Source organism: Mucilaginibacter ximonensis (assembly GCF_042686265.1).
Classification (GTDB): domain Bacteria; phylum Bacteroidota; class Bacteroidia; order Sphingobacteriales; family Sphingobacteriaceae; genus Mucilaginibacter; species Mucilaginibacter ximonensis.
Map to the genome: position 1 here is coordinate 342,806 of NZ_JBHUPD010000003.1, position 57,671 is coordinate 400,476.

The 57,671-nt window shown below is 42.5% G+C and carries 52 protein-coding genes (2 of these 52 running past the window's edge); 28 read left to right on the forward strand and 24 right to left on the reverse strand.

Features of this window, described 5'->3' with window-relative positions; translation table 11 throughout:
* Together ACFS5N_RS15480 and ACFS5N_RS15485 are read right to left on the reverse strand one after the other, a co-directional pair.
* A protein-coding gene (locus tag ACFS5N_RS15480) for a nucleoside deaminase (protein ID WP_377187481.1) crosses the window boundary here: on the reverse strand, positions 1 to 226 show its beginning. Its footprint begins 233 nt before the window's first position; only the first 226 of its 459 coding nucleotides appear in the window; it begins with the start codon at positions 224 to 226; its stop codon lies off the left edge, out of view.
* Positions 227 to 369: 143 nt separating this feature from the next.
* Positions 370 to 972, reverse strand: coding sequence for an OmpH family outer membrane protein (locus ACFS5N_RS15485; RefSeq protein ID WP_377187484.1), 603 nt, complete (start codon positions 970 to 972; stop codon positions 370 to 372).
* Between the two features lie 277 nt (positions 973 to 1,249).
* Here ACFS5N_RS15485 and gyrB point away from each other — a divergent pair, with 277 nt between their 5' ends.
* Positions 1,250 to 3,208, forward strand: coding sequence for a DNA topoisomerase (ATP-hydrolyzing) subunit B (gene gyrB, locus ACFS5N_RS15490; RefSeq protein ID WP_377187487.1), 1,959 nt, complete (start codon positions 1,250 to 1,252; stop codon positions 3,206 to 3,208).
* A 92-nt stretch (positions 3,209 to 3,300) separates the two neighbouring features.
* Positions 3,301 to 3,966 carry a class I SAM-dependent methyltransferase gene (locus ACFS5N_RS15495; protein WP_377187490.1) on the forward strand — a complete coding sequence of 222 codons (666 nt, stop codon included), beginning with the start codon at positions 3,301 to 3,303 and terminating at the stop codon, positions 3,964 to 3,966.
* 104 nt (positions 3,967 to 4,070) lie between these two features.
* On the opposite strand, the gene ACFS5N_RS15500 is transcribed toward ACFS5N_RS15495, so the two are convergent.
* Complete coding sequence (locus tag ACFS5N_RS15500) at positions 4,071 to 5,516, reverse strand: PQQ-dependent sugar dehydrogenase (RefSeq protein WP_377187493.1); 1,446 nt, start codon at positions 5,514 to 5,516, stop codon at positions 4,071 to 4,073.
* A 144-nt stretch (positions 5,517 to 5,660) separates the two neighbouring features.
* Between ACFS5N_RS15500 and ACFS5N_RS15505 the strand changes: the two genes are divergently transcribed.
* From ACFS5N_RS15505 to ACFS5N_RS15525, 5 genes are read left to right on the forward strand one after another with little or no spacing between them, the layout of a single operon-like run.
* Complete coding sequence (locus ACFS5N_RS15505) at positions 5,661 to 5,999, forward strand: PadR family transcriptional regulator (RefSeq protein WP_377187496.1); 339 nt, start codon at positions 5,661 to 5,663, stop codon at positions 5,997 to 5,999.
* Positions 5,996 to 6,688, forward strand: a complete 693-nt coding sequence (locus ACFS5N_RS15510) for a hypothetical protein (RefSeq protein WP_377187499.1) — start codon at positions 5,996 to 5,998, stop codon at positions 6,686 to 6,688. The genes ACFS5N_RS15505 and ACFS5N_RS15510 overlap by 4 nt, the downstream gene beginning before the upstream one ends.
* A gap of 10 nt (positions 6,689 to 6,698) precedes the next feature.
* Positions 6,699 to 7,361: a hypothetical protein gene (locus ACFS5N_RS15515; RefSeq protein ID WP_377187502.1), complete on the forward strand. Its 663-nt coding sequence runs from the start codon at positions 6,699 to 6,701 to the stop codon at positions 7,359 to 7,361.
* A gap of 19 nt (positions 7,362 to 7,380) precedes the next feature.
* Complete coding sequence (locus ACFS5N_RS15520; protein WP_377187505.1) at positions 7,381 to 8,091, forward strand: hypothetical protein; 711 nt, start codon at positions 7,381 to 7,383, stop codon at positions 8,089 to 8,091.
* Positions 8,092 to 8,093: 2 nt separating this feature from the next.
* Positions 8,094 to 9,011, forward strand: coding sequence for a hypothetical protein (locus tag ACFS5N_RS15525; protein ID WP_377187508.1), 918 nt, complete (start codon positions 8,094 to 8,096; stop codon positions 9,009 to 9,011).
* Positions 9,012 to 9,061: 50 nt separating this feature from the next.
* Here ACFS5N_RS15525 and tamL read toward each other — a convergent pair whose 3' ends face one another.
* Together tamL and ACFS5N_RS15535 are read right to left on the reverse strand one after the other, a co-directional pair.
* Positions 9,062 to 11,362 carry a translocation and assembly module lipoprotein TamL gene (gene tamL / locus ACFS5N_RS15530; protein ID WP_377187511.1) on the reverse strand — a complete coding sequence of 767 codons (2,301 nt, stop codon included), beginning with the start codon at positions 11,360 to 11,362 and terminating at the stop codon, positions 9,062 to 9,064.
* A 3-nt stretch (positions 11,363 to 11,365) separates the two neighbouring features.
* Positions 11,366 to 16,525: a translocation/assembly module TamB domain-containing protein gene (locus ACFS5N_RS15535; protein WP_377187515.1), complete on the reverse strand. Its 5,160-nt coding sequence runs from the start codon at positions 16,523 to 16,525 to the stop codon at positions 11,366 to 11,368.
* A 284-nt stretch (positions 16,526 to 16,809) separates the two neighbouring features.
* Here ACFS5N_RS15535 and dnaE point away from each other — a divergent pair, with 284 nt between their 5' ends.
* The 4 genes from dnaE (at position 16,810) to ACFS5N_RS15555 (ending at position 23,793) form a co-directional block, all read left to right on the forward strand.
* A complete protein-coding gene (dnaE, locus tag ACFS5N_RS15540) occupies positions 16,810 to 20,397 on the forward strand; it encodes a DNA polymerase III subunit alpha (protein ID WP_377187518.1) in 3,588 nt (1,195 codons plus the stop codon).
* Positions 20,398 to 20,724: 327 nt separating this feature from the next.
* Positions 20,725 to 21,045: a thioredoxin gene (trxA, locus tag ACFS5N_RS15545; RefSeq protein ID WP_377187521.1), complete on the forward strand. Its 321-nt coding sequence runs from the start codon at positions 20,725 to 20,727 to the stop codon at positions 21,043 to 21,045.
* A gap of 94 nt (positions 21,046 to 21,139) precedes the next feature.
* Positions 21,140 to 22,060 carry a DUF58 domain-containing protein gene (locus ACFS5N_RS15550; protein ID WP_377187524.1) on the forward strand — a complete coding sequence of 307 codons (921 nt, stop codon included), beginning with the start codon at positions 21,140 to 21,142 and terminating at the stop codon, positions 22,058 to 22,060.
* A gap of 173 nt (positions 22,061 to 22,233) precedes the next feature.
* Positions 22,234 to 23,793 (forward strand): glycoside hydrolase family 130 protein, encoded by a 1,560-nt coding sequence (locus ACFS5N_RS15555; RefSeq protein WP_377187527.1) that lies wholly within the window; start codon positions 22,234 to 22,236, stop codon positions 23,791 to 23,793.
* Between the two features lie 132 nt (positions 23,794 to 23,925).
* Here the strand turns inward: ACFS5N_RS15555 and ACFS5N_RS15560 are convergent, their stop codons facing one another.
* The 10 genes from ACFS5N_RS15560 to ACFS5N_RS15605 all read right to left on the reverse strand — a co-directional run bounded on the left by ACFS5N_RS15560 (position 23,926) and on the right by ACFS5N_RS15605 (position 34,349).
* Positions 23,926 to 24,936, reverse strand: a complete 1,011-nt coding sequence (locus ACFS5N_RS15560; RefSeq protein ID WP_377187530.1) for a glycosyltransferase family 4 protein — start codon at positions 24,934 to 24,936, stop codon at positions 23,926 to 23,928.
* Complete coding sequence (locus tag ACFS5N_RS15565; protein WP_377187533.1) at positions 24,936 to 27,245, reverse strand: glycosyltransferase family 4 protein; 2,310 nt, start codon at positions 27,243 to 27,245, stop codon at positions 24,936 to 24,938. The genes ACFS5N_RS15560 and ACFS5N_RS15565 overlap by 1 nt, the downstream gene beginning before the upstream one ends.
* Positions 27,246 to 27,438: 193 nt before the next feature.
* Positions 27,439 to 28,629: an aspartate aminotransferase family protein gene (locus tag ACFS5N_RS15570; RefSeq protein ID WP_377187536.1), complete on the reverse strand. Its 1,191-nt coding sequence runs from the start codon at positions 28,627 to 28,629 to the stop codon at positions 27,439 to 27,441.
* Between the two features lie 68 nt (positions 28,630 to 28,697).
* Positions 28,698 to 29,138: a hypothetical protein gene (locus ACFS5N_RS15575; protein ID WP_377187539.1), complete on the reverse strand. Its 441-nt coding sequence runs from the start codon at positions 29,136 to 29,138 to the stop codon at positions 28,698 to 28,700.
* Between the two features lie 60 nt (positions 29,139 to 29,198).
* Positions 29,199 to 30,113: a hypothetical protein gene (locus ACFS5N_RS15580; RefSeq protein WP_377187542.1), complete on the reverse strand. Its 915-nt coding sequence runs from the start codon at positions 30,111 to 30,113 to the stop codon at positions 29,199 to 29,201.
* Positions 30,114 to 30,163: 50 nt separating this feature from the next.
* Positions 30,164 to 30,718 carry an RNA polymerase sigma factor gene (locus tag ACFS5N_RS15585; RefSeq protein ID WP_377187545.1) on the reverse strand — a complete coding sequence of 185 codons (555 nt, stop codon included), beginning with the start codon at positions 30,716 to 30,718 and terminating at the stop codon, positions 30,164 to 30,166.
* Positions 30,719 to 30,879: 161 nt separating this feature from the next.
* On the reverse strand, positions 30,880 to 31,347 hold the full coding sequence (bcp, locus tag ACFS5N_RS15590) for a thioredoxin-dependent thiol peroxidase (RefSeq protein WP_377187548.1): 468 nt from the start codon (positions 31,345 to 31,347) through the stop codon (positions 30,880 to 30,882).
* The gene (locus ACFS5N_RS15595) at positions 31,348 to 33,057 is read right to left on the reverse strand and encodes a M23 family metallopeptidase (protein WP_377187550.1); all 1,710 of its coding nucleotides are present in this window, start codon (positions 33,055 to 33,057) and stop codon (positions 31,348 to 31,350) included.
* A gap of 78 nt (positions 33,058 to 33,135) precedes the next feature.
* Positions 33,136 to 33,747, reverse strand: a complete 612-nt coding sequence (locus tag ACFS5N_RS15600) for a fumarylacetoacetate hydrolase family protein (RefSeq protein ID WP_377187552.1) — start codon at positions 33,745 to 33,747, stop codon at positions 33,136 to 33,138.
* Between the two features lie 107 nt (positions 33,748 to 33,854).
* Entirely contained in the window at positions 33,855 to 34,349 is a 495-nt protein-coding gene (locus ACFS5N_RS15605) for a T9SS type A sorting domain-containing protein (protein ID WP_377187555.1), read from the reverse strand.
* A 203-nt stretch (positions 34,350 to 34,552) separates the two neighbouring features.
* Between ACFS5N_RS15605 and ACFS5N_RS15610 the strand changes: the two genes are divergently transcribed.
* The gene (locus tag ACFS5N_RS15610) at positions 34,553 to 36,505 is read left to right on the forward strand and encodes a KUP/HAK/KT family potassium transporter (RefSeq protein WP_377187558.1); all 1,953 of its coding nucleotides are present in this window, start codon (positions 34,553 to 34,555) and stop codon (positions 36,503 to 36,505) included.
* Positions 36,506 to 36,597: 92 nt separating this feature from the next.
* Entirely contained in the window at positions 36,598 to 37,398 is an 801-nt protein-coding gene (locus ACFS5N_RS15615) for a phosphatase PAP2 family protein (RefSeq protein ID WP_377187561.1), read from the forward strand.
* Between the two features lie 2 nt (positions 37,399 to 37,400).
* Here the strand turns inward: ACFS5N_RS15615 and ACFS5N_RS15620 are convergent, their stop codons facing one another.
* Positions 37,401 to 37,655 (reverse strand): SemiSWEET transporter, encoded by a 255-nt coding sequence (locus ACFS5N_RS15620; protein WP_377187564.1) that lies wholly within the window; start codon positions 37,653 to 37,655, stop codon positions 37,401 to 37,403.
* A gap of 59 nt (positions 37,656 to 37,714) precedes the next feature.
* Positions 37,715 to 39,421, reverse strand: a complete 1,707-nt coding sequence (locus tag ACFS5N_RS15625; protein WP_377187567.1) for an amino acid permease — start codon at positions 39,419 to 39,421, stop codon at positions 37,715 to 37,717.
* Between the two features lie 69 nt (positions 39,422 to 39,490).
* On the opposite strand from ACFS5N_RS15625, the gene ACFS5N_RS15630 reads away from it, so the two are divergent.
* On the forward strand, positions 39,491 to 40,153 hold the full coding sequence (locus tag ACFS5N_RS15630; RefSeq protein ID WP_377187569.1) for a phosphatase PAP2 family protein: 663 nt from the start codon (positions 39,491 to 39,493) through the stop codon (positions 40,151 to 40,153).
* Positions 40,154 to 40,215: 62 nt separating this feature from the next.
* Here ACFS5N_RS15630 and ACFS5N_RS15635 read toward each other — a convergent pair whose 3' ends face one another.
* The 7 genes from ACFS5N_RS15635 to yihA form a co-directional block, all read right to left on the reverse strand.
* The gene (locus tag ACFS5N_RS15635; protein ID WP_377187572.1) at positions 40,216 to 40,872 is read right to left on the reverse strand and encodes a hypothetical protein; all 657 of its coding nucleotides are present in this window, start codon (positions 40,870 to 40,872) and stop codon (positions 40,216 to 40,218) included.
* 144 nt (positions 40,873 to 41,016) lie between these two features.
* A complete protein-coding gene (locus ACFS5N_RS15640) occupies positions 41,017 to 42,717 on the reverse strand; it encodes a M3 family oligoendopeptidase (RefSeq protein ID WP_377187575.1) in 1,701 nt (566 codons plus the stop codon).
* A gap of 126 nt (positions 42,718 to 42,843) precedes the next feature.
* Positions 42,844 to 43,770, reverse strand: coding sequence for an NAD-dependent epimerase/dehydratase family protein (locus ACFS5N_RS15645; RefSeq protein ID WP_377187578.1), 927 nt, complete (start codon positions 43,768 to 43,770; stop codon positions 42,844 to 42,846).
* A 95-nt stretch (positions 43,771 to 43,865) separates the two neighbouring features.
* The gene (locus tag ACFS5N_RS15650; protein WP_377187581.1) at positions 43,866 to 44,468 is read right to left on the reverse strand and encodes a Crp/Fnr family transcriptional regulator; all 603 of its coding nucleotides are present in this window, start codon (positions 44,466 to 44,468) and stop codon (positions 43,866 to 43,868) included.
* A gap of 9 nt (positions 44,469 to 44,477) precedes the next feature.
* A complete protein-coding gene (locus ACFS5N_RS15655) occupies positions 44,478 to 45,359 on the reverse strand; it encodes a UbiA-like polyprenyltransferase (RefSeq protein ID WP_377187584.1) in 882 nt (293 codons plus the stop codon).
* A gap of 104 nt (positions 45,360 to 45,463) precedes the next feature.
* Positions 45,464 to 45,871: an endonuclease domain-containing protein gene (locus ACFS5N_RS15660; RefSeq protein ID WP_377187587.1), complete on the reverse strand. Its 408-nt coding sequence runs from the start codon at positions 45,869 to 45,871 to the stop codon at positions 45,464 to 45,466.
* 21 nt (positions 45,872 to 45,892) lie between these two features.
* Entirely contained in the window at positions 45,893 to 46,528 is a 636-nt protein-coding gene (gene yihA, locus ACFS5N_RS15665; RefSeq protein WP_377187590.1) for a ribosome biogenesis GTP-binding protein YihA/YsxC, read from the reverse strand.
* A gap of 192 nt (positions 46,529 to 46,720) precedes the next feature.
* Here yihA and ACFS5N_RS15670 point away from each other — a divergent pair, with 192 nt between their 5' ends.
* From ACFS5N_RS15670 to bamA, 14 genes are all read left to right on the forward strand, one after another.
* Positions 46,721 to 47,215: a VOC family protein gene (locus tag ACFS5N_RS15670; protein ID WP_377187593.1), complete on the forward strand. Its 495-nt coding sequence runs from the start codon at positions 46,721 to 46,723 to the stop codon at positions 47,213 to 47,215.
* Between the two features lie 80 nt (positions 47,216 to 47,295).
* Positions 47,296 to 47,793 carry a GNAT family N-acetyltransferase gene (locus ACFS5N_RS15675; protein WP_377187596.1) on the forward strand — a complete coding sequence of 166 codons (498 nt, stop codon included), beginning with the start codon at positions 47,296 to 47,298 and terminating at the stop codon, positions 47,791 to 47,793.
* A gap of 7 nt (positions 47,794 to 47,800) precedes the next feature.
* A complete protein-coding gene (locus ACFS5N_RS15680) occupies positions 47,801 to 48,304 on the forward strand; it encodes a MarR family winged helix-turn-helix transcriptional regulator (RefSeq protein WP_377187599.1) in 504 nt (167 codons plus the stop codon).
* Positions 48,305 to 48,308: 4 nt separating this feature from the next.
* Entirely contained in the window at positions 48,309 to 48,800 is a 492-nt protein-coding gene (locus ACFS5N_RS15685) for a GNAT family N-acetyltransferase (protein WP_377187602.1), read from the forward strand.
* 209 nt (positions 48,801 to 49,009) lie between these two features.
* The gene (gene ubiE, locus ACFS5N_RS15690; RefSeq protein WP_377187605.1) at positions 49,010 to 49,741 is read left to right on the forward strand and encodes a bifunctional demethylmenaquinone methyltransferase/2-methoxy-6-polyprenyl-1,4-benzoquinol methylase UbiE; all 732 of its coding nucleotides are present in this window, start codon (positions 49,010 to 49,012) and stop codon (positions 49,739 to 49,741) included.
* Positions 49,738 to 50,469, forward strand: a complete 732-nt coding sequence (gene porT / locus ACFS5N_RS15695; protein ID WP_377187608.1) for a type IX secretion/gliding motility protein PorT/SprT — start codon at positions 49,738 to 49,740, stop codon at positions 50,467 to 50,469. Before ubiE ends, porT begins: the two co-directional genes overlap by 4 nt.
* 76 nt (positions 50,470 to 50,545) lie before the next feature.
* Entirely contained in the window at positions 50,546 to 51,304 is a 759-nt protein-coding gene (locus ACFS5N_RS15700) for an SDR family oxidoreductase (protein WP_377187611.1), read from the forward strand.
* Between the two features lie 149 nt (positions 51,305 to 51,453).
* A complete protein-coding gene (locus ACFS5N_RS15705; protein ID WP_377187613.1) occupies positions 51,454 to 51,903 on the forward strand; it encodes a GatB/YqeY domain-containing protein in 450 nt (149 codons plus the stop codon).
* Positions 51,904 to 52,007: 104 nt separating this feature from the next.
* Positions 52,008 to 52,769 (forward strand): alpha/beta fold hydrolase, encoded by a 762-nt coding sequence (locus ACFS5N_RS15710; RefSeq protein WP_377187616.1) that lies wholly within the window; start codon positions 52,008 to 52,010, stop codon positions 52,767 to 52,769.
* A 3-nt stretch (positions 52,770 to 52,772) separates the two neighbouring features.
* The gene (locus ACFS5N_RS15715) at positions 52,773 to 53,435 is read left to right on the forward strand and encodes a CBS domain-containing protein (RefSeq protein WP_377187619.1); all 663 of its coding nucleotides are present in this window, start codon (positions 52,773 to 52,775) and stop codon (positions 53,433 to 53,435) included.
* A gap of 80 nt (positions 53,436 to 53,515) precedes the next feature.
* The gene (locus ACFS5N_RS15720; RefSeq protein ID WP_377187622.1) at positions 53,516 to 54,397 is read left to right on the forward strand and encodes an NAD kinase; all 882 of its coding nucleotides are present in this window, start codon (positions 53,516 to 53,518) and stop codon (positions 54,395 to 54,397) included.
* A gap of 9 nt (positions 54,398 to 54,406) precedes the next feature.
* Complete coding sequence (porG, locus tag ACFS5N_RS15725) at positions 54,407 to 55,180, forward strand: type IX secretion system protein PorG (protein WP_377187625.1); 774 nt, start codon at positions 54,407 to 54,409, stop codon at positions 55,178 to 55,180.
* A 190-nt stretch (positions 55,181 to 55,370) separates the two neighbouring features.
* On the forward strand, positions 55,371 to 56,111 hold the full coding sequence (locus ACFS5N_RS15730) for an isoprenyl transferase (RefSeq protein ID WP_377187628.1): 741 nt from the start codon (positions 55,371 to 55,373) through the stop codon (positions 56,109 to 56,111).
* Positions 56,112 to 56,172: 61 nt separating this feature from the next.
* Positions 56,173 to 57,671, forward strand: partial view of an outer membrane protein assembly factor BamA gene (gene bamA / locus ACFS5N_RS15735; protein WP_377187631.1) — the 5' portion only. 1,051 nt of this gene lie beyond the right edge of the window; the window shows 1,499 of its 2,550 coding nt (coding positions 1-1,499); the start codon lies at positions 56,173 to 56,175; its stop codon lies beyond the right edge, outside the window.

Consider the following 57,671-nt stretch of genomic DNA (forward strand, 5'->3'; position numbering starts at 1 on the left):
AACTAGTGTATATTTCGCAGCCCTGCAGGTTAAAGGTCCCCAGTTTTTCGCAAGCCAACCGAATGGCCGAAACCTCAGCATGCGCGGTCGGGTCATTATTAGGCACTACCATATTTGAGCTGCCAGCAACAAGCTCGCCGTTTTTCACAATTACCGCCCCAAACGGGCCGCCCTGGCTTTTTTCAGATAGCTCAATAGCCATCCGCATAAATTTTTCGTGGTCCATGCTTTTATAGAATCAAGAATTAAGAGACAAGAATCAAGATATCTCCCATAAAAAGAAAAACCTCAACTTGAAGTTGAGGTTTTTCTTTTTATGTTAATTTTTTAAATCATCTATACATCTGCATATTCGCAGATCAGATCAAATTATTTTTTATTTTTAGCATAGTCGTCATTGAGCTCTTTAATGATGTCGGCGGTAACATCTAGGCTTGGGTCCACATAAACTGCATTAAGCGTCGATTTTGAGTAGGTTAATATCAGTTTATAGTTTTTTTCTTTAGCGTAAGTTTTAGAAAAGTCAAAAACCTTTTGATATAGTTTTCGGGTTTCATCAGCCTGAAATTTCTGTAAATCAATACCTGCGTTTTGATGAAATAACTGCAATTCAGATTGTTCTCTGCTCAGCCGTGCTTCTGTTTCCTGGCGCTTGTCGGCCGGTAAAGTAGCCACATTTTTTTTGTATTCTGCGACATTACGTTCGAAGGCTTGTCCTTTCGATTGTTCTTCGGCATCGCTTGCTTTCGCTTTGCTGGTAATTCGCTCCTGCACGTCTTTAGCGTAATTATATTGTGATGATAAAGAATCTAAGTTAATATATACGGTTGTTCCTTTATCTGAAGTAGTAGTAGTTGCGCTTGGTGCAGCAGCCGGGGTAGCAGCAGGTTTATTGTTATTGCAGGCGACAACGCTTGCAGCAACGGCTAAACCTAAAGTGATCTTGGTAATTACAGAACCTGTAGTTTTCATTTAGTGGGTTTGTTTTTGGGTGATATTTTCGATGTCGAAAACGACATCACATCTTTACTTAAATTTTTCACAAAGATAAACTTTCAAATTAAGTATCCTAATCATTTACCCGGCAAGCGGACGTAGCCGAAAACCATAAAAACGAAGCAAAACCGCGGCATTTTAATGAAGTAGTTAACATGCCTCTATTTTATCAACAATGGTAGTTATGTGCGGCAAATTGCGTATTTTTGTATGTTAAACTCCTTTGCGGAGATTTTATTCTTTTAACCAAAATATGAGCGAAGAAAATAAAGACAAATCGAATTATTCGGCAGATAATATACAGGTTTTAGAGGGTTTAGAAGCGGTGCGTAAGCGTCCTTCCATGTACATTGGCGACACAGGCGTAAAAGGTCTGCATCACCTGGTGTATGAGGTTGTCGATAACTCAATTGATGAGGCCCTGGCCGGTTATTGCGATACGATAAATGTTACGATACATAAGGGTAACTCCATAACGGTTGTGGATAACGGCCGAGGCATTCCTACAGGTATCAATACCAAAGAAAATAAATCGGCATTGGAGATTGTAATGACCGTATTACATGCCGGTGGTAAATTTGATAAAGACACCTATAAAGTGTCTGGCGGTTTACACGGTGTGGGTGTGAGCTGCGTTAACGCCTTGTCAACCCATATGATTACTGTGGTTGAGCGCGAAGGCAAGATCTTTACACAGGAATACGAGCGCGGAAAACCAATGTTTGATGTAAAAGAGATCGGCGTATCTGACCGTACCGGTACTACACAGACATTCCAACCCGACCCTGAGATATTCCAGTTAACTACCGAGTATAAGTTTGATACCCTGGCTGCGCGTTTACGTGAGCTGGCTTATCTGAACAAAGGTATCAGATTAACTTTGACAGACGAGCGTGTTACTAATGACGACGGTACTTTCCTGTCAGAAGAATATTTTTCGACCGGTGGCTTAAGCGAGTTTGTTAAGTTTTTGGACGGCACCCGTACGGCCATCATCCCTGAACCAATTTATGTAGACGGCATTAAACAAGGTATCCCGGTTGAGCTGGCCCTGCAGTATAACGATACTTACTCTGAGAACGTTTTCTCGTACGTAAACAATATTAATACCGTTGAGGGTGGTACCCACGTAGCAGGTTTTCGCCGCGGTTTAACCCGTACCTTGAAAAGCTATGCTGATAAAGAAGGTTTGCTGAAAAATCTGAAAGTTGAAATTACTGGCGACGACTTCCGTGAAGGTTTAACTGCTGTGGTGTCAGTAAAAGTTCAGGAGCCTCAATTTGAGGGTCAAACCAAAGGTAAGCTGGGTAACAACGAGGTAATGGGCGCCGTTGATATGGCCGTAGGTGAAATTTTAGGTAATTACCTGGAAGAGCACCCTAAAGAAGCCCGCATGATTGTTAACAAAGTGGTATTGGCTGCAACAGCCCGTGCTGCTGCACGTAAGGCCCGCGAGCTGGTGCAACGCAAGAGCGTTATGAGCGGCTCAGGCTTGCCGGGTAAACTTGCCGATTGCGCCAACAGCGACCCTGCGTTGTGCGAGTTGTTCCTGGTCGAAGGGGACTCGGCGGGTGGTACGGCCAAGCAAGGCCGTAACCGCGAGTACCAGGCTATTTTGCCGTTAAGAGGTAAAATTCTGAACGTGGAGAAAGCCATGGAGCACAAAATATACGAGAACGAGGAGATCAAAAACATTTTTACCGGTTTGGGCGTAAGCCGCGGTACTCCTGAGGATGATAAGGCGTTAAATATAACTAAGCTACGTTACCACAAGATCGTAATCATGACGGATGCTGACGTGGACGGTTCGCACATTACTACACTTATCCTCACTTTCTTCTTCCGTTATATGAAAGAGCTGGTTGAAGCCGGTTACGTATACATTGCATCGCCACCGCTTTACCAGGTTAAAAAGGGTAAAGAGTTTGAATATTGCTGGAACGACGATCAGCGTGATGCTGCAATCCAGCGCCTGAAAGGTGCCGGTAAAGAGGATAGCGTACATGTACAGCGCTACAAAGGTTTGGGTGAGATGAACGCTGAACAGCTTTGGGAAACAACCATGGATCCCGCCCGCCGTACGCTAAAACAAGCCAGCATTGAAAACGCTGCCGAGTGCGATCATACCTTCTCCATGTTAATGGGCGATGAGGTTGCTCCGCGCCGCGAATTTATCGAGAAAAATGCTAAATACGCTAAGATAGATACCTAGGAGTTAAAAAGTTGTCATTCTGAGCATCGCGAAGAATCTTATACGCTTAGCTATCGCTTAAATAAGATTTTTCGCTAGACTCAGAACGATAAATGTATATCAAAGCCGACCGTCAACAGATAGTCGGCTTTTTTTATGGATATTTGTTTATGCAGCAAGGCGAAAGAAAAGATGTTTACAAGGTTTATGATAAGATAGCGCAGTGGTTCCATGCCAATCGCCCTCAAACTTTAATGGAGAAGGGCTATCTGGACAAGCTAATCAGCCGTTTACCGCAAAATGCCAGCGCGCTTGATCTGGGCTGCGGTACCGGCGAGCCCATGCTTCGTTATTTATTGCAACAAGGTGTAAACGTTGTTGGCGTTGACGCCAGTACAGCGATACTAAAGATCGCGCAAGCAAATTTTCCATATACTCAATTTATTTTGCAGGATATGCGCCAGCTTGATCTGGGCAGAAAGTTTGACGCCATTATAGCCTGGCATAGCTTTTTTCATTTACCTGCGGATGATCAGCCGGCGATGTTCCCGCTATTTGCCAAACATTTGAATAAAAATGGTATCCTGATGTTTACCTCGGGCACCCAATATGGCGAAGCCTGGGGAATGAATGGTGGCGAGAATTTATTCCATGGTTCGCTGGAAAAAGAGAATTACCGTCAGTTATTAGAAAAGCACAACTTTCAAATACTTGGCCACACCATAGAAGATCCTGAGTGCGGTGGCGCTACAGTGTGGATGGCTCAATACTGGGGTTAATAATAAATTTGTCATTCAGCGTAGCGAAGAATCTTATATAACCGACTAGCAAAACGTATAAGATTCTTCGCTACGCTCAAAATGACAAGTAGTGAATTAAGTTGTTATCTCTTAACAGCTTGCCTCTTACCAATAATAAATGCGGCAATCTTATCAATATCTGCGGCGCTGACAGCGCCTTTCCAGGCAGGCATACCTTTATCTAAAACGCCGTTGGCAATGGTGCTAATCAGTGCTGCTTTGGTGCTGCCGTGTTTTAAAGTTGTGGCCAGCAGGTTGGCTCCTTTATCCGTACCTCGCAGGTTATCGCCATGACAACTGGCACACAATTGTTGAAACATAGCCGGCGTACTCATTTTCTTTGGCGATGTTTCGGCAACGGTATTAGCCGCTATTTTTTGTGATGACAGAACCGTATTTGCCGACCCCGACGGACGTAACCGGCAAACCATATCATAACCCGGGCGCGGCTGGCCCTCAACCGGGTCTTGCTGTGATGTAGAAAAATAAATATAACCATCTGGCCCGGTAACTACCGAGCGGATACGGCCATATTGTTTCCTGAGCATGATCTCCTGATTTACAATCTTGTCGTTATCTAAGGTAATTTTCAGCAACCCTTCTCCGCGCAGGCAGGTTACCAGCAGTTTGCCTTTCAGGTCCGGAAATTTATTGCCGTTATAAAACATAGCCTCGCTCGGCCCTATTGATGGCGTAAACTCCGCCAGTGGCGATATCATGCCCTCGTGAGTCATTTGGTGATGAATAATGGGCCAGCCATAATTCTGACCCGGCTTGATGATATTAATCTCATCGCCGCCGGTTGGCCCGTGTTCTGACTCAAATAGCGTGTTGGTAACTGGTTCAAACGCTATACCTTGCGGATTACGGTGCCCGTAGCTCCAGATCTCTTTACGGGCGGTGTCGTTTTTAACAAACGGGTTGTCTGCCGGAATCGTCCCATCATCATTTAATCTCAATATCTTACCGTTCAGCGCCTTTAAATCCTGCGATAAAATAGCTTCGTCTGCATCTCCCGTAGTGGCGTAAAGTTTCTTGTCCGGACCGAAAACCAGCCGGCAGCCCGTGTGATTCTGGTTGGCATGAATATCGTTCCTGATCAGGTATGGGTTAATCAGCGTGTCATTCTTAAACTCATAGCGCACAATTTGCAGCCGTATTTTATCGCCCAGCCAGTAATCGTTAGCTATATAAATGAAATGATTGCGTGTAAAGTCAGGATGTATCACCATACCCAGCAGGCCGGTTTTATTACGTTGCGGAATATTAGGTATCACAAAGGCCGGTTTTTCAACCAGTTTACCGTTTCGATATATCCGAAGCCGACCGGTACGCTCGCCAAACAGCATGGTGTTGTCCGGCAAAAAGACTATTTGCCAGGGTACCTTCATGTTGTTAACTAAAGTATCAACCTTAAAACCTGATGAATCGACTAATTTAACGGGCTGCCTGTCGGTTTTACCGGCTATGAATACGCTTGACAAAATTGCAAACAAGCAAATAGCGGCGAGATATTTCAATGCTTTCATGAATATATTGTCGTGTGTGTGGTTTGTATTATCTAAAATACGCAAAACCACTGGCATGGTTGCCGGGGTGGCGTTAAAAAGCTTACTTTTAAAATTATATACATAAAATTCTTAGGTATATAAAATAATTATATATTTGTCGTCATGAGCGCAAATCCATTTTTGAAGGGATCATTACAAACCATCATATTAAAGCTGTTGGAAGACCATACCGAGATGTACGGCTACGAGATTACGCAGAAGGTGAAAGAGCTATCTGGAGGCGATGTGTTGCTTACGGAAGGTGCCTTGTATCCGGCACTGCACAAGCTTGAGGCCGAGGGTTACCTGGAAACTTTTACCCAGGTAGTTGATAATCGTGTGCGAAAATATTACCGCCTGACCGAAGAGGGCGGCAAACAGGTAAGCAGCAAGCTGAGCGAGGCTCAGGCGTTTATTGATCAGTTACAAACTTTGTTAAACTTAAAACCATCGGTAGAATGATTTTGACTGACGAAGAAATACACTGGGTAAAAGAGCGTATGAAAGTATACGACATTAAATACCAGGAAATATATGACGAGCTGCTGGATCATATCCTTACAGCGATGGAGGAGAGCCGACTGGCAGGTAACAATAAAAACGTTGAGTTACTTTTTCAAAACACGGTCGACCAACACTTTAACGGATATCTGGGTATCGAGAATCTTGCTGCCGACGAGGCCAAAATCTACCAGAAAAATATGCGGAACACGTTTCACAAACAGCTTAAAAGGCATTTTAATTGGAGGGCACTGGCCGCTACTGTTGTTTTATTAGCGTTGAGCTATCAACTGCCCAATACCAAGCCTATACATTTAGCCTTTATGATAGCGATGATGCTTTTTGCCTTTTCGCCTATTATATATGCTTATGCGGTGTTGGCTGGTAAAGTAAAAACCATTAAAGGCAAGCGCTCATTGCTGGTAACTTATGCACGCGGGCAAATGATACTGCCAATGTCGCTTTTGCAATGCTTTTGGTTTCTGCCCAACTTTTTTGACATGCTGAATGATCATAAAGATTTTTATAGTTGGAACCATGCATCGCCCATGATACTGATGTGCGGATTGATTTTATTGATGATTATTAACTGGAGCTATATGCAGACGTTTAAGCAGATAGTAGCCAAACAAATGACTTTGCAGGCTTAAATATAGTACCATGAAACCTATTGCAGAACAACAACAATCAATCAAAACGCTATTACGTAGTATACTCAAATACAAGGAGACATATGACGAAGTTTACGATCACATATTGTCGTCGCTTGAAGGCCTGCCGACTGACGCAAACTTTGCACATACCATACGCGATATCGTTGAAAATGAACTGGGGGGTGCCAGGGGATTGAAAACTTTAGAAAGAAAACTTTTCATATCATCTATTCGCGGGTTTATTAAAGATTACTTTATCAATATTAAGGAGTCTTTTACATCAGTACTGATGGTACCTATAGCTCTTTGTACGTGGCTATTTTATCGTGCAATTATTTCGGGACGCCTGGACCAGGAGGGTGCGAGCGCTATAATTATTCATATGACATTGGATGTATGTATCCTTATTATGTTTTTGTTCAATTATAAAAAATGGAGGTCTAAACAGCATTCAATACCGGGAATTATTTCGGTACGGCGAACATTACTGAAGTTTAGCAGCACCCTGCTTTTTATTCCGTTTATTTTATGGGCAAAGACACATGCTTTTTATGCGAACCATGATATTCCTGTAAAAGTATTAACGGCTTTGTTTTTAATAGCAGTCGTACATATTATCTCGTGCTTTAAGCTTTTCATGAATAAGAAAAACTTTCAATATACAACCTAAACCTTATCACATATAATAAATGACACCTACACCTGAAGAGAAGCTATGGCTGCGCGATTACCTATATGAAGCCTTAAGCTACCGTGAAACATTTGACGAAGTATACGATCATATTTTATTGGCCCTGGAGCATGAACCGGCTCAACCGTTTTTTGAAAGCACCGTATATAAAATAATCGACGAGGATTTTGGCGGCAGCATCAATTTGCTTAATATGGAAGTTGAATGCGAGCGCACAACCAGAAAAGAAATTAACGCCCAATATTGGCACACCTTTTTTAGTTGGGCAAAGCCACCCAGAGTTATCTTTATCCTGCTCGTTATTGGTGCCACTTATTTTATAAGGGTTAAAACCTTAACAGGCGCGGTGATTATGCTGGTTGTCATGTTGCTAATCGGGTTCGTGCCGCTAATTACAGTAGCTGTCAGAAAGCTTACTGTACGATTTGTAAATCATGATAAAAAAACGTCAATAAGAGACAGCGCTTTTAAATGGCTGGCTTATTGGTATATTATTATCGCCATATTCGCAGGGAGGACTATAACACGAATTATAGATTTTTGCTTAAGGCATCTGTTTAAATATCCGTCGGCAGATGTTTACCAGAAAAGTTTCCCAAAGCATTTATTAAGCTCTTTTTTCTTTGCTATAGCTATTATTCATATGCTTACGCTCATTGAGCTGTTTCGCCATGAGTATAAAACCAAAATGATCAAGGCAAAGCACTAATTATGAAACCTGATAAGGAACAAAAGCAATGGCTGCGCGATTACCTGTACCAAACGATGCAATACCGCGAAACCTTTGAAGAGGTTTACGATCACGTTTTGCTGGCTTTAGAGGATGAACCTAAGCAGGAATTTTTTGAGACCAATGCATTGAATATCCTTGAGCGCGATTTTGGCGGGACGAATGGTCTTTTACAACTCGAAGAAAATTGCCGCCAGTCGGTTGAGGAAATGGCTACGGTTCAATTTAAAGATAATTTTAAGCAATGGTTTGCTTCTCCGTTAATCGCATTTACTGCGATTTTATTTATAGCGATGATTTATTTACAACTTTCGCCAATTAAAACTGGTGTAGTGTTGGCGCTGCTTTTTGGCGCGTTGTTAATTGTACCGGTAGTGCTTTGTTCCGTAAGAGCGACTCGTTTAGGTTACACCTATGCCGATACCAAAGCTTCCATCAAAGATGAAATTTTTAGAAGGCTGGCCTATAAATCTAATCGCATACTTTTTACACTGACTTTGTACTCAACGGTCATTAATCAGTTTGTAGATTATATGTTTAAACCTAAAAGTTATTTCGCTATGGTCGCAGCTTTTTTATTGATTTGTTTGCTTGTCTGGCCGCACATCAGGCAATATAAAATCAAACAAAAGTATACCGGCGATTTTAACAAACTACCTATAATCCCATTTAAAGAGGATCTTTTTTATGGTTGGTTCGCTTTAACTACAATGGCCATTGATCTGATTTTAAAGTTTACCACTGTCCCTAACCAAACGCCACAAAATTCTTTATCAATAAAAGCACAGGTAATTGGTCACAGTATTATAACTGCTATCTTGATATTAATGATGATCAATGTGTCAGCAACCATAAAACTCTACCGCAGTGAGTTCAAAACTACTATGGTTGTCAGTTAAGGCATATCCCAAGATTTACTCATTCACATATCCACTCAATCGTTCATTAATTAAAACGGATAACCAATCGCCAGGTTAAACACCATGTTTGAGCCATGCCAGCCTGAGCCGGTATAATCCACCCCATCAACAATGCCGGTATTTGATGAAGCCGGTTTAATCAGCGGGAAGCCAAAATCAGTACGCAGTATTAATACCGACAGGTTGAAACGCAGTCCGAAGCCTGCATCTACAGCAACCTGGTTCAGGAAATGTTTACCAAAAGCTGCTCCGGGCAAACCGTAATGGCTGCGCATTAACCATATGTTACCGGCATCGGTAAACAACGCACCCTCAACAATGCTAAATAGTTTTTGGCGCAGCTCAACATTGGCCTCCAATTTTATATCGCCCGATTCATCAGGCAAAAATTGCGTGCCGTTGGTAACCGAAGCAGCCGGATAATAGGACCCCGGCCCTAAAGAACGTGCCTGGAAACCACGCAGACTATTTGGTCCGCCAATAAAAAATTGTTGTGAATACGGTAATATGGTTGAGTTGCCATAGGGCAGGCCTACATCTGCCAAAAAGCGGGTAGCCAGTTTTGTACCCGGAGTTATTTTATGAAAGTAACGTATGTCATTCTCTATTTTGATGTACTGGTTAAATGGCGTGCCAAATATGGTTTTAGCTTTGCCGGCCAGGGTATCGGCTCCTAATATAATGCCAAGTAAATTACCTGACAAACTAACTTTACCCTGGTAGTAAAGGCTGTTCTTCCTGAAATCCTCTGTCGAGTTGTCAAAAGTATAGGTATAGCTTGGGCCAAAGGTTAGCTGATTATTAATAACGTGGGTCAGGGTAGGGTTTCGCGTTTTGCGTATACTATCCTGGTACAATTGGCTTACATTGGCAGCGTCAACGTAGGTTAACTCTATTAAATTAAGCGCGTGCTGCTTATGCAGATTGGGTTTCCATTGGTAACCAAAGGCGGCGTTGAATGAGTTTAAGCGGTATAGCTTAGTACGATCAATTAAGGTGTATCCTGTAGTTAATATGGTCTTGGGGATATAGGCATTATTGGTTTTAATATCAACCGGGCCAACAATTCGCGGCCATACCAGGGAGGGCTGTACACCAAATTGAAAAACATTGAAGCCGTTGTTAAATCTGCCAAATTGCTTATCTGTACTGGTAAAAAAGTTCATCGAGAACAGTTCGCCGCCCTTAAACGCATTTTTATTGCGGAAGGTGAGGTTAAACTGCGTACCATCATAATTGGCAGATGTTTGACGGGCAATGATCTCAGCAGTGAGCGATTTACGCTTGGCCTGCGTCAGGAAGTAATAGATATCCAGCTTCGGCGAATCAGGGGTTACGTCTTCAAAACGGTTTTTTACAAAACTAAACGGACCTAATTCAATAAACCTGTTCAGGCTGTTGTTATGCTCGGTACGGTTGTAAGTATCATTAGGGTGCAGCAAAATAGTATTCTTAAAAATGAATGGCCGCACGGTTTTTTTAGGGTCGATGACATTATACCAGGCATAGTGCTGCGCTGAATCCAATTTTAGCGAAGTGTCTCGTAATGAATATTTAGGATATACATAAATATTACGGATCGAGTATATCCAGCGTGCCTGATCAGGAGTGGTTTCTTTGATGTGTACAAACATGTCAACCGTGTGGTTAGCCTTAGTACTGTCATAACGCATAATCAGGTTATCCGGCGAAAAATAGAAGAACCCTTCCTCTTTCAATTTAGCGTCAATCCGTATGCGCTCGTTTTTGATTACATCCAGGTCATAACGATCGCCTACCTTCAATAAACTTTCTTTAGCGGTTCCCGCAACTGCGGTGTCCAGGTCATCATTACCGGTAGGGAAACCAATCTGGCGGTAATGGTACGCCGGACCGGTTTGTATAGTATAAACCGCTTTAGCCAATTTTGAACCTTTTTTGCTGACCGTATCTGCGCTCACGGCCGATAAAAAATAACCTTTATTTTGTAACCTGTTTTGTAATATCTTGCTGTTTTGAACTAAATCGACTGAGCCTGCAAGCACCGGCGGCTCGCCGAAATGGGTGTTCAGGTAGTGTTTTAAACCTCTTACTTTATTGGTGCGAGTCTTAAAATATATCCACAACTTATAACGCAAACCCAAAATAGTTGAGTTTGGCTGCGGACGAAGCAGTGAAGTTAAATCTTCAGTAATAGGTCCGATATCGCTTTTCTTTGAGTTATGCTTGTCCGTGATCTTTATTTCTCCGCCCGTATACAGCTTTTGGTTGGGTTGCAGGTACTTGGTAGTACTGCAGGCACTCGTTAAAGCTGCAAATAAAATAATAGCTATATTTCTCAGTTTTGTCATGGGTTAGTTTGAGGTTTCTTTTTGCTCAGCCGGTTTATCTGCCGGTTGTGTTACCGGGGCTACATTTTCGTCATGCTGTTTTTCGGCTTCTTTTTGCTCTTTCTTTTGTTCTTTTTGCTTCTCTTTGTATTCCTTCTGCATCTGCTTTTCGCGCTGCGATTTTTTGCGGAAGAGTTCTTTAAAGCGATTGTACTCATAGGTGAGCGAAAAGCCAATGCCGGTTTCAACTACCTGTCCCTCAACTACTATAAATTCATCCTTACGGTAAGCGCGAATCATGTAGCGGCCATCCTGGGTCAGCTTATAATTTACAGAAAGGTTGCCGGCTATATCGGTAGTTTTTTGTCCAGGCTGATTTTGACCTTCCAGGTTAAAGTTGTTGCCTATGGTAACGGTCAGCCTGTCGTTCAGGAATTGTTTTGACAGCCCGACGTTCAGGTCAGTGCGGTTTTGTTGTACACCGGTAGAGTAATCTGCTCCTGAAGTCAAATCAAAACTCAATTGCACGCCGCCAATCAGGTTGCCGGCCAATTTATTTAACTGATCAGATAGCAGGCTGCTTACACTATTTCTGATAGCGCCATTAATACCGGTGCCGCCGCCCTGGCTTTGCAGCGGGTTATCGCCAATAAAGTGCCCCAGTACCAAAACGCCGAGTACCTGCTTGTTCATTTCATTAGGATCTTGCCGCACTTGCGATAAACGGGTATTTACCTGCGTAATAATATCAGGCGATACAGTATAAGTGTCGTCAGGCAATACAATGTCAAAGCTGATATCCGGTTTCAACAACTGATTTTTGAGCTGTAGCAACACATTAAACGGCAGTTTTTGCTTTAACATAGTAGAGTTTGTACTGCCATCGTCCTGCTGGTTTACCAAATCAATAGGAGGGACATTGGCTACATAAATGGCCGTCAGGTTCACGTCTGCCTGGGTTGGGTCGCCCGTCCAGGTAATGTAACTGCCTTTTTTAAATTTGAAAGTACGCTTAACGGTAGCGTAGGCCAGGTTGTAAGAGCCATCCTCAACCGTATAAGTGCCGGTTAAGCTAACTTTACCGCTAGGGTCTATACCGCCATTCAGCTTAGCCTGGCCCTGCAGGTGTACCACATCCCCGTTTCGTTCGTCGATTACCACGGCAAATTTGGCGCCTTTGTTAATGTTGATGGTAGCATTAACATCCAGGCCACTTAAACTGCTTTGTTTCAGCGAATCGAGTTTCCGCGCCATCATGATGGAATCCAGCTTCGGCGCATTCTCATTAATCACCTCAACTACGCCCTTCCTGTCTTCAATGCCGGGGTCGGTTTGCGGCAAAACAAAGGTCATGTCGGTTTTATCGTTCACTGTCAGGTTAACGTCGACACGAGGTGCGTTCTGCGTGCCTCTTACGCTTATGTGGGTGTCTATATACAACTTGCCGTAAAACAACTTGTTGTCGGCTGCTGTCGAGTTAACTGCTCTGAAATTGTTAGCATTAATGTCCAGTCCAAATTTAAAGTCGGTAAAAGTTTTGGTGTACAGGGTACCGGTTACCACCGCCTTATTGCCGGTCGAGTCAACTAGGGTAAAGTCCCTGAACAGAATGCCATCCTCGTTAAAAGTAATAGTTTCTTTAGGCATCGTAAAGTAAGAGTTGAGCATACTTACATTAAAGCCCACCTTATTAAAGTTCACATCGCCCCTTACCACCGGTGCACTTGGCGTCCCTGTTATACGGAGATCCCCACTGATTATGCCGCTGGCGTTCCTGATGGCGCCAAAGCTAAAGCCCTCAATGCTCTTCATATTAAGCTTCACAATGTTAAGGTCGAGGTCGAACCTACTAGCCGGACTGGTGTAATAAACCCCTTGCATGTCAACCTGGTTGCCTTTGCCGGTAATGCTCATTTTAGCAGCATAGGCATCGGCAGTCTGGTTATTTACATTCAGGGCGATGTTACCTACCGTGTCGCCTTTAAAGCTAAAGTCATTGATCTTCAAATCAGTTGTAAACTTCATTGATTTTTGAAAGTCGCTGATATTGGCATCGCCATTAATCACACCGCCAACCTGTAACGAATCCTGTTGGGCCATGCGTGTTAATGTTTCGATATGAAAATCGCGGAAGCTCACTTTTATCGGCGAATTGTACGCTTGCGATGTGCTGTTAACGCTTAACACCTGGTTACTGTTGGTAATGGTAAAGTTATGCGCCAAAACGCCCTTGCTGCCAAATTGCAGCGAGTTATCGGCGTTAACTGCCCATTGGACGTAGTTAAACATCACCCCGTTTTCAAGGAAGCTGAACTGGTACTCGTTAGGTAAAGCACTGAATGTACCCGCAATACGGTAACGCTCCTTACGCGAGGCGTCGCGCACCTGTACGTTGATGCCCAATTTGTTATCCCTGGCGCTGCCGGTAATGCTTGGGTACAGCAAGTCTAAAGACGACGACATTTTTACCTCATCAACCGTTAAGCTATAATTAAGGGCATTGTTGTTGGTGTTGATATTAAGTTTGCCATTATTTATAATGGTTGTCCCATATACTATCTTGGGTATATTACCTAAAACGGTAAACTCGCCTGTGCTGCTGTTAAAGCGCCCGCGTATGTTAATAGGATCAAGCTGTGTTAGCGTAGGCGCAAATTGGGCAACCAGCGGTGTTTTTACTACGTTTAATGCAAACGTAAATTGCTGCGGCGAGTAGGTTGGTTTGGATTTTGGCCTGGCTGCGCCCAGGCTTGTATCAAAATATTTATTGATCAGATCCTGCATGGCATCGCCAACCTGGGTGAGTTTGTATTTGCCGCTCATGCGTGCCGTCAGAAAAGGTGTTTTTAGTCGCAATGCACTGCTATCTGCCGTAGCTTTCGATATCAGGCTGATGGAGTCGATATGGATGCGTTGATCGGCATTAACCACCAGCAGCTCATTTACCTTTACATCGGCATTCAAATAGTCCGGGTCGGCAGTTGGTACATCGGCTACTACTTTGGCATGTATACGCAGCGGTGTAGTGCTAAAATGAAGCGCCTGCAGATTCAGGCTGTCCAGCATCAGGTTAACTTTTATAGCCGGATATTTTTTATTGAGATTAGCCTTCGCATCCAGTTTAAAATTGATGTTCGGGTCTCGCATGGCAGAGGTTACAGCGTAGTTACCATTGGTAGCTGTGCCCTTTAATACCAGGTTTTTATAATTATAACCTTTTATATAAGCCTGCGCAATATTGCCATTAAACTGCAAGCTGGCCTTTTTAGGGTCAAGACTAATGCCCTTTACGTTAGCAGACATAGTAACCATGCCCACCATTTTAGGTTGTTTAGTTAGCGCACCCACATTTAACTGGTTAGCTTTGATATTAGCCGAATACGTTGCGTGATTTTTATTATTGCTGTTTTTTAATGAGGCCACCACATCCATTGCGCCATAAGTTGAGCGCAGGTTTAGTTTGGTGTTAAAATTATACATGCCACCTTTAAAGGTTCCCCTCAAATTCATACTGTTGGGTATGCTTACATTTGAAAGGATGCTTCCGGCCGGAGCAAGTTTTGCAATATCGGCGGCGCTGGTAGTAAAGTCGGCCAGGTTTACATCAAAGTACGCTTTATTCATATCAGGCAGGCCGCGTAACCTGGCCGATGCCTTAATGTGGGTATTAGCTAAACCACGTATCTCCAGTTCGGGGATATTCAGGTTATTCACGGCACCTTCAACTTTGCCATCAATCCTGAAAACCGAATTAGGATAGTGCTTAAATGGTTCCATGCTGGCCATGGTGGGCATTAATAATAATACATCTTTCAAACTAACTTTAGTGCCGTCAACATTAGCATTAATATGCAGGGCGCCAATGTTTTTGGATATGGCAGCTATAGACGGATAACTTACCTGCACTTGTTTTTGAATCACCGAATTCGGGGTTTCAACCAACAGGTTGTTCAGGTAGGCATTTTTTGGTCCGTAAAAGAATTTGGTGTGGAATTTATTTATAGCCAGGCCGCTCTTGTCTTTAAAAGTGAAGGCGTTGATGTTACCTGAAAGCGAATCAGGCGTATAAGAGATTTGTCCCGCGTCGGCATTCAGGTTTTGAATGTGCATGTGCCCAAAATCTAAACCCCTGGCTATTGGCGCCTGTGCGTCGTTATCAAACTTAATATCGTCATTACGCAAAGTTATCTTACCCAGTGTAGCCGACCAGCCCTTGCCATTCTGCGGATTAGCCACTATGGTGTCCAGTTTTTTAACTGCTTTTACAACGGCTTTAACAACGGTTTTGGGTTTGTTCAATTTTAAAGCCGCTTTGGTGTCGCTCAGATCAATACTTTTAATACCTACTTTTTGATTTTTGAGGTCGATCTTATCCATCTCTACCGAAAACTTGTTCAGGTTTACGTTGGCATCCATTTCGGTACTGCGATAAACTACGTTGATGTTAGCCAGATCAATAGTGCCTAAATCAAGCTGGATATTCAGCGGTTTGGCCACTGTGGTATCTATATTGGCCGCTTGTGCTATTGACGAACCTGCAGGCGTTTGAATAACCTGTGCATTTACACCCGATAAGTTGATCTTCGGGATGGTAAATTTCATCTTATCCAAATCAAAATCTTTGATGCGGGTATCAAAATGACCCAGCAGGAATTTGACGTCATTGCCGGTAGTCAGGTCTTTGTATTTAACATGAATACGGTCAAGGATGATCTTATCCATCGAAAATTTCATGCTCGAGGTTGTGTCGGCAGGCTTAGGCTCCTTTTTTTGCTCGCCGGCAAAAGCTTTGATAATGTAGTCAAAGTTAAAAACGCTGTCCTTACCGCGGTAAATATTGGCGGTGATGCCTTGCAGGTTAATTTCATTCACCTCAACCTGGTGGTGCAGTAGTTTCAACATACTGATATCAACTTTCAGCTTGTCGCCTGCTATCAGGGTGTCTTTCTTTTGATCCTCAAAATAAACATCATCCAAAACCAAAAGCTTAGGCAGGCCAAGGCTAATGTGGCCTATCTCAACTTTAGTATGGATTTTATTTTGTAAAAAAGTAACCGCCTTGTCTTTTGCAAAATTTTGTACCGCCGGCACCTGTATTAAAATGATTACAAGCAGCACCAGAAAAATGACACTTGCAATTATCCAAAGAATAGTTTTTAAAGCTATACGTCCAAATCGTCCCAATTTTATAATTTTTTCAAAGGTTAAGATGCATTTGTTTGTTAATTACCAAATAGCCTGCAAAACAGCTAAAAGTTTCGTTTATCCGGTCATTGCTTAGCTTTATTGCCTGTGTTTTGCAGGTAACAAAGAGGGGTAAAGCAGGGGACATGTTTAGATCGGCAATAATAAATTTGCGTATTTCTGCGTCATTATATCAACGTTTACACACTTTTCAACAACGCTACACCTAAAGTTGTTTTTTGATAAATTTGTATTCGTACAAAAAACAGAGACAGGAATAGACGATGCCCGAATTTTCGCACTTACACGTACACACCCAATTTTCATTACTTGATGGTGCTGCTGATATATCAAAATTGTATAAAAAAGCAGCTGCCGATGGCATGAAAGCCCTGGCTATAACTGACCATGGTAATATGTTTGGCGTGTTTAAGTTTGTGGCCGAGGCCGGTAAGCATAATGTTAAGCCTATTGTAGGCTGCGAATTTTATGTAGTTGAAGACCGTCACCGGAAGCAGTTTACCAAAGAAAAAAAGGACGTTCGCCGTCATCAGCTTTTTTTGGCTAAAAATCCCGAAGGCTATAAAAATCTGGTTAAGCTATGCTCATACGGATACATGGAAGGCCTCTATAGTAAATGGCCCCGTATTGATAAGGAGCTTATCCTGAAATATCATAAAGGGCTTATTGCTACCACCTGCTGTATAGGTGCATCGGTACCGCAAACCATTTTAAAAGGTACGCCTGAGGAAGCCGAGGCCGAATTTAAATGGTGGCTGGATTTGTTTGGCGAAGATTATTATATAGAGTTGCAGCGTCATGATATTCCTGAGCAGGAGATCATCAATAACGTATTGCTGCAATACGCTAAGAAATATAACGTAAAGGTGATCTGTTCCAACGATTCACACTACGTAGATCAGCAGGACTCAAACGCGCACGATATTTTGCTTTGTGTAAACACCGGCGATATGCAAAGCACACCAATAGCTACTGACGAAGAAGGTGGTAAGGGCTATCGCTTTGGTTTCCCGAACGATCAGTTTTACTTTAAAACCCAGGCCGAAATGGGGCAGTTGTTTCATGACCTGCCTGAATCGCTGGATAATACCAATGAAATTGTCGACAAGGTAGAAACCCTGAAGCTGAAGCGCGATATTTTGCTGCCTAACTTTGTGATACCTGACGAGTTTAAGATACACAGCGAACTTACCCCCGATGCAGATACCCTTAACCAATGGGAATATCTGAAACACCTCACCTTTAAAGGTGCACATGAGCGATATGGAGAATTAACTGCTGAAGCCGAGGAAAGGATCAACTTTGAGCTGTTTACCATACGCACCATGGGTTTTGCAGGTTATTTTTTAATTGTGGCCGACTTTATCAAGGCCGGGCGCGATATGGGCGTGTTCATCGGGCCGGGTCGTGGGTCGGCAGCCGGGTCGGTAGTGGCTTATTGTATTGGTATCACCAATATCGACCCCATTAAGTATAACCTGCTGTTTGAGAGGTTTTTGAACCCCGACCGTAAGTCGATGCCCGATATTGATACTGATTTTGACGACTCGGGCAGGCAGAAAGTTATCGACTATGTGGTTGACAAATACGGCAAAAATCAGGTAGCGCAGATTATTACTTATGGTTCAATGGCGGCCCGTACCAGTATACAGGATGTGGGGCGTGTTTTGGATATGCCGCTGGCTGATGTATCGGCCATCAAAAAACTGGTGCCCGAAACCTTGGGTATCACCCTTAAACAAGCCATTGAGCAGGTGCCTGAGCTAGAAGCGATCTATAAGTCAAGCGGCGATTTAAAAGGTACCGTACTTCGCGAGGCTGAAAAGCTGGAAGGTTCAGTACGTAATACCGGTGTGCACGCTGCAGGTATTATTATTGCGCCTTATGATTTAACTGATATTGTACCAGTGGCCACAGCAAAAGACTCTGACCTGCTGGTTACCCAGTATGATGGCCGTGTAATTGAAGATGCCGGTGTTATAAAGATGGACTTTTTGGGCCTGAAAACCCTGACTATCATCAAAGATGCGTTACGGCTGATCAAACAAAATCATAATGTCGATATCGACATCGATTATATCTCATTAACAGACGAGAAGACTTTTGAGCTTTACCAACGCGGCGACACCAACGGCACGTTTCAGTTTGAAAGTGACGGTATGCAAATGTACCTGCGCGATCTGAAACCCGATAAGTTTGAGGATTTGATTGCCATGAACGCCCTGTATCGCCCCGGGCCGATTGAGTACATACCTAACTTTATTAACCGTAAACACGGCCGCGAGGAAATTACCTTCGATTTGCCGGACATGGAGGAGTACCTGGGCGAAACTTATGGTATTACCGTGTACCAGGAGCAGGTGATGCTTTTGTCGCAAAAGCTGGCTGGCTTTAGTAAAGGCGATGCCGACGTTTTGCGTAAGGCAATGGGTAAAAAGCAAATTGAGGTGTTGAACAAAATGGAAGCCCAGTTTATGGAAGGCGCCATGGCGAAAGGACATCCTAAAGATAAGCTCACCAAGATCTGGACCGACTGGAAAGCGTTTGCCCAGTATGCTTTCAACAAATCGCACTCTACCTGTTACGCTTTCGTGGCTTACCAAACCGCCTACCTGAAAGCGCATTATCCGGCCGAGTACATGGCCGCGGTATTAAACAACCAGAACAGTATGGAGAAGATCACCTTCTTTATGGAGGAGTGCCGCCGCATGGGTATAGAGGTTTTGGGGCCGGATATTAACGAGAGTTACATGTCGTTCACGGCAAATAAGAATGGAGTGATTCGCTTTGGCTTGGCAGGTGTTAAAGGAGTAGGAGAAAAGGCGGTTGAAAGTATCATTGACGAACGTATTGAGCGTGGTCCGTATACTTCAATATACGATTTTGCGAAACGGTCAAATACCCGCAACGTAAACCGCAAAGCTTATGAAAATCTGGTTTACGGTGGCGCTTTTGATGGTTTTGGTTTAAATCGTGCGCAGTTCTTCGCCAAGTCTGAAACTGTATCCTTAACCGGTGTTGAACGGTTAATCAAATATGCCAACGATTACCAAAATACGCAGAATAGCTCTCAGTCATCTTTATTTGGCGGGTCGGTAGCATCGTATATTCCCGAACCTGCCATGCCTGAATGCGAAGAGTGGGCATTGATCGAAAAGCTAAAATACGAGAAGGAGGTTATAGGCATCTATCTGACCGGCCACCCCTTAGATAATTACAAACTTGAGTTGGAACGCTATTGTAACTCAACCATAACCGATTTAAAAACCATGCAAAAAGCTCGTTCGGGCGAAGGGGGCGAAGAGGTAATGAATGCCTTTGCACAGCTGCGTAAACGCGGCGAGCTAGCCATTGGCGGCTTGGTTGCCAATGCTCAGCATAAAATGACTAAAACGGGTAAGCCTTTTGGTACGTTTGTGCTGGAAGATTATAATGAATCGTACGAGTTTGCTTTATTTGGCGACGATTACATCAAGCACAAGGCGTTGATGGTAAATGGTTATTTCCTTCATATTAAGGGCACTATCGAAGAAAAATTCCGTCAAAAAGACAATTGGGACCTGCGTATCAGCACCGTGAGCCTGCTTTCAGAAATGCGGGACAAGCTGACCAAATCAGTAACCATAAATTTAGAATTGAGCAACCTTACAGATCAGTTGCTAAATGGTATTCAACAAATAGTTGAGGCTAATAATGAGAAATATCCTATGCGTAATTGTTCGCTGCGTTTCAGAATTAGCGGCGACGGTATGAGTGTAGATATGCCTTCAAAAGCCTATAAGGTGAGTCCCAGCGATGATTTGATGACTGAGCTATTTAATTTGACGAATGTGGCACCGGTATTGAATTAGGCACGTTATAATAATATCCAAAAACGGGCGTCATGCTGAGGCTCTCGAAGCATGAGCGCAAAAGCCAAGTTAACGTTTTTAAGTCCTGCGCTTGCCCTTCGACGGAGCTCAGGGTGACACCCCCTTTTTATTGTATGGCGTTTAAGATTTCTCCTCGTACCTTGAAATGACAAAATGGATGATAATTAATAGCCTCCCTGCCACTTCATCATCAAAGTGTATAACTTAACCTATTGTTAGTAATTTCTTTGTCAGATTGTCAGGTGGGTACTTGTGGCAAGTAATTTGAATACTCATATTTGTTGAATAATTAAAACAAGAAAAATCATGGCTTTAGAAATTACAGACGCAAACTTCGAGGAGCTTGTGTTAAAATCAGATAAACCAGTATTAGTTGACTTTTGGGCAGAATGGTGTGGCCCTTGTCGCATGGTTGGTCCGGTAGTTGAAGAAATATCAAAAGAATACGCAGATACAGCAATTGTAGGTAAAGTGAACGTTGACCACAACCCTGGTATCTCTGTAAAATATGGTATCCGCAACATCCCTGCTTTACTATACTTTAAAAATGGCGAGATTGTTGACAAACAAATCGGTGCTGTACCAAAATCTGTATTGGCAGGTAAATTAGATAAGCAAATAGCTTAATTCTTATATATATTTAAGTATAAAAAAGCGTTACAAATGTTTGTAGCGCTTTTTTTATGCACTTTTATGTGGTAATAATTACATTAGTTAAATTATGCCTCAGTTAAACGACGATCAGCAAATACGCCAATTGGCCAACCTCGAGCTCCTGGCCCGACAGGTGGTCGAGGGCTTTGTAACGGGCTTGCACCAAAGCCCATTTCATGGTTTTTCAGTTGAGTTTGCCGAACACAGATTGTACAACAATGGCGAGTCGGTAAAAAACATCGATTGGAAGCTGATGGCCCGTACAGATAAGTTATTTGTAAAACAATTTGAAGAAGAGACCAACCTGCGGTGCTATTTGCTGCTGGATACCTCATCGTCCATGAATTTTCCCGACAGGGGGATGGACAAGCTGCAGTTTTCCATCTACGCCATAGCCTCGCTGATGTACCTGTTCAAAAAACAGCGCGACGCTTTTGCATTAGGCATATTTTCAGATAAAATGGATTGGATAAGCCCGGTAAAATCAACCTCGGCACATTTATTTTATTTGTATGCCGAGCTGGAAAAATTGTACAATAATCCCAAAAAAAATACTACCACCAATATCACCAATGTGCTGCACCAGGCGGCCGAGCAAATCCATAAGCGCTCGCTGGTGATCATTTTTAGTGATATGTTGGAAAATAACCTTGATCCTGAAAAAATGAACGCCCTGTTTGCTGCCATTCAGCATTTAAAATATAATAAGCATGAGGTGGTTATCTTTAACGTTGCCGATAAGCAAACAGAGGAAGATTTTGACTTTGGTAATCGCCCGCACCATTTTATTGATATTGAAAGTGGCGAAGAGGTTAAAGTACATCCCGGTAAAATCCGCGAAGCTTACCAATCGGCCTTGCAAAGTTATAAACACCTGCTGGAGTTAAAATGTGCCCAGTATCATATAGATATGGTTGACGCTGCTATAAGCGATGGATACTATAACATTCTCAAATCTTACCTTATTAAGCGGAACTCAATGGTCTAAATTTTCCAGTTTGTCATTCTGAGCATAGCGAAGAATCTTATGCGATTTGCCTATTGCTTTGATAAGATTCTTCGCTATGCTCAGAATGACAAGATTAGTTTCTGACAAAAAATTAAATTAAGCAAATCAATTTGCGCAGGTATGTGTTAAAACATAAAACTCACTAATAATTTATGAAGTTAGCTGTTGAACGAAAGCCTGTAAGAGTTAATCCAGATCCCAAACGTGTTATAGCCAGATTTTTTTTCAACGGGAACGACCGTGCCAAAGAGGTGTTGGAGCGCGTGATGAGTATAAGTGAGGAAGAAGCATTTAGCATTATATCTCCTCTGTTGCAGGAATATTCTAAACGGCACCGCAACATCACCCGTGTATTAAACCGTCACTGTTCTAAACTCAAGCCATTCTTCTCTGAACTGAATATAGACTATGATACGCTTACCGTTTACCGTAAGCTGCTTATCGGGTCGTATTTTACGCATGAATATTCAATTGAGTCGGCGGCATTTTTTAACCCATCCATTGTGCAGGATCCTGATCAGAATGAACTTACAGAAGGCGAGCGCCGCGTGATCATGAGTTTTAGGGCAGTGGGCGAGGGGCATATTTCGTCTATCACTTTCCGCCGCGCATTGATTGACAAAAACAATAATATCACCGTTTTACCGGCCGGTAATTATATTGACGAAGCCGAAATTGTGCGCAACGCAGTTTACAATAAAAAGCTGTTTTTTGAAAAGGCAGCTATCACCCAGATTAATATTGATGTGCTGCGCGAACTGGAATCAAAGCTCGATCATCACTTTGAATACTCTAACCTGCGCCGCATTATTATTGACTCGCAGAAGTTGCAGGAAAACGATATGAAAAAGCTGGAGTATGACAAAGTGCTTTGGCTCGCCGATTCATACTATGAAATAGTTTTCTCGCTGGATACTGATATATCAGACCGTGTCATATTCCCGATATCTGAATATGAGCGTAAAGGTATTGAGGATGCCCGTTTCGTTCAATTTAAAAACGATGACGGCAGTTGTGTCTACTATGCTACCTACACCGCTTATGACGGTGCCTTGATTATGCCGAAGCTGCTGCAGACTAATGATTTTTATAATTTTAAAATCATGCCGCTGTACGGCGCAGGCGCCCAAAATAAAAATTTGGCACTGTTTCCACGTAAGATTAATGGTAAGTATGTGATGATATCACGTATTGATGGTTGCAACAACTATATCATGTATTCAGACAAGATCAATATCTGGGAAAAACCAATCTTATTACAAAAACCCAAATTCAGTTGGGAGTTTGTACAGATTGGTAATTGTGGATCGCCGATTGAAACTAAATATGGCTGGGTTGTGATTACGCACGGTGTCGGACCGATGCGCCGCTATGTACTTGGGGCCAGTTTGTTAAAGTTGGATGATCCGGAAGTTGAGATTGGCCGTTTAAAAGAGCCAATCCTGATACCTAACAGTGACGAGCGCGAAGGCTATGTACCCAATGTGATCTACTCGTGCGGTGCCATCATTAATAATAATAAGATCATTATACCTTATGGTTTGTCAGATTACTCGACTTCGTTCGCCGAGATTGATATCGACGACCTGATGGCGAAGTTTAAAGAAGACGGCGCTGTAGCTCTTGAAGACCGGAAAGAGATGAAAGCCGAAAAAGCGGAGATGGCCGCGGAGGAGAAGAAAAAGAATCAAGCTGTAGCAACAGCAAAATAGTTTATTTCTTTATAAAAAATTGAAGCCGAAGTAGTTTATACTTCGGCTTTATTGTTTGTTGTGAGTTTTGATGGAATCCTTTTTTCTATCAGGTCATAGCGAGGAACGAAGCAATGACGGCTTTTTATGGGTTTACTTATTCAATATCTCCTGATAAAGTCTAAAATAATCATCAGCCATTTTTTCTGTTGAGAACTGGGACGATGCCCAGTCCATACAAGTTTTGCGATTGATGTTTTTTAGCTCATTTACTACATGAACGGCTTCATCAACATTATTTACCAGGAAACCGGTTTCTTTGTCCTTGATCAATTCAGGCATGGAGCCTTTATTAAAGGCTATTACCGGGGTGCCGCATAGCATTGACTCAGCTACACTTAAACCAAACGGTTCGGCAAAGTTGATAGGATGGAGCAAAGCCAGCGCATTGCTCAGCAACGCATTGCGTTTATCAGGACCGGCGCTACCGACATAAGTTACTTGGTCGTCATCTAATTGCGGTTCTATCTTTTCTTTAAAGTAACATTCGTCCTGCACTATGCCGGCTATCAGTAGTTTCCGCTTGCTTTTTTTAGCGATCTCTATGGCTTCGGCTGTTCCCTTGTCGGGGTGTATGCGGCCGAAGTATAACAAGTAATCCTGCGGGTGTTCATTAAACTGAAAATCGTCAGTATTTAAACCATTGTAAACTGTTGCCAGGTAATTTAGTTCCAGGCTACGGTCGCTGTTGCTTATTGACACATAGTGACTAGTTCTGTTGTACTTTTTGTAAACCGGGATGATTTGCTGCGATGAAAAACCATGAATGGTGGTGATCATCGGTGTATCAATAAGCCCGGAGTAAGTAAGCGGCAAAAAGTCGAAGTTATTATGTATAATATCAAAAGCACCGGCTTTCTCCATCAGGTTGCTGATGTGCAGGCATTCTAAAACCTTAGCATCGTGTGACCGGTCTTCTTCATAACCCTTTTCGCAAACAGATTCAAGTTTGCCGGCGGTAATTGAATCGCCGGTAGCAAACAGGGTAACCTCAATGCCCCTTTTTATCAATCCTTCGGCAATATTTGATGCCACTTGTTCCCACGGGCCGTAATGCCTGGGCGGGGTACGCCAGGCAACAGGTGATAAAACAGCAGCCTTCATTATTTGGCGGTTATTAATTTCTGCGGAAAACGATTGTACTCGTATTCTAATTCAAAAGCTTCCAAAACAGTAAGGTGCGATATCAGGTAAGCCAAGGTGCTTTCTGCGCCCTGGTTACGGTTAATGCCGGTACGTTCCAAGCCATCGCAACAGCCCTTGGTTTCGTGGTCATATAGCGGTGCACGTAAAGAGTTTTCGCCCAGAAACCATTTATAACATAAAAACATTTTTTCAATATGTTCAGGCTTGCGAAATATCTGGTAGGCCTTGAAGTGCATCATTACCATAGCCATGGTTTCAATAGCCTGTTGGTCGTAAAGCGGGAAGTTACCGCCATGTTTATACCAACCTTCGTTACCAACCGGGGTAAGATAGCCGCTCGAGAGTGTCAGATTATCTAAAAACTCCATAGTTTTTAATGCTACTTCTTTAACGCGCTCATTACCGGTTATTTGCGATGAATGCAATAATGCCAATGGCAGTATGGCGTTATCATAAGTCATGGTTTCTTCAAACCAATGCCAGTCGGCAGTCTGCGTCTTTTCGTAAGCTTCAATGAGTGGAGTGGTTAAACGATTCAACTCGTTTGTCATGCCCTCGTCGGTGGGATGCACTTCCAAATATAAGCTGATACCAATAATGGTGTTGGCCATTCCCCTTAGGTGAACCAATGCCCTGAAATGCGGGAAAGAACGCTGAAAAACTTCAGTAGCAAATTCTTTGTAAGAATTACTGTCTGCGTTAGCTATCAGATACCCCAAACACCAAATAGTTCTGCCAAATGAATCTTCAGATCCGACGTCGTCTAAATATTGGCGACTAAAGCTCATGAAGTTTCTGAAGTTACCATCGTCAGTTTGCATGTAGTGGATATAACTTAGATATATCGGCAATAATTCGAATGCTTCACGACTGCCACTACGCTTATGAGCCATTAAAGCCATAATAAGAGCGCGTGCGTTATCATCCAGGCAATAGCCTTCTTTCAGGTTAGGTATACCGTACTTTGCATGTTGAACTATACCCGTATCATCAGTTAAGCGCAGTACGTGGGCCAGGCTAAACTTAGGCATGATCTCTGGATCAACAATGCTGTTCTTTAATATTTTATCACGATAATCGTGTTCATAGCAGGCTTCCTGAGCCACCTTAATAAACTCGGCGCCCACTACCGGCCAGCGCAGGTGCAGGCCGTATTCGTAAGCGTTTTGGCGCATTTCAGTAATCACCCGTTCCTGATCAAGCAACTCATTCACTATCTCAGCCAAAGCGTCGGCGTTTTTAAAGTCAAATAAGCGCCCGCGGTTGTGATCAAGTAGTTCCTGAGCATGCCAGTATGGCGTTGAAACCACGGCAGCGCCTGAGCCTACTGCATACGACAAGGTGCCACTGGTTATTTGTGCCTCATTAAGATACGGAGTAACGTAAACTTCACAAGCTGTTAAATATTGTATTAACTCTTCCTCGGCCACAAACTTATTTATAAAAGCGAGGTTTTGTGCTACGCCTAATTGATTGGCCAAAGTTTTTAAGTGGTCGCGATATTCTTCTCCCGAATTTTTTATAACACCAGGGTGGGTATTACCCAATACCACATACATTACGTCAGGGTGATTTTTGACAATACGTGGCAAGGCACGCACTACGGTTTCTAAGCCCTTATTCCGGCTTATTAAACCGAAGGTTAACAGTACACGACGGTTTTTAAATGGGGTAAGATTTTTAACCGGATTGTCTTCCGGCGCTTCCAGGTCAGGTACGCCATGTTCAATGATCTGTATTTTTTCGGCAGGTATATCGTAGATATTGACTAAGAAATCCACAGCCCTATGGCTCATTACAATGATCTTGGCCGACTGTTCAGCTATCTCACGGATGATTACACGCTGTACGTAACTTGGATCTTTTAGTATGGTATGTAATATGGAAATCAGTGGTTTTTCCAGACGGTTAATTAATGGCAGAATATAAATACCGCTTTCGCCGCCATAGATGCCAAACTCATGTTCCAGAATAACAGCGTCGGCAGTACTTGTATTAACGTAATTTGCTGCGCGGATATAGTCTTTTTGATGGTTTTGACGAATGATATATTTTACTTCCTCAGGATACTCATATTGATTCATGTCTTCCGAATCATTGAGGGCAACCACAAAGTCTCCCTTAAGCAGTCCATTTCGCTCAGGGAAATTGGTGCCAATGGCCCGCATAAGGTTATGGTTAAAAGTAGCAATACCGCATTCGCGGGGTGGATAGGTTGAGATATAAGCAATCTTCATGTTTTTTGGTAGTATGGTAGTGTTAGTCATAGGTCAGTATGTTTTCTCCTGCACAATATTCCTATAGTGACTAAAAAATAGTGCAGTTCTCCCGTCAAAAACGCAGTTTTTGTGATAAAGGCACTATTTTTAGCAGTATACCCTATAAAAGGCATAAACCATACCAAGATTTGCCGAAATAAGTTTATAGTTTTAAGCTCGCGGGATTTCGGCTTTAATACTACTAATCACAATAAAAGCTAATGGCTTCTACAATGACGTCACAGGCTTTTTTTATCTCGGCCGATGTAATAATAAGCGGGGGAGCAATGCGCATAGAATTATCGCAATGCAAAAACCAATCGGTGATAACACCATTGGTAATACAACGGTCGATGATCTTCTTGTTAAGGTGAAAGTTTTCCAACTCAAGGGCCAGCATTAGCCCTTTGCCTCTTACTTGTTTGATAGCCGGATGTACTAACAGGCTTCGCATTAATGCTTCTTTTTCTGCAACAGTATCCGCCAGGTTTTCATCCAACAATACTTCCAGCGCTGCCAACCCTGCCGCACAGCAAACCGGGTGGCCGCCAAACGTGGTAATGTGTCCTAAAATTGGATTTTCTTTTAATGCAGACATGATTTGTTTTGACGATACGAACGCGCCGATAGGCATGCCACCGCCTAAAGCTTTTGCCAGTAAAAGTATATCAGGCACAATGCCATAATGTTCAAAAGCAAACAGCTTACCCGTCCGGCCCATAGCGGCTTGTATTTCATCAAGTATGAGCAAGGTGCCGGTTTCATTGCAACGGCTGCGCAGGGCCTGCATATAAGCCAAATCAGGCACGCGGATACCTGCTTCACCTTGTATGGTTTCAATGATTACACAGGCCGTTTGTTCGGTGATCAGTTTTAGATCATCAACGCCGTTAAATCGAATAAAACCGACACCAGGCACTAATGGCCGATAGGCTTGTTTAAAAGCCTCATTACCCATCACACTTAGGGCACCATGTGTGCTGCCATGATAAGAATTTTTACAAGCAATAATTTGCTGCCGGCCGGTATAACGTTTAGCTACCTTTAAAGCGCCTTCAACGGCTTCTGCGCCAGAGTTTACAAAGTAAACCGACTGCAAATTATCAGGCAATATAGAAACCAGTTTCCCGGCGAAGCGCACTTGCGGCGTTTGCACGTATTCGCCGTATACCATCAGGTGCATGTATTTGTCTACCTGATCTTTTATAGCCCGGATAACTTTTGGATTACTGTGGCCAAGATTGCTTACGCCTATGCCGGATATCAGGTCGATAAAGCCTTTTCCTTCCGAATCATAAAGATATACTCCTTCGGCGCGCTCAAACTCTAACAGCAATGGAAAATCAGTGGTTTGCGCGTTATTAGCTAAAAATAATTGCCGAAGGGTTACCATATCGTCAAAAATACAAAAGGCCTGCCACTTATACGACAAGCCTTTTGTATGTTTCTGAACCGATGCGTTTACATCGGCGTTTTGTTGTCTTCGTGAAGCTTACGTACCAACTCGTCGTTAAACTCACGTTCTGATTTAATAAGCAGACTTACCTTTTCCGGAGGCAATATTTGCAAAAAAGCGTCATTGTATTTTTTACGGATGTTTACCAATTCAGTATCGTAGTTCAGGTCTTTTTTAACTTGCTCAACACCATTGCTCTGGGCATCTGAGTTGTTTAGGCGTTTTAGTCGTCTAACATCTATCAGTTCGTTTTGATACTGGCGGTACAATGGCCAAAACTTTTCGGCTTGGGCACGGGTTAAATCAAGACGTTGTCCAATAAAGGCTTCTTTAACTACCTGTATACGGCGCATACCGGGAGCCATTTGCCTTTCAGGTTTCCGTTCGTAGCTTTGTTCGCGCAGTTGCATGCGCAAATTTTGCGAATAACCGGTATAGCTGATCACTGATAGCAATAAGACAATAAAAATACGTTTACACAACTTATTCAACAGCATATTCTACTTTTATTCGTCGGTTAAATCTTGTAATGCGGCTTTTAGCTGGTCTGTATTAACAGGCAGGTTTTCTGTAGCTACGGTATGTTGTGTTTCATTGCCGTCAACATTTTGTTCAAGGTAACTCTGGATATCACTCACCGGGATATTTGATAACTCTTTATGCAGGAAAGAACGGTCATGAATTGCCTCGGGCGACTCTAACTCCATAACTATTCCGGCACCAATTACAGCTACAATACAAGCCGCAGTAGCATATTTAAATGCATTGGTTGAAAGCATGCGGATAATTGCGCTTTTGCGTTTCACCTCCTTTTTAACCGGTTGGTTAACTGTCTGGTTTAATATGGCCTCATTTAAACCGGCAAAGTACCCTTCAGGCACGCTTAATGTATTTTCAATACCTGCCATAGCGCCATCAACAGCAATGCGGCTTTGGATATTGCTGGCCAATTGTTCGAAATAATTTTCCGGGACGGTGTGTCCGGTATCCCCGGCGAGCATTTCTTCGACTGCTATGCGGGCCTGGATGTTGACACCTAAATTTTCAAAATATCCTTCAGGTACAGTTAAACCTTCTTTAGCATTGGCTTGTTCAATAACTAGCCTGCTTTGAATATTGCCGCTTAACTCTTCAAAATAATTTTCAGGAACAGTAAAGGCGGTATTTTGTGCGTCCAGAATTTCCTCAACAGCGATACGGCTTTGGATATGGCTGGCTAAATTTTCGAAGTAATTTTCAGGCACAGTAAATGCATTTGGCGAAATGGTGTTTTTCATTTCGTCCAATTTAATTACTGATTTGATACGATCTGACAGTTCATCAAAGTAACCGTCAGGCACTGTAAACGGGTTGCTATTAGCTACCTGTTTTAGTTGATCATAGTCATTTAACCACTCTTTATTTTCAATATCCCTTGCCATGATTACCTATAGATGAAATTTAGATGAAAAGGTTTAATCACTTTTTAAAATTAATCTTCTCCAAGTAAAATCGTTTCTATTTTTTTCACCGCCAAATGGAACGATGCCTTTAATGCACCCACACTGGTACCCAGCACCTGCGACATCTCCTCGTATTTCATATCGTCATAATATTTCATGTTGAATACAAGGCGTTGTTTTTCGGGTAAGGTTAGTATGGCTTGCTGCAGCTTTTTCTGTGCGGCATCGCCGTTAAAATAGCTGGAATCGGCCAGCGTGTCTGCAAGGTTGTAAGCCTCATCCTCTATTGAAATGTTGTTCCTTTGTTTCTTTTTGTTCAGAAACGTAATGCACTCATTGCTGGCGATACGGTACATCCAGGTGTAAAGTTGTGAATCATTACGAAAGCCGGGAAGGTTTTTCCATACTTTAATAAACACGTCTTGTACAATATCGTCCGCATCGTCATGGTCTATCACCATACGACGGATGTGCCAGTAAACTTTTTGCTGATATTTATTCAGAAGCAGATTAAATGCTTCGTTCCGGGTATGCTCGTCCTGAAACTTACGGAGTATTTCTGCATCATCAACCTGTGTAGGCATGTGTCTAAAAATTAATTTTAGTATAAATGGTTATTTAAAGTTTTTGTTTTAAATGACCAATAAGTGCTAAAGTAGTGAAAAAATTGGCCCCACCCAACCCTCCCCGGCAGGGAGGGATTTTTTAAAATGATTATTTTTAAGTCTCCCCTTCCCGGTGAGATTTAGAGGGGGCTAATTAAATCCAGCACCTGCTGAGACGAAGCTTTGGTATCCACCTTTTCAATTACATGGGTAATTACACCTTCGGCATCAATAATAAAAGTAGTGCGCATAGTGCCCATATATTTACGGCCGTACATATTTTTTTCGCCCCATACGCCGTACGCTTCCACAATGCTGTGGTCTGTATCTGCAATCAGCGGAAAAGGCAGGTTATGTTTGGTGACAAATTTTTTGTGCGATTTTTCATCGTCAACGCTTACGCCAACTACTTCAAAACCTTTGCTTAACAACGACTGATAGTTATCCCTGAAGTCGCAAGCCTCGGCTGTACAACCGGGTGTGTCGTCTTTGGGATAAAAGTAAAGAATAACCGTTTTGCCTCTGAAGTCAGACAGTGAAACGGTGTTGCCATTTTGATCTTTAGCGGTAAATTCGGGAGCTTTTGCGCCTGCAGTAGGTGTTGCCATTTATCGGGTGAATTGTGCTATGTATTGGGTAAAATTATTCTTTGCATCGCCTACTACAAGTTCAAGGCTGTGCTTGCCGCGCGATAGGCTATCATCAAAGGTATAACTTAGTACTTTAGTTTTATAATCCCATTTCATTAAAACCCACTTGCCGTCAATTTTGCCATTGTATGTCTTTACACCGGTTAAATTATCGCCGATACGAAAATAGATACCCCGTGCTTTTGACATATTTGAGCCATTATGAATATTAATCGGATTAACATAAGGCGGTATGGTATCTACTGTTACGTAAAAATCGCCAAATGACCGGGCCATGCCTTTCACATACCCATTCTCATAAATACAGCTGTCGCATAAGCCACCGCTTCCGGTAATAACAGCCTTGCCGGCCAATTGGCCTAAGCTTACATCGGGTTTTATCCAGATCTGGTAACGGTCATGTATGGGGATAAATTTATTGTGAATACGATGAGTAATGGAATATTTACCGGGTCGCCTGGCAAGGCTGTCATAGGTGAATTCCACGTTATCGTAAAGGTTCCCCGGGTCAATAATAACCTTTAACCGGGACGAGGTAAATACATTGACCTTGTCATAATAAAACAGGTTTGATGGCGGTTTGGTAGCTGCCGCCTGAGGATATGGTGTTGAATGTACTTTAAGGCTTAGCGTCGACGTGTTGCCTGCCACATCTTTTACGATGTATCGGACATCGTGCATCTGGTTGTCGTTGAAATTGATAACGCCCCGATTTATTGACTGCGGATATAAAGAAATACGACTTCCGGGCGGTATAAAACATTTTTGCATAAACCGGTGCTCACGCAAAAATGATGGGTAATCTATATAAGCATTTATGGCGTGGGTTTGGTCAAAGCCAAAGCGTTCCGCAGCAAAAGTGTAAACCGTTTTGCCATCAATCATTAATTCGATCGAATAAGCGCCATTTGGATTTGATGATGCGCTGTTTCTGTCAACAGTTGAAATGCCAAAAGCCGTGTTACCACTTACCTCAATAACCTGCGGATGTAGCAGATGGTAATTACCGGCTGCGCCGCTTACCACAAAAAATTGGTGCGGCGTATGTTCACTGAATGGTTTGTCGCTAAGTTCATAAACACCGGCTGCCATTATTGTCGGTTGCACATGGTCAGGAATAGTGATGCCAAACAGCTGCGGATTGATGGTCTGTTCAGATTTTGTTTCCCTGATTTCAAAATGCGAGTGGGGGCCTGCTACAGCACCTGATTGGCCGGAAATGGCTATCACATCACCTTTACGAACGTTGATTTGGTTTGGCGGCAGGTTAAAATCCACTTCGTATAATTGGTGGGCATATTGATAATCGTGCAAGGCTTTGTCAATTTCGGGCGCAAAGCTCATATTGTGCATATATACAGTAGTATACCCATTGGGATGATTGATATAGACGATGTTTCCACCACCACCAAACTGCACCCTTATACGCGAAATATACCCGTCTGCAGCAGCATGAACCGGATAACCTGTGCGCTGATTAGTTCTGAAGTCTAACCCGGCATGAAAATGATTAGGTCTTAACTCAGCAAAACCGCCGGCAATAGATGGGGGCAGATCAAGGGGATAGCGAAAATAATCCTGCGGATAATCGCGGCTTTGTATAGGTTTTTGCGCCAGGGCAATATTAAAGCAAAGTACGGGCAGAAGTAAAAAGAGGTATTTATTCATCAAAATACTATACACCAGGGATGGCCCCGGAGTTTTAGAAAAAATCAGTTAGTTTAAATACAAGGGTTCTCCCGTGGCTTATTTAATATAAAAATCGATCAGCTTTTCATCCTCCAAATAACCTTCCAGATGGTCGCCTATGTTTACTTTGCCTACTCCTGCGGGAGTACCGGTAAATATCAGATCGCCTTTTTTTAGCGTAATATAACGCGATACAAAAGCTATGATATACTCGAAAGAAAATAGAAGATGGCTTGTATTTCCTGTTTGTTTTCGCTGTCCGTTAACGTCAAGGTGAAAATTCAGGTCATACAGATTGGCAAACTTACTTTTAGGCACAAAGGTGCTTACCGGAGCAGAACTGTCAAAAGCCTTCGCCAACTCCCACGGTAATCCTTTTTCTTTATGCCGTGATTGGATATCGCGGGCAGTAAAATCTACTCCTAAAGCTATCTCTTCATAATAGTTGGCCGCAAACTTTTCACTAATGTGTTTTCCTTCTTTGCTGATCTTTAAAACAATTTCCAGCTCGTGATGCACATCTTCAGAAAAGTCCGGATGATAAAATGGCTTGTTATCTTTAAGTAACGCAGTATCTGGCTTTAAAAATATAACCGGCGCTGTAGGTACAGGGTTGTTAAGTTCGTGAGCATGTTCAGCATAGTTACGACCAATGGCAATGATTTTCATATAATAAGTAATGAGCGTTAGCGCGAAATAATGAAGATAATTCGCAGCGGCGTAAGTTAAGGAAAAATGAATTATTGATTTAAGCGATGTGAAAACAATCACATATGTTACAAAAGAGAGATGCGCTTAATAACAGACTCAGTGCCGGCAACAACACGGATAAAGTAGAAGCCCCGGTTAATTTTACTACTGATAGAGCGGTTAAGTATCTGCTCGCCAGGCTCGACACGGTTTGAAAAAAGTACCATGACATCGTTGCCCAAAACATCTACCATTTTGATAGTTACATTTGAGTTGCGGGATATCACGTATTTAAGATTGATCTGATCGGTTATGGGGTTAGGAAATACTTCAACGTTGCTTAAGAGCTTGTCGGTAGGTAAAACAACCCGAACAGTTGAGGTGCTATTTGGCTTGATAGGGGGAATGGTAAGGCTCATCCCCGGCAATAAAGTTTTTTTTGGTTTCTTTTTGAGTAAACTATAGCTAATTGTGTCTCTTACTTTAGGCTTTTCAGGCTTGGCTGAGGCATAATTCATGAACGTTGCCACAATAGCAAAGGTCAATATCCATGAATTAATAATAGTAAAGGTTCTCCTCATGCCTTATAGTTACTTTCAGCTACAAAAGTATAAATAATGTTTTCATCAAAAACAATGTCTCGGGCATTATTGTGTAATTTAACAAATTTTAACAATGCCCAATTTCTGGTTAACAATAGATTTCATTATACGTTTGCGTAAATATTTAAGTTGTAACTCAAATAATTTAATACTTTTGTGCCTTTATCAATTAGGATAAGATAGTGTCGCAACATAAAGATCTACAAAAACTGACGGCCGCTGGCCTTCTCATCAGTTTAGGAATCATTTACGGAGATATCGGTACTTCTCCGTTGTACGTATTCAAAGCCATCGTAGGCAGCCAGCACATTACAGATACCCTTGTTTTAGGTGGCGTGTCTTGCATAGTCTGGACATTAACGCTTCAAACTACTTTAAAATACGTAGTTATTACATTACGTGCCGATAACAAGGGCGAAGGGGGGATTTTCTCATTATTTTCATTAGTGAGGCGAAAAGCTAAATGGCTCATTATACCGGCCATTGTAGGAGGCTGCGCTTTGCTGGCCGATGGTATCATTACCCCTCCAATTACTATTTCGTCTGCTATAGAAGGTTTGGTGCCCCAGTTCCCGCACTTACATACCGTGCCGGTGGTAATTGCCATTATTGGTGCTTTGTTTATCATACAGCAGTTTGGTTCATCAACAGTAGGTAAGGCATTCGGGCCTATTATGTTTATCTGGTTCACTATGATGGGCGTGTTAGGGGTCACTTATATCGTTCAAGATCCAACCGTTATCCGTGCTTTGAACCCATATTATGCCATTAAGCTTTTGACCAGTGGCGAATATCATGCATTTATTATTCTGGGTGCGGTATTTCTGTGTACAACAGGTGCTGAAGCGTTATATTCAGACCTGGGCCATTGCGGCCGCAAAAACATACAAATTAGCTGGGTATACGTTAAAAGCTGTTTGATTTTGAATTATCTTGGCCAGGCCGTATGGTTATTACAACGCGGCGGGCAAGTTCTTAATCTTAATTTGCAGAATCCTTTCTATAAAATCATGCCCGAATGGTTCCTGATCTTCGGTATCGGGATAGCTACAGTGGCAGCAATCATTGCCAGTCAGGCCTTAATTTCAGGCTCGTTTACGCTGATTGCTGAGGCAGTACGTTTAAACCTTTGGCCGAAAGTTAAAATTCATTACCCGAGCGAGCAAAAAGGACAGCTTTACGTGTCAAGTGTTAACTGGCTTTTGTGTGCCGGTTGTATCGGTGTGGTAATGTTGTTTAAGCATTCAGACCGAATGGAGGCTGCTTACGGTTTAAGTATTACTGTGGCCATGTTAATGACCACTATCCTGGTATCGCGTTTCCTGCGCCGCAAAAAGGTGCCTAATTATATTGTTAACACTTTTTTGGTTATTTATATTTTGATTGAGGGAACTTTCCTCTATGGTAACCTGAATAAGTTTGTTGACGGTGGTTGGTTTACACTATCTATCGGTGCAATACTGTTCTCTGTAATGTGGACCTGGCACACCGCCCGCAAAATCAGAAATCGATATGTTAAGTTCGTCGAGATTGATGATTATTACAATATCATCAAAGAATTAAGCGATGACGATACCGTGCCAAAATACGCCTCGCAACTGGTTTATCTTACCAGCGCCAACTTTAACTCAGAGGTTGAATCAAAAATTATTTACTCGATACTGCAAAAGCAGCCCAAGCGTGCCGACGTTTACTGGCTGGTACACGTTGACGTAGTTGACGAGCCTTATAAAAAAGAATACGAGGTTGATGTGCTAGTTCCGAATAAACTTATTCGCATTGACTTTAAATTAGGGTTCCGTATCGAGCAGCAAATTAACCTGTTATTCAGGCGGGTAGTTGAAGATCTGGTTAAAAACGGTGAGGTTGACATCACCAGTAAATATGAGTCGCTGCATAAACACAAAATTGTGGGCGACTTCCGCTTCGTAGTAATCGAAAAGGTTCTTTCACGCTCTCATAATCTTACATTTTATGAAAAAGCCATTATGGCGTTTTATGGTTATCTGAAGAAGATAAGTTTATCAGAAGAACGTGGTTTTGGTTTAGATTTAAGTTTTGTAACTATTGAAAAAGTGCCGCTGATGCTGGCTGCACCTGAAAGCGTAGAAATAACCCGAATTTATCCCGGATAGTATTTTCTTAAAACTTTTTTGTTAAGTTATTATTACTTCAATATTAATACAGATTGTAACAATAGTTTCGATCTGTATTAATGTTATCTGCCATGAAGTATATAATAATTGCTTGTCTATTTTTAACATCATTAGAAGTTAGCGCTCAGGCGGTACCAGATACCGCTAAGAAAAAGTTGGGCGATACAATCAAGAAAGATATATTAACTGTGCCTGACACTGTGCGCAATTTGCACAGTAAAGCCCTGGCTTTTGTGCCGCCGTTGGCTTTGATCACTTATGGTGCTTTATCCTTTCCGGTACATCCTATACGCAGGTTTGATTATTACATCCGGAATGAGGTACAAGATAAATACCCCACTTTTCATTCTGTTGCCGAAAGTTATTTCCAGTTTTCGCCTATAGCAGCGGTTTATGTACTTAATTTGGCTGGGGTTGAAGGAAAGAACAGATTTGTTGACCGAACAGCCCTGCTGGGTCTTTCGGCCGTTATATTTGGCGGTAGTACCGGCATAATCAAAAAAACCACACATCGTTTACGGCCAAATGGCGAAAATACAATGTCATTCCCATCCGGGCATACCGGGACAGCATTTATGGGCGCTGAATTTTTAGCGCAGGAGTTTTCAGGTAAATCTGTGTGGTATGGTGTAGCGGGCTATACTGTCGCTACGTTGACAGGTGTTTTCAGGATAGGTAACCGCGACCATTGGTTTAGCGATACCGTGGCGGGTGCCGGTATTGGTATGCTATCAACAAAAGCGGCTTATTTTATTTACCCTCATATCCGCAACCTGCTAACACATACCGATCAAAAGACAGGGAGAACAGCTACCTTGATGCCGTCTTATCAGGACGGCGTGCCCGGCCTTTCATTAGCTATGCGATTATAAGTTTATTTATAGCGAATTTTGTAAATAAGAATAGTGCCGGCAAATATAAAGGTAACCAGGTTGGCAGCCGCTACCGGTGCGCTGTGGTACATTATGCCATATAACAACCATAAAAAAGTGCCTACAGTAAATACAACATACATTGATAACGATATGCCCGTTGTGTTTTTTGTGCGAATTGTTTTTACAGCTTGAGGCAAAAATGAGATAGTGGTGCAAAAAGCGGCTAAAAAACCTATAATTTCGATATAACTCATTGTGTGGATATTAGGGTTTGCAAATATAAATAACAAAGTGTTAAATATACACTAAGTATTTAATATTTAACTTCTTTACCCAGCCGGCTGTTTTTATAGCTGTAAGTGAAATAGATAACTAAGCCCAACACCAACCAAATCAGGAAGCGTAACCAGTTGGTATAACCTAATTGAGTCATCAAATAAAAGCAGCTCATCAGGCCCAGAACAGGTATCAGCGATAAGTTTTTGATAAACACCATGATAGTTAACACCGCTGCCAGAATGATAAACAAAAACATCGGAAAATTTTCATGCGCGTTTTCGGCTGAAAATAACTCAAGCATCGGTTTCCAGAAAGCGATCATATCCGCAATGAATAGTACAGGTACAATGAATTTACCATTGATATAAGGCAGTTTGAACCGGCCTTTATGCTCAGCTTCGTGAGGTAATAACAGTACGCCGCCGCATACCAATACAAAGGCAAACAAGGTGCCGATGCTTGTTAGGTCGGTAACCTCAGTAAGATTCATAAATAACGCCGGAACTGCCACTACAATACCCGTAATTATCGTAGAGAATGATGGCGTATGATATTTAGGGTGAATGCGCGAAAATGCTTTTGGAAGCAAACCATCACGGCTCATACTCATCCAGATTCTGGGCTGACCCAGTTGGAAGATTAATAACACACTGGCGGTGGCAATAACTGCGCTAACAGATATTACGTAACTAATTTTATTTAAGCCAACTTTACCAAATACAAACGCCAGCGGGTCGGCAACCTGAAGGTCTTTATAGTTTACCATACCGGTAAGCACCAGGGCTACTAACACGTATAAAATTGTGCAGATTATCAATGAGTAAACCATGCCACGCGGTAAGTCGCGTTGTGGGTTTTCGCATTCTTCGGCTGTTGTCGATATGGCGTCGAACCCAATATAAGCGAAGAAAACACCCGATACGCCCTTCATCACTCCGCTAAAGCCATTTGGCATAAATGGGTGCCAGTTAGCCGGGGTTATGTAGAAAAAACCAATTACAATAACCGCTAATATTACAGCTATTTTTAAATACACCATAGCATTGGTAGCACGCTTGGTTTCGCGGATTCCTACGTACACCAGGTAAGTAATGATCACCACAATTAACAGCGCCGGAATATTGGCTATCAGCCTGAAATCACCTAAACCAGGGGCATTGGCCCACGCAGTTGCACCGGCTTTCATAGTCTCGGTTATTTGCGAAAGGTTATGGCTGGCGGTTAATTGCTGAACCTGTTCATGCGCTTTAAAGGCCGAGTAATAATCCATGGTCAGATATTCAGGCACATGAATACCAAAGCCTTCCAATAGGTTTAAAAAATAGCCACTCCAGGATATAGCCACTGCAATGTTGCCTATGGCATATTCCATCAACAAGTCCCAGCCAATAATCCAGGCAATCAATTCGCCGAATGAAGCATAGGCGTAAGTATAGGCGCTGCCCGCAACCGGTATACGTGCCGCGAACTCTGCATAGCACAACGCTGAAAATCCGCAGGTAATGGCAGTGATGATAAATAAGAAGCTTACTGCGGGCCCTCCGTAAAATGATGCTTCGCCGATAGTTGAGAAAATGCCGGCGCCTACAACTGCCGCAATACCCATGAGGGTTAAATCACGAACATTTAATTCTTTTTTAAGCTGCGAGCCGCCGCCGCCATGTTCGCCATCACCAAACCCACAGGCAACGTCATCTAATATTTTACTGATTGATTTTTTACGAAATATACCTTTTGACATTCTTCTTTATTTGCTGCAAAGCTATCAAACATAACCATTTTTTTGTTAGGATATGCTTACTTTGCACCCATGAATATCGGAATAAAGGACGTTTTATACAAAGTAAGATTCTTTTTTATACCCTATCTGATACTGATAGCCATTTGCCTCATCATTAAGTTAAGTTATACCCGCGAAGAGATTTTTTTTGCCATAAATGCCCGCAATTGGCCCTGGGCCGATTCGATAGCCCAATACATTACTGACATAGGTGATGGCTTCACGACGATAGGCCTCACACTAATTTTGCTGCTGTTTAATTATCGAAAGGCTTTTGTCCTGGCAGGCAGCTATGCACTAAGTTCAGGGCTTGTCGCTCAATCGCTAAAGTATTTATTTGATGCGCCCAGACCTAAATTGTATTTTCATGATCAGCTAAGTCGCATACATTTTGTAAGCGGTATCAACCAGCTAAGTTATCATAGCTTTCCGTCAGGGCACACCATTACCGCATTTTCTACAACCGTTGTTATAGCTTACTGGGTAAAAAATAAGTTTTGGGGCTTACCGTTGCTGCTGCTTGCAGTTATTGTAGGCTATTCACGTATGTATTTGAGCCAGCATTTTTTTGAGGATGTTACAGCAGGGTCTGTTATAGGGGTGGTAGTTACCGTAATGTGGTTGTGGTGGGTCGATAATCGAAAGTTCCTCAAATCGTTGAAGTGGGAAAAGGGATTGCTGAAGAATAGATAATTGTTTGCCGCTTGTACAAAAAAGCCCCACCATAATGGCGGGGCAAATTCATACATTCACCTTTATTCCAATTCCAAATTTCGTTGACGCTGACGATACCAGAAAACCCCTATTATTATCAGCATAATTACGCCCAAAGCAACAATTACCAACGTTGTCGGAAAACCTTTTGAGTTTGACAAATATTGGTCATGTCGGTCTAAAGTAGGTGCCAGTTTAATAGAGCTTACAAAAGTTTTATATTCGCCGGCTACCATTTCTTTCCGCGCATTGGGATAAGCGTATTCAAAAATATAAGTGGCTGCATTAGTGTACAGCAACACAATATTTCTAAGCTGTATATCGCCGCCCCCATTGTCAGTTTGTAAGGTGAAAGTTTTGGCTTTGAGTTTGCCAATAGTGGTATCCCTTACAAATTGGGCGCTGGCGTAGTTGTTTTCAGATTGTATGTTTTTTACATTATCTGAAAGTACCTTGTCCAGGTCGCGTTCATGTTTTAACGGCGGAGTGTTTTTTGCATTGGCAGTACGCAGAACTACCACGTAACCCAATGGCGCATTTGATGAGTATATCTGCTGGCCGAGTGTATCGGTTTTTTTATAAGCTTCAGGCAATGACACTGTAACAGAGCTATCAATTGCCACCGGTTTTAAATCCTGGCTAAAGCCGGCAAAAGCAGATAACATGAATGCTGCAGAGATTAAAAATATCTTTTTCATACCACTACTGCCCCTAAAACCGTACCAAAATGGCTGTTACAACGGCTTTATGACACTAGCATAGACAAGTACGGCATAGCTTTAAAAGCTGTGCCGTACTTGCCGTCTAAAATGATATTTTACTGATAAACAGCTAATTTTACATTACAGTTTGTCAATTTCAGCTTTAATAAAAGCGGCTAATTCTTTAACGTAATCTGCGCTGAAATCAAACTGAATACCCGCAGCCTCATAAATTTCTTTAATGGTCTTGGTGTAACCTAATTTTAGGGCACTGAGGTATTGATCCAAAGCTTTCTCCGGGTTTTCTTTATAATTTTTGTATACCGCTATAGCGCCTAATTGCGCAAAACCATATTCAATGTAATAGAATGGGATCTCAAAAATATGCAGCTGCTTTTGCCATAAGTTTGCCTCAGCAGTTTCAAGCCCGCTCCAATCGGCAAAGTTGGCGCCAAATGGTTCAAATATCTTCAACCAGGCTTCTGAACGCTCGGCAGCGCTATGATCCGGATTGGTGTAGATCCAGTGTTGGAATTGATCAACAACGGCTACCCAGGGCAGTGTTTTCAAAACGTCAATCAGCTGGTCTTTCTTGGCGCGTTTCATATCTTCTTCATTGTCAAAAAAAACACCCCAGTTATCCATTGAGATCAACTCCATCGACATTGAGGCCAACTCGGCTACTTCTGACGGGCAATGTTTGAAATCGTTTAGTTCAAGATCAGCCGTTAGAAAGGTATGTACCGCATGGCCGCCCTCATGTACCATAGTAGTCAGATCACGGAATGTGTTGGCCGAATTCATAAATATAAAAGGTGCGCCGGTTTCAGACAGCGGATAATTGTAACCACCCGGCGCTTTACCTTTGCGACTTTCAACATCAAACAGGTTATTATCCTTCATAATCTCCAGACGCTCGCCAAGGTAGCTGTTGATGTTACGGAAACATTGAATTGATTTCTCAATCAGTTCTTCACCGTTATTAAATGGTTTTAAAGCCGGCTTGCCTGACGGATTTACGTCCATATCCCAAGGGCGAAGGGCGCCGACGTCTAAAGCTTTTTTACGCTCTTCAGCTTGTTCACGCAAGATGGGAACGATCTCCAACTCAATAGCTTCATGGAAAGTATAGCAATCCTGAGGTGTATAGTCAAAACGGCCCAGCTCCTGGAATTTATAATCGCGATAGTTTTCGAAACCGGCGTTTACCGCCACCTGATGACGCAGTTTGCGCAGCAGATCAAACAGTTCATCAAGCTTTTCTTTCTCCTGTAAGCGACGATCGGTTATCTTTCTCCATACCTCTTCGCGTTTGGTACGGTCTGTACCCTTTAAAAATACCGCTGCCTGTTCTAAAGTATACTCTTTACCGTCAATTTCAACCGATAGCGAGCCGCTGATAGACTGGTATTTTTGCTGCTCAACCTGTATTTCAGTTTGTATCGGTATGTTCTCTTCGCGAAACAGCTCTAACGCTTTTTTAACACCGCGCAGGTAAACAAAGTATTTGTCTTTATCCAATTGGTCCAGGTAGTCGCTGGCCACTAGTTTTTTGTTTAAATCATTGCTGTAAGGCGCAATTTTAGGCTCAATCTCGGTGGCGAAATATTGGAAATCGGCCAATAGTTGTTCACTGGCTGTATCGCAGGTCATACGTATGTAGCGCCAGGCAAAGTCTTCTTCCAGTGCAGCTTCAATTTCGCTGCGGTCATGCATCCATTGTACCAACTCGTCAGACGAGTTAATCGGGCGCTCTAAAAGTTCTTTGTAAATAGGTTCCAGCGTTTCCCATTTTATCTCAAGATCGGCCGGGATATATGTTCTTGTCTTTTTGTGGATCATTTTTTTGATGTGTAAATATGCAGATATACAAATGTGCAAATTTTAAGCACGTCTAAAAACGGAGGATTGTAAAATTAGTTTTTGGCCAAGGATAAAATCGCAAACACATCAAATGACGGACGATATTTACCCTTTATACAAAGTCTCCGACAGATATTTAATACCGTCCTTGTAGCTGGTGGGTTTAAAATTGAAGGCTTTTTCAAACTTACTGCTGTCAAAAATGTAATTGTGGTCGCATTGGTAATACATCTCCACGGTACCCATAATCAGCTTGTTGAACAGACCCAGCAAAAACAACATCAGCTTGTTAATACGCATGTATTTAGGTTTAACACCGTAGGTAGATGCTGCCAGTTCTATTATTTCTATACCGGTTAGGGCAGGGGCGGTAGGCAGGTGCCAAATTTGGTTATCGCTGTCAGGGTTTTGGCCCAGTATATACATAGCTTTGCCCATGTCAGCTATATAACTAAAGCTATGCAGACACTTGGGGTTGCCCATCCATTGTGCAGATAGTTTTTTGGCATATTTGCTCAGCACCATCATATCTAAAAAAGCGTTGCCACTATCAGTACCATAAAAATCGGCGGCACGGGCTATGCTGGCGCGCAGGTTGCCTGCTTTAACCTCGCTCATCAGCATTTCCGCAATACCTGCACGGATATGGCCTTTCACACTGCTCGGTTTGTAAGGGGTATCTTCCTTCATTGGCCCTTCGACAAGGCCGTACATGTATACGTTATCGAAAAATATCAATCGGGCGTTATTTTCTTTTGCTACCGCGATAACATTGTGCATGAGTACGGGCCATTGCTGCTTCCAGACCTCTTTATTGTAAACCAAGCCTGCGCACAAATAAATCACGGTCGAGCCTTTGGCTGCTGCGGATAGTTCGGGATAGTTTAACAGATCGGCTTTTTGCCAGGTCAGCTTGTCGCCGCTAAATTTTGACGGGCGACGGCTTATCAGGCGAATGGTTTCATTATGGTTTAATAATTCGACGGTTAGTGCGTTTGCTACCGGTCCGCCGGCTCCTAGTATAGTATGCATGGTCTTTCTTGTTTTATTGTTGAAACAAAGGTAGACCGGCACTGACGCCCAAAACGTTATCTTAAGATAAGATTTTGAGAGATTTAGGATATGAATTATTTATGTACGAGCAACCTGCGGCGTATACGCGATAGCGACACAGGTGTTATACCCAAAAAGTTGGCTATGTAATGCTGCGGCATTCTCTGCAATATCTCGCGACCAGTACTGATGAGCTGCAGATATCTTTCTTCTGGCGATTGGGTAATAAAAGAGGTTACGCGGTCTTCATAGCAGCACAAGTAGTATTCAGCTATTAAACGACCAAAGCGCTCCATTTTGTAAGCCAGCAGCGGATTGCTGAGCATAGCCTCCATATTCTTTTTACTGATGGTGATAAGGCGGGTATCTTCTAAAGCCTGTACGTAGTTAATGGCAGGTTCTTCGGTCAAATAACTTTTATATGAGCTCACAAACTCGTTTTCGAAGCTGAAGTAGCCGGTAATATCTACACCGTCCTTGACATGGAAATATCGTACAGATCCGGTGACGATGAAGCCGAACTTGTCGCACACCTTGCCATATTCTGCAAAATACTGTTTCTTTTTAAGTGTGCTGAAAGTTAGGTGTTGAGTAAAGACAATCCACTCGGCTTCATTAAAGACAACGAACTTTTCGATTGTTGTTCTGAATGCGTATAAAGCGGCCGGTGTATCCATAATGATAGATTAAAGTCTTATGCCGAGGATTAATCCATGAGGTAGCAGCACCCTGTCTAACAAAAATAAAGTCGCAAAAACCACGCTGGCAATGCCATTAGTGGTCATGAAAGCAAAGTTCACCCGGCTTAAGTCGTTAGGTTTTACCAGCAGATGCTGGTAGGTCAGCATCACACAAAAAAATATGATACCTATATAATACAATAAGCCTACAGTTGTAAAGAATACTGGCATTATGATAAATGTTGCTGATAGCACATGAAGAAACGTTGACAAGCGTAGTGCGTTTACTTTCCCCAAATAAGCCGGAATGGAATGCAGTTTTTCGGTACGGTCAAAATCTTCATCCTGCAAAGCGTAAATGATATCAAAACCGCTTACCCAGCACAATACAGCCAGCGAGAAAAATATTGGCAGCAAATCAAAATGCCCCGTCACCACCAAATAAGCGCCGATAGGGGCCAGCGACAAACCCAGCCCTAACACCAAATGGCAAAGCGCAGTAAAACGTTTGGTTGCGCTATAACCCAATACTACCAGCAAAGCCACCGGAGACAGATAAAAGCAAATGGGATTAATGAACCAGGTAGTAATAACAAATAAGGCGCAATTAGCCAAAGCAAATATCAAAGCCGATGTAGCTGTGATACGTCCCGCAGGAATATCACGCACTTTGGTTCGTGGGTTTTTGGCATCAATGTCGCGGTCAAGGTAGCGGTTAAATGCCATGGCCGAGTTTCGCGCGAAAACCATGCACAGCACCATCATCAGCAGCTTTTGCCACTCGAAGGTGTAAGTAGTAGTAGTCACTGCCAAAAAGAAGCCTATAAAGGCAAATGGCATAGCGAATATGGTATGTGAGAAAGTTACTAACGATAGATATTTTTTCATGTGTTTATACTTTATTTATGGGCGAAACACACCCTTCCCGCCGAACTTTCGGCCGCTCCCGCTCTCAAGAGGGGAAGCTTTTTTAATTGATAATTACGTTAATACTACGATACGCTGTGGTTCCCCTCTTGAGAGGGGTTAGGGGTGTGTTCTACTATATGCTTTTCTATTGTCCTTAATACATTCAGCATATCTTTTCGCACTTCCCATTCCGTAAAGCGTATTACGGTTAAATAATATTCTGCAAGTTTTTTATCCCGATTCTGATCTAGTGAATATTTTTCTTCACTATTGTGATATTGACCATCAATTTCGATCACCAAATCTAATTCATTGCAGTAAAAATCGACTATATAATCCAATAACGGTTTCTGGCGTTGAAAATCATATCCGAAATATTTTTTATTCTTTAACTCGTTCCACAATAACACTTCACTTAAAGTGCTGTCATTCCGAAGTTGTCGAGCTAACTCTTTTAGATAAGGTTTGTATGGAATGATTTTGCGCGTCATAGCTTGCGTCGTAACACACCCCTAACCCCTCTCAAGAGGGGAACCAAAAAATGGCGGCACCTCAAACCCGGCGTTGATCTCATTAATGAAATTGAGCACCTCATCCTTACCTAAGTGTTCTTCAGACGACGTTATAAAGCACTCAGGTACCTCGTCAAACGTCGTTAAAAGCGCACGTTTAAACTTGGCAACGCTTTGCGCGGTTTTTGTGGGCGATTGCTTGTCCGCCTTGGTAAATACCAGTACAAAAGCCAGCCCTTTTTCGCCAAGCCAGTTGCAAAACTCCAGATCGATTTTTTGCGGGTCGAGCCGACTGTCGATCAGCACCATCACGCATTGCAGGCTCTCGCGCTTGTCAAGGTAGGTTTGGATGAATTTGTTCCAGTCTTCCTTTTTACTTTTGGATACCCGCGCGTAGCCATAGCCCGGCAAGTCGACAATATACCAGCTGTCGTTCACCAAAAAGTGATTGATCAGTTGGGTTTTGCCCGGTGTTTGCGAAGTTTTGGCCAGACCCTTTTTGCCGGTAAGCATATTGATCAGCGACGACTTGCCCACGTTTGACCGCCCAATGAAAGCATACTCCGGCATTACCGGTGGCGGCAGTTTAGATACCTGGCTGTTGCTGCAAATAAATTCGGCCGATTTGATTACCATTTTGCAAAGATAGTTTATTTAAGATTAGTGATTGAAGATTGAAGATTGGTTGAATTTTTTTGACCATCATTCGTTTGTAAACATTATCACTATATTAATGAAACTATGCAAATATAGTTATATTTACATGTTTAAACATGTATTATTGATTTTTGCTGATCTTTAATCTTCAATAACTAATCTTTCCCGAAAATGGATAACTATAAAATACCAGCTCAAACCCGTATCGGTCACGTACACTTAAAAGTGAGCGACCTTCAAAAATCGCTTGATTTTTACTGCGGATTACTGGGCTTTGAAAAAATGCAAATGTATGGCGACCAGGCTGCGTTTATCTCGGCTGGCGGCTATCATCATCATATTGGCCTTAATACCTGGGAGAGTAAGGGCGCTCCTCCGGCCCCACGCTACGCGCCGGGTCTGTTTCATACCGCTATACTTTACCCTGAACGCAAAGATCTGGCTGTAATTTTACAACGACTTATACAAGCAAAATACCCCATCACCGGAGCGTCAGACCATGGCGTATCTGAAGCGATTTACCTGGATGACCCTGACGGTAACGGTGTTGAGTTGTACTGGGACCGCCCGCAGAATGAATGGCCGCGTGAAGCTAATGGCGATATCAAAATGTTTACTCATCGCCTGGATGTTGAGAGCTTGCTGGCACTAAACGCTGAAGCTTAATAAAAGTTATCTCTTAAAAAAGAAAAGAAATTACGAAATATACGTAGTTAACTACGTATATTTGTTTTATAAATATTTTTATGGAAGATACTTTAACAATACGGCCCATCTTTAACGAGTATTGCCGGCAGATCATCGACATTATTTTGCCCATACAGCAAATAGAATTCAACGTGCCTGTAACGCTTGATGCTCAGCCTGATCTTTTGGATATTGAGGATTTTTATCACAAAGGAGGCGGGTGTTTTTTGGGCGCTTTTATGGGCGAGGAGCTTATTGGTACCATCGCCTTAATTAATACGGGCAACAATGCAGGCGCACTGCGTAAGATGTTTGTTAAGAAAGAATACCGGGGCAAAGAGCTGGGTGTAGCACAGCAATTACTTGAAGTGCTGCTGCAGTTTTGCCGCGACAGGCAGATAATCGATGTTTACCTGGGTACGGTTGAGGTGCTGAAGGCGGCCCACCGTTTTTATGAGCGTAATGGTTTTGTATTGACGGATATCAAAGACTTTCCGCCATATTTCCCACGCATGATGGCCGACAACAGGTTTTATCATTTACATTTGAACAATTAAAAGCAATATGGGTGTAATTGAGCAATCGGGTATATTAGCTATAGCCACCAGGCTGCAGCGTCTCAGCGAGCGCATGCGTAAAGACGGATTGGCAATTTACAAAGCGCACGGTATCGACTTTGAGCCTAAGTGGTTCCCGGTGGTGTATACACTGCATATGAAAAGCCAGTTAAGCGTGGTCGAGCTGGCTAATGAAATTGGTTACTCGCACCCATCAACTATTAGCTTGCTCAAGGAGCTTGAGAAGCTAAAGTTCATCAAATCGACTAAAGATAAGGCCGATGAGCGTAAGCGCCTGCTCCAGCTAACTGAAAAAGGCAAGGCCATGATTGAGCAGATGAAACCTGTTTGGGAGGTGATGATAGCCGCAACCACCCCGCTTATCGATACCAAAAATAATTTGATGAAGGCTATTGAGGAGGTTGAGCACCAGCTTGAATTACAAAGCTTTTACCAACGCGCGCTTAGCTTAATGGCCGCTAACCAGGCTGAAAAATCAGCAGATCAATAAAAATATGTCTATTACATTACGCCCCATACAACCAGCCGACAATGTCGAACTGGCCAAAATAATCCGTGCATCGTTAGAAGAGTTTGATGTGCCGAAACAAGGCACCGTTTACTCAGATCCAACTACCGATGCGCTTTTCGAATTGTTTGACCGCACACCTGGCAGTTGCTATTTTATAGCCGAGCAGGACGGTGTAATGCTGGGTGGCTCCGGTGTTTACCCAACCGCAGGCCTGCCCGCCGGCTATGCTGAGCTGGTAAAGCTATACCTGAGTCCGGCCAGCCGCGGCAAAGGCATCGGCAAAATGCTGATGAATAAGTGTTTTGAGGCGGCTGCTAATTTGGGTTACACGCATTTGTATTTAGAATCGTTCCCACAGCTGGCAAGTGCAGTAAGTTTGTATCGTAAAACTGGGTTTGAATCGTTAGATCATGCTCTGGGTAACTCGGGGCATTTTGCCTGTACTATTTGGATGGTGAAAAAATTAAAAAGTTAAAAGTAAAAATTCAAAATCTGAAGCGGTTAATACAAAGAGCTGTCATTCTGAGCGTAGCGAAGAATCTTATGCGCTGTACATGTCGCTTTAATAAGATTCTTCGCTATGCTCAGAATGACAACGTAAGAAGGTAGGTTACCTTAATCTTTAATAACTAATCTTCAATCATTAATAACCAATCTTCAATTCCCTATCTTTGCCACAATACTATGAGCAAAACCGTAATTCCGTACAGCCAGGAGCAGGGCACCAAAAAAGAGCAGGTGGCCGATATGTTTAATAATATCTCTAAAACCTACGATTTTCTGAATCATTTCATGTCTTTGGGTATTGATATTATCTGGCGCAAAAAAGCGATCAATGAACTGAAAAAAGATCAGCCGAAACTAATCCTGGATGTGGCTACCGGTACCGGCGATTTTGCTTTTGAAGCATTGTCCATTCTTAATCCGGATAAAATTGTGGGTGTCGATATCTCGCAGGGGATGCTTGACGTCGCGAAGCAAAAAATAACTAAACGTAACCTGGGCGATAAGTTTGAGGTTAAGCTGGGCGACTCGGAAGGCCTGCCTTTTGACGCGGCTCAGTTTGATGCAGTAACGGTGGCTTACGGCGTCCGCAATTTTGAGAACCTGGAAAAAGGACTGGCCGACATTAACCGTGTTTTAAAACCTGGTGGCAAAGCGGTAGTATTGGAGTTTTCAAAACCAAAGGCGTTCCCGATTAAGCAATTGTATAATTTTTACTTTAACTATATCACACCGGGCATTGGTAAGCTGTTCTCGAAAGATTCGCGCGCTTACTCGTACCTGCCTGAATCGGTTGCCGCTTTTCCTGATGGTAAGGATTTTATAGCGGTGATGGATAAGGTGGGCTTTACGCATACCAAATGCAGGCCTTTAGCGTTTGGTATTTGTTCAATCTATACGGGCATTAAATGATAAAACGGTACCTGCTTGTCGTCAATCTGGTTTTGTGCTGCGGTAATTTATTTGCACAGTCGGTACCTAAATGGGGTGGCGGGGCAGACCAGTCTGTACAGAGCTTCGGTTTTAGCTTTAGCTATGTAAGCAGTTATTTTAAGATTGATAAGAACCCCGACTGGCGCAAACCTTTTATTGACAAAGAAGGCCTGAAGGTCGCCGATTCCTTAAACAGCATCAGTTCTCCCAATTCGGTAGGTTTTGCAGTTGGTTTTTTGTACCGGTATCGTATAACCGACCATCTGGAAGTACGCACCACGCCATCTTTGGTTTTTGCCGACAGGGTAGTTAACTACACTTACACAAATGCCTCGTTTAATACCAGCAGAACTGTCCAGTCAACCTCGGTTGATTTACCGCTTGGAATAAAGCTCAAGTCAGACCGTATCGGCGATTTCCGGGGATATATTTTGGGCGGTATTAAGTATACACAGGCCATCGGCACCAAATCAAACGCCGACGCTAATTTGGCTCCTATAGATAAACATTTGAAAAACATTCGCGGCTTTGGTTCGTATGAGGCGGGTTTAGGTTGCGATATTTATTTCGAGTTCTTTAAATTATCGCCGGAGATCAAAATATCAAATTCATTTGGTGATGTAATGCTGCACGATAACAATGCGTATTCATCGCCCATAAACAAATTGGGTTTACACACGTTGATGTTTAGCCTATATTTTGAATAAGCAACCTGCTTATAGGGCATAAATTGTTTAATTACCGACGAAAAAACCTAATTTCGCGATGAATTTGTAGTATACCATGGCTAAAATTGCATTAATAACCGGGGCTACCGCCGGCATTGGCGAGGCTTGTGCAGAACTGTTTGCACGCGAAAACTATAATTTGATTTTGACCGGCCGCCGTGCCGACCGACTGGAAAAACTGGCCGCAAACCTTAACAAAAAGTACAATACCGAAGTAGCCATCTGCGCCTTTGATGTGCGCGACCGCGAACAGGTTACTGCAAACTTTGAGGCATTGCCTGCTAAGTGGAAAAAGGTGGATGTGCTGATTAATAACGCCGGACTGAGTCAGGGTCTGGATCCTATCCAAAAAGGCAGTCTGGATGATTGGGACACCATGATTGATACCAACATTAAAGGGCTGCTTTACGTAACCAAAGTGGTGTCGAACTGGATGGTTGAGAATGGTAAGGGGCATATCGTTAATTTAGGCTCAATAGCCGGTAAAGAAGTTTACCCGAACGGCAATGTGTATTGTGCAACCAAACATGCCGTTGACGCGCTTAGTCAGGGTATGCGTATTGATTTGGTACAGCATGGTATTAAGGTAACCGCTATACATCCGGGGGCTGTAGAAACTGAATTTTCAGAAGTACGTTTTCACGGCGATAAGGAACGCGCTAAAAAAGTATATGATGGTTTTGAACCATTGGTAGCCGAAGATATTGCCGAAACGATATACTTTGTAGTATCCCGCCCAAAGCACGTCAATATTAACGAGCTGCTTATTATGCCAACGGCACAGGCTACGGCATCGAATATTGTTCGTAAGTAGGGTATGTGCAGATATGCGATGTGCAAATGTGCAGATGAAACAATAGATTATATAGATAATGAAGTAGATAGCAATCCGAAATCGAACATCCGATATCCGGAATAACATTCACTCAATCACTCATTCAATACTCACTCATTTAAAAAGAAATGTCGTTAATCACACAAATAGATCAGGATATCAAAGCGGCTATGCTGGCTAAACAAAGCGAGCGTTTACAAGGCCTGCGCGCAATTAAAGCTGCCTTGCTTTTGGCTAAAACTGAAAAGGGCGCTGCCGAAGAGATCAGCAATGAGGCTGAAATAAAAGTTTTACAGAAACTGGTAAAACAGCGTAAGGAGTCGGCCGATATTTATAAGGCGCAAGGGCGCGATGATCTATACCAGATCGAAATGAATGAAATTGCCACTATAGAGCCTTACCTGCCGCAGCAAATGACCCGTTTTGAAATAGAGGGCTACGTACAGGAACTGATGACGCGTATTAACGCAACCGGTATGCAGGACATGGGCCGGGTTATGGGCATAGCCAACAAAGAGCTGGCCGGACAGGCTGATGGCAAGACCATTTCAGAAGTAGTAAAACAACTGTTAGCATAAATTATTTGTTTAATTTGTTGCAGGTAAATTGCAATAAGCTATTTTTATAGCGAATAACAGGTCTCCAGGGGCCTTATATAATTAACTTTATACATAATATCTATATGAGTTTCGTGCCTAAAGAGGAACATGGTTTTAGTTACATCGAGGAGGGCGAAGGACAAGTGTTGCTGTTGCTGCATGGTTTAATGGGCGGTTTGAGCAACTGGGAAGAGGTCATCGAAGAGTTCAGGCACAAATATCGTGTTATTTTACCTTTTCTGCCGGTTTATGATCTGCCGGTAATAACTACAGGGGTTAAAACGTTATCTAAATACTTACATAAGTTTATTAAGTATAAAAAACTGGAGAACGTTATTTTACTAGGTAACTCGTTAGGTGGGCACGTAGCATTAATTTACGCTTTGGCGCATCCTGAAAAACTACGTGCTATGGTGTTAAGCGGCAGCTCAGGTTTGTACGAAAATGCTTTCGGAGGCTCATTTCCGCGCAGAGAAAGCAGAGAGTTTGTAAAAGAAAAGACGGAGTACACTTTTTACGACCCAAAAGTTGCTACTCCTGAATTAGTTGACGAAGTTTATAAAGTAGTTAACGACCGTCATAGTGTGATCAGGTTGCTGGCCATGGCTAAATCGGCCATCAGGCATAATATGAAAAACGACTTGCATAAAATACACATGCCGGTTTCATTGATATGGGGTAAAAATGATAAAATTACGCCGCCCGAGGTAGCTGACGAATTTCATCAACTGCTGCCAGACTCGGAGCTGCACTGGATAGATAAATGCGGGCATGCCGCCATGATGGAGCATCCGCAGGAGTTTAATCGTTTGTTAAAAGGTTTTTTAGAAAAAATAGGAGCATAACACATGTATGCAGGCGAATTAATAGCTGACGCAATACCACCATTGCACACCTCTGATACACTTCAGACGGTGCATGACCGTATGGTGGAGTTTCGTGTGCGGCATTTGCCTATTGTGAACGAGGATCAGTTTTTGGGATTACTGGCCGAAAGCGATATTCAGCCTGAAATGGATCAGCAAACACAAGTTGGCGCGCTGGGCCTGTCGTTAGTAAATCCTTATGTGCGCGAAGATCAGCATGTGTATGATGTGATCCGTTTGTTTTATGAGCAACAGCTAAGCGTTGTGCCGGTGCTTGATGTCAAAAAGAATTACCTGGGATTAATACCGATCAATAAAATGAACGAATATTTTGCTACCATTACGGCGGTATCTCAGCCTGGCGGTATCATTATTCTGGATATCAATAACAAAAACAATTCGCTTGCCCACATGTCACAAATTGTTGAATCAGACAATGCGCAGATATTGAGCTCATATGTACGTACCTTCCCTGATTCAACCCGCATGGAAGTTACCCTTAAAGTAAACAAAACCGACATTTCAAACATTATAGCTACGTTTTTGCGTTACGAGTACGACGTAAAAGCAACGTTTAACCACAGCGAACACGATGACGGCGCGATGGACAGATACGCTTCGCTGATGAATTATCTTAACTTATAGTCAATAGACTACAGACCATAGTTTTGAAGAAATAAATACTATCGACCATGGACTATGGTCTATCGACTCAAAAAATCTCCATGAAAATAGCAGTATACGGCAGACCGTTTAATGACCAGGCAGTAATACCTTTTATACAGCAGGTGTTTGACAGCCTCTCGCTGCACTCGGTTGATGTTTATATCCACCAACAGCTATTTAATTATGTAAAAGATAAAATCGACCTGACCCCATACCATATTTTAGGCGATGGAGACAAAATAAAAGGTTTTATTGATGCCTTCATCACACTGGGCGGCGATGGTACGCTGCTGGATATGGTGAGTGTGATCCGTGACTCATGTGTGCCGGTTATCGGTATCAATTTTGGCCGGCTTGGTTTTTTGGCCAGCGTTAATAAAAGCGATATTGCAGGGGCCATTCATGCGGTGGTTAATAAGCAATATACTTTAGACTCGCGCGGCCTGCTCATGGTAGAGTCTGAAATGAATATTCTGGGCATGGACAATTTCGCGTTGAACGATATCACTATCCATAAGCGCGACGATTCTGCCATGATCACCACCAACATGTTCCTGGACGGCGAGTTTCTGAACTCTTACTGGGGCGACGGTATCATCATTGCAACTGCAACAGGCTCCACGGCTTACTCGCTAAGCTGCGGGGGGCCTATCATCTTTCCTGAGTCAAACAGTATCGTCGTAACGCCTGTTTCGCCGCACAATTTAAATGTGAGGCCTATAGTATTACCTGAGAGCAGTGTGCTTTCTTTTGAGGTTGAATCTCGAGGCGCCAATTACATCTTGTCGTGCGACTCAAAAACTGAGGTAATAGATAAGCCGATGCGCTTTAAGGTGCAAAAGGCAAGTTTTGAGCTTAATCTTATCCGTTTAAATAATGAAAGTTATTTATCAACGTTAAGAAACAAATTATTGTGGGGGTTAGATGCCCGCAATTACTAACCGCGGCAAATGGTAAGATCATTACTTGTAGCTTTCTTTCTGGTCGTCATTTCGCTTAATCTGAAGGCGCAGGCCTGGGAGATAGGCGCCTTTGGCGGCGGCAGCGGTTACATGGGCGATCTGAATCAAAAAAATCCGTTTAAAGTTTCCGGGGTTGGTTTAGGGGCTTTTGCCCGGTATAACTTTAATGGCTATATCTCAGTAGGGGCAGGGGTGAGTTATGGCGTAATTAGTGCGGCTGATAGTCTTTCATCCAACCAGCAAACCCGTTTGCGTAATTTAAGCTTTACCACCCGTTTATTGGAAGGCAGTTTAACTGCCGAGTTTAATTTTATGGAGTTTGTACCCTCGGTTTCAAAAAATATTTATACGCCTTACGTATTGTTTGGCGTAGCTTACACTGATTTTAATCCCCAAACAACCTATAATGGGCACACCTATAACCTACGCGATTACCAAACCGGGGGCGTAGCCTATAAAAACACAGCTTTAGCCGTTCCGTTTGGGATTGGTTTTAAGTATAATGTAGCCGGTAGGATGACCCTGGCAGCTAACCTGGGCTATCGTATAGCTCATACTGATTACCTGGACGATGTAAGCGGTATTTATCCTGATAGAAGTAAGATGTCAGCAACCGCCGCTGCCCTGTCTGACCCTTCGATAAATCATATTGGCAGGCCCGGCACTCAGCGCGGCGACCTGCGGCTCCATGATACTTATTTCTTCACCGGGCTTTCTATATCCTATACATTTATTACCCAAAAGTGCTACTACGAGCGGTAGCTTTGGTAAAAAAACGGGTGAATTGCTAAGCTTTTGTCAATCAACATTCAGGCAAAAAATTGGCGCCATTTTGTATAAACTTTCTTTTTCAACTGCATACTAAAAAAGTACAAAGTAAGTTTTACCTTTGTCACCTGAAAAATTGGGCATTATAAAAAGCTACACCAGCTTTTATTTGCCAATATAGGAAATGAGTTATAAGGAAAATATTGATTTGTCGAGGTTACCTGAACATATAGCCATAATAATGGATGGTAATGGCAGATGGGCTAAAGACAAAGGCAAATTAAGAATATTCGGTCATCATAATGGCGTAATTTCAGTAAGAGATGTAGTTGAAGGTGGCGTTGATCTGGGTGTTAAATACCTGACACTTTACACCTTTTCATCTGAGAACTGGAACCGCCCCAAGCTGGAGGTTATGGCTATCATGGAGCTGATGGTGAGCACCATCCATAAAGAAATTAAAAACTTTATGGAAAAAAATGTGCGCTTAAATGCCATTGGCGATTTGGATATGCTTCCTAAAAAATGTTACGACGAGTTACAAAATGCTATTAAAACCACATCAGCAAACACAGGTTTGGTTATGACATTGGCTTTAAGCTATAGCTCACGTCGTGAAATTGTGCATGCCGCAAAAAGTATTGCGCAGCAGGTAAAGTCAGGACAAATTAATATTGAGGATATAAACGAGGACCTTTTTGGACAAAACCTTTATACCGGAGATATGCCCGATCCGGAGTTGTTAATCAGAACCAGCGGCGAGTATCGTATCAGCAATTACCTGCTGTGGCAGATTGCTTATGCCGAACTGTATTTTACAAAAAAGCTGTGGCCTGATTTCAGGAAAGAAGATCTGTTTGAAGCTATCCTGGATTATCAAAAACGCGAACGCCGTTTTGGTAAGACAAGTGAGCAGGTAAACTAATTTTTCTTTTAACAAAATTTAACAACTGTATAAACTATTTTTAGCGCACTAAAATATACGAATGAATAAATTTCTTTTTGCAATTCTTTTCTCTGTTATAAGTACCGCTGTAATTGCGCAGGTCAGGCCTCAACAGTCGGCTTTCCGCGTGTCGACGTCTGATACATTGAATTATTTAAACCCTAAGGAATATGTTATTGGCGGGATAAATATTACCGGTACAGTACACTTGGATAAGGACGTGCTGTCGCAAATTGCTAAGATTAATAAAGGCGATAAAATATTATTACCGGGCGAAGCATCGGCAACAGTAATTAAAAACCTGTACAAAGAAAATTTATTTGACGACGTGCAGATGTATGTTACTAAACTAAACTATGACACCGTTTATCTGGAAATTGCTGTAAAGGAGCTTCCGCGTTTATCAAGATTGCGCCTGCTGGGCTTACACAAGGGCGAGGTTGAAGACATCAACAAAAAACTTGATGACAAGGGTAAGGTAGTTAATACCAATTTAAAGAAACATACTACTGACGTTATAAAACGCTTTTTTAACGAAAAGGGATTTTTAAACACAACCGTTGATATTAAACAACGGCCCGACCCGGGCGATCCGAACAGTTTGATACTGGATGTAACGGTTGACAAGGGCAAAAAAGTAATGATTAACGACGTAACCTTTGAGGGCAATAAAGCTTTTTCAGAAGCCAAGCTGCGTCATTATTTGTCAAAAACCCGTAAACGTAAATGGTATAACCTGTTTGGTTCAAAGAAATTTAAAGAAGATAAATACATTGAGGATAAACAAAACCTGGTTGAAAAAATGCAGGCAGAAGGTTATCGGGATGCTGCTTTGATAAGCGATACCGTAACCAAGCATGATTATCAAACTGTCGACGTAAAACTGAAAGTTTACGAAGGCCCTAAATATTACTTTGGTAAAATTAAGTGGTCTGGCAATGCTAAGTTTACTGATGCACAGCTTAATCAGGTATTACGTATTAAAAAAGGCGATGTATTTAGCGAGGATCTTTTAGGCAAACGCCTGAGCGGCGGCGGGCCTCAGGGTGATGATATTGCATCGTTGTATCTTAACGACGGTTATCTGACCTACAGCTCAGATCCGGTACAAACCAGTATTGCTCACGATACCGTTGATCTGGATATCCGCATTTACGAAGGTCCGCAATACACCATTAACCGTGTAACTGTTAAAGGTAACGATGTTACCAATGATAAAGTGGTATTGCGTGAGCTGCAAACGTTACCCGGCCAAAAATTTAATAAAGCAGCTTTGATTGAAAGTACCCGTATCATTGGTCAGTTAGGAAACTTTGACGATCAGAAAACTGAACCACGTCCGGTTAATTACAACCCTCAGGACGGTACGGTTGATTTGGTATATAATGTAGTTGAAAAACCTTCAGACCAGGTGGAGCTTTCGGGCGGTTTTGGTGGTGGCCAATTTGTGGGTACACTGGGTTTAACCTTTAATAACTTCGCCATCAAAAACATTTTTCACCTTAAAGATTACAAACCGCTACCTAAAGGCGATGGTGA

Excerpts from the sequence above, each read along its gene's own strand:
- ACFS5N_RS15485 (WP_377187484.1), bottom strand. The coding sequence starts at position 972 with ATGAAAACTACAGGTTCTGTAATTACCAAGATCACTTTAGGTTTAGCC.
- gyrB (WP_377187487.1), top strand. The coding sequence starts at position 1,250 with ATGAGCGAAGAAAATAAAGACAAATCGAATTATTCGGCAGATAATATA.
- ACFS5N_RS15495 (WP_377187490.1), top strand. The coding sequence starts at position 3,301 with ATGTATATCAAAGCCGACCGTCAACAGATAGTCGGCTTTTTTTATGGA.
- ACFS5N_RS15500 (WP_377187493.1), bottom strand. The coding sequence starts at position 5,516 with ATGAAAGCATTGAAATATCTCGCCGCTATTTGCTTGTTTGCAATTTTG.
- ACFS5N_RS15505 (WP_377187496.1), top strand. The coding sequence starts at position 5,661 with ATGAGCGCAAATCCATTTTTGAAGGGATCATTACAAACCATCATATTA.
- ACFS5N_RS15510 (WP_377187499.1), top strand. The coding sequence starts at position 5,996 with ATGATTTTGACTGACGAAGAAATACACTGGGTAAAAGAGCGTATGAAA.
- ACFS5N_RS15515 (WP_377187502.1), top strand. The coding sequence starts at position 6,699 with ATGAAACCTATTGCAGAACAACAACAATCAATCAAAACGCTATTACGT.
- ACFS5N_RS15520 (WP_377187505.1), top strand. The coding sequence starts at position 7,381 with ATGACACCTACACCTGAAGAGAAGCTATGGCTGCGCGATTACCTATAT.
- ACFS5N_RS15525 (WP_377187508.1), top strand. The coding sequence starts at position 8,094 with ATGAAACCTGATAAGGAACAAAAGCAATGGCTGCGCGATTACCTGTAC.
- tamL (WP_377187511.1), bottom strand. The coding sequence starts at position 11,362 with ATGACAAAACTGAGAAATATAGCTATTATTTTATTTGCAGCTTTAACG.
- dnaE (WP_377187518.1), top strand. The coding sequence starts at position 16,810 with ATGCCCGAATTTTCGCACTTACACGTACACACCCAATTTTCATTACTT.
- trxA (WP_377187521.1), top strand. The coding sequence starts at position 20,725 with ATGGCTTTAGAAATTACAGACGCAAACTTCGAGGAGCTTGTGTTAAAA.
- ACFS5N_RS15550 (WP_377187524.1), top strand. The coding sequence starts at position 21,140 with ATGCCTCAGTTAAACGACGATCAGCAAATACGCCAATTGGCCAACCTC.
- ACFS5N_RS15555 (WP_377187527.1), top strand. The coding sequence starts at position 22,234 with ATGAAGTTAGCTGTTGAACGAAAGCCTGTAAGAGTTAATCCAGATCCC.
- ACFS5N_RS15560 (WP_377187530.1), bottom strand. The coding sequence starts at position 24,936 with ATGAAGGCTGCTGTTTTATCACCTGTTGCCTGGCGTACCCCGCCCAGG.
- ACFS5N_RS15565 (WP_377187533.1), bottom strand. The coding sequence starts at position 27,245 with ATGACTAACACTACCATACTACCAAAAAACATGAAGATTGCTTATATC.
- ACFS5N_RS15570 (WP_377187536.1), bottom strand. The coding sequence starts at position 28,629 with ATGGTAACCCTTCGGCAATTATTTTTAGCTAATAACGCGCAAACCACT.
- ACFS5N_RS15580 (WP_377187542.1), bottom strand. The coding sequence starts at position 30,113 with ATGGCAAGGGATATTGAAAATAAAGAGTGGTTAAATGACTATGATCAA.
- ACFS5N_RS15585 (WP_377187545.1), bottom strand. The coding sequence starts at position 30,718 with ATGCCTACACAGGTTGATGATGCAGAAATACTCCGTAAGTTTCAGGAC.
- bcp (WP_377187548.1), bottom strand. The coding sequence starts at position 31,347 with ATGGCAACACCTACTGCAGGCGCAAAAGCTCCCGAATTTACCGCTAAA.
- ACFS5N_RS15595 (WP_377187550.1), bottom strand. The coding sequence starts at position 33,057 with ATGAATAAATACCTCTTTTTACTTCTGCCCGTACTTTGCTTTAATATT.
- ACFS5N_RS15600 (WP_377187552.1), bottom strand. The coding sequence starts at position 33,747 with ATGAAAATCATTGCCATTGGTCGTAACTATGCTGAACATGCTCACGAA.
- ACFS5N_RS15605 (WP_377187555.1), bottom strand. The coding sequence starts at position 34,349 with ATGAGGAGAACCTTTACTATTATTAATTCATGGATATTGACCTTTGCT.
- ACFS5N_RS15615 (WP_377187561.1), top strand. The coding sequence starts at position 36,598 with ATGAAGTATATAATAATTGCTTGTCTATTTTTAACATCATTAGAAGTT.
- ACFS5N_RS15620 (WP_377187564.1), bottom strand. The coding sequence starts at position 37,655 with ATGAGTTATATCGAAATTATAGGTTTTTTAGCCGCTTTTTGCACCACT.
- ACFS5N_RS15625 (WP_377187567.1), bottom strand. The coding sequence starts at position 39,421 with ATGTCAAAAGGTATATTTCGTAAAAAATCAATCAGTAAAATATTAGAT.
- ACFS5N_RS15630 (WP_377187569.1), top strand. The coding sequence starts at position 39,491 with ATGAATATCGGAATAAAGGACGTTTTATACAAAGTAAGATTCTTTTTT.
- ACFS5N_RS15635 (WP_377187572.1), bottom strand. The coding sequence starts at position 40,872 with ATGAAAAAGATATTTTTAATCTCTGCAGCATTCATGTTATCTGCTTTT.
- ACFS5N_RS15640 (WP_377187575.1), bottom strand. The coding sequence starts at position 42,717 with ATGATCCACAAAAAGACAAGAACATATATCCCGGCCGATCTTGAGATA.
- ACFS5N_RS15645 (WP_377187578.1), bottom strand. The coding sequence starts at position 43,770 with ATGCATACTATACTAGGAGCCGGCGGACCGGTAGCAAACGCACTAACC.
- ACFS5N_RS15650 (WP_377187581.1), bottom strand. The coding sequence starts at position 44,468 with ATGGATACACCGGCCGCTTTATACGCATTCAGAACAACAATCGAAAAG.
- ACFS5N_RS15655 (WP_377187584.1), bottom strand. The coding sequence starts at position 45,359 with ATGAAAAAATATCTATCGTTAGTAACTTTCTCACATACCATATTCGCT.
- ACFS5N_RS15660 (WP_377187587.1), bottom strand. The coding sequence starts at position 45,871 with ATGACGCGCAAAATCATTCCATACAAACCTTATCTAAAAGAGTTAGCT.
- yihA (WP_377187590.1), bottom strand. The coding sequence starts at position 46,528 with ATGGTAATCAAATCGGCCGAATTTATTTGCAGCAACAGCCAGGTATCT.
- ACFS5N_RS15670 (WP_377187593.1), top strand. The coding sequence starts at position 46,721 with ATGGATAACTATAAAATACCAGCTCAAACCCGTATCGGTCACGTACAC.
- ACFS5N_RS15675 (WP_377187596.1), top strand. The coding sequence starts at position 47,296 with ATGGAAGATACTTTAACAATACGGCCCATCTTTAACGAGTATTGCCGG.
- ACFS5N_RS15680 (WP_377187599.1), top strand. The coding sequence starts at position 47,801 with ATGGGTGTAATTGAGCAATCGGGTATATTAGCTATAGCCACCAGGCTG.
- ACFS5N_RS15685 (WP_377187602.1), top strand. The coding sequence starts at position 48,309 with ATGTCTATTACATTACGCCCCATACAACCAGCCGACAATGTCGAACTG.
- ubiE (WP_377187605.1), top strand. The coding sequence starts at position 49,010 with ATGAGCAAAACCGTAATTCCGTACAGCCAGGAGCAGGGCACCAAAAAA.
- porT (WP_377187608.1), top strand. The coding sequence starts at position 49,738 with ATGATAAAACGGTACCTGCTTGTCGTCAATCTGGTTTTGTGCTGCGGT.
- ACFS5N_RS15700 (WP_377187611.1), top strand. The coding sequence starts at position 50,546 with ATGGCTAAAATTGCATTAATAACCGGGGCTACCGCCGGCATTGGCGAG.
- ACFS5N_RS15705 (WP_377187613.1), top strand. The coding sequence starts at position 51,454 with ATGTCGTTAATCACACAAATAGATCAGGATATCAAAGCGGCTATGCTG.
- ACFS5N_RS15710 (WP_377187616.1), top strand. The coding sequence starts at position 52,008 with ATGAGTTTCGTGCCTAAAGAGGAACATGGTTTTAGTTACATCGAGGAG.
- ACFS5N_RS15715 (WP_377187619.1), top strand. The coding sequence starts at position 52,773 with ATGTATGCAGGCGAATTAATAGCTGACGCAATACCACCATTGCACACC.
- ACFS5N_RS15720 (WP_377187622.1), top strand. The coding sequence starts at position 53,516 with ATGAAAATAGCAGTATACGGCAGACCGTTTAATGACCAGGCAGTAATA.
- porG (WP_377187625.1), top strand. The coding sequence starts at position 54,407 with ATGGTAAGATCATTACTTGTAGCTTTCTTTCTGGTCGTCATTTCGCTT.
- ACFS5N_RS15730 (WP_377187628.1), top strand. The coding sequence starts at position 55,371 with ATGAGTTATAAGGAAAATATTGATTTGTCGAGGTTACCTGAACATATA.